This is a genomic window from Psychrobacillus sp. Z3-81 (genome assembly GCF_056620325.1).
On the sequence record NZ_JBWQPU010000002.1, the window covers coordinates 1 to 57,671 of the forward strand.

60 protein-coding genes and 1 pseudogene (1 of these 61 running past the window's edge) are annotated in these 57,671 nt (G+C 38.7%); 40 read left to right on the plus strand and 21 right to left on the minus strand.

Features of this window, described 5'->3' with window-relative positions:
* On the plus strand, positions 1–89 hold an 89-nt coding region (locus AC1ECF_RS02060; RefSeq protein WP_480388103.1), incomplete at its 5' end, for a cold-shock protein.
* A 302-nt stretch (positions 90–391) separates the two neighbouring features.
* Here AC1ECF_RS02060 and AC1ECF_RS02065 read toward each other — a convergent pair.
* A complete protein-coding gene (locus AC1ECF_RS02065) occupies positions 392–613 on the minus strand; it encodes a hypothetical protein (RefSeq protein WP_480387730.1) in 222 nt (73 codons plus the stop codon).
* A gap of 291 nt (positions 614–904) precedes the next feature.
* Here AC1ECF_RS02065 and rlmN point away from each other — a divergent pair, with 291 nt between their 5' ends.
* From rlmN to AC1ECF_RS02095, 6 genes are all read left to right on the plus strand, one after another.
* Positions 905–1,972: a dual-specificity RNA methyltransferase RlmN gene (gene rlmN, locus AC1ECF_RS02070; RefSeq protein ID WP_480387731.1), complete on the plus strand. Its 1,068-nt coding sequence runs from the start codon at positions 905–907 to the stop codon at positions 1,970–1,972.
* Positions 1,973–2,184: 212 nt separating this feature from the next.
* Positions 2,185–2,280, plus strand: coding sequence for a putative holin-like toxin (locus AC1ECF_RS02075; RefSeq protein ID WP_480387732.1), 96 nt, complete (start codon positions 2,185–2,187; stop codon positions 2,278–2,280).
* A gap of 374 nt (positions 2,281–2,654) precedes the next feature.
* Complete coding sequence (locus AC1ECF_RS02080) at positions 2,655–3,209, plus strand: DUF4334 domain-containing protein (RefSeq protein ID WP_480387733.1); 555 nt, start codon at positions 2,655–2,657, stop codon at positions 3,207–3,209.
* 84 nt (positions 3,210–3,293) lie between these two features.
* A complete protein-coding gene (locus tag AC1ECF_RS02085) occupies positions 3,294–3,755 on the plus strand; it encodes a YhfM domain-containing protein (RefSeq protein ID WP_480387734.1) in 462 nt (153 codons plus the stop codon).
* A 229-nt stretch (positions 3,756–3,984) separates the two neighbouring features.
* Positions 3,985–4,509 (plus strand): sigma-70 family RNA polymerase sigma factor, encoded by a 525-nt coding sequence (locus tag AC1ECF_RS02090; RefSeq protein ID WP_480387735.1) that lies wholly within the window; start codon positions 3,985–3,987, stop codon positions 4,507–4,509.
* Entirely contained in the window at positions 4,499–5,440 is a 942-nt protein-coding gene (locus tag AC1ECF_RS02095; RefSeq protein ID WP_480387736.1) for a hypothetical protein, read from the plus strand. The genes AC1ECF_RS02090 and AC1ECF_RS02095 overlap by 11 nt, the downstream gene beginning before the upstream one ends.
* A 41-nt stretch (positions 5,441–5,481) precedes the next feature.
* Here AC1ECF_RS02095 and AC1ECF_RS02100 read toward each other — a convergent pair whose 3' ends face one another.
* Positions 5,482–6,216 carry a YqcI/YcgG family protein gene (locus AC1ECF_RS02100; protein WP_480387737.1) on the minus strand — a complete coding sequence of 245 codons (735 nt, stop codon included), beginning with the start codon at positions 6,214–6,216 and terminating at the stop codon, positions 5,482–5,484.
* Between the two features lie 164 nt (positions 6,217–6,380).
* Between AC1ECF_RS02100 and AC1ECF_RS02105 the strand changes: the two genes are divergently transcribed.
* Complete coding sequence (locus tag AC1ECF_RS02105) at positions 6,381–7,235, plus strand: dimethylarginine dimethylaminohydrolase family protein (RefSeq protein WP_480387738.1); 855 nt, start codon at positions 6,381–6,383, stop codon at positions 7,233–7,235.
* 323 nt (positions 7,236–7,558) lie between these two features.
* Complete coding sequence (locus tag AC1ECF_RS02110) at positions 7,559–8,056, plus strand: type II toxin-antitoxin system SpoIISA family toxin (RefSeq protein WP_480387739.1); 498 nt, start codon at positions 7,559–7,561, stop codon at positions 8,054–8,056.
* A 786-nt stretch (positions 8,057–8,842) separates the two neighbouring features.
* On the opposite strand, the gene ytzI is transcribed toward AC1ECF_RS02110, so the two are convergent.
* From ytzI to ilvA, 3 genes are all read right to left on the minus strand, one after another.
* Positions 8,843–8,995 carry a YtzI protein gene (gene ytzI, locus AC1ECF_RS02115; protein WP_480387740.1) on the minus strand — a complete coding sequence of 51 codons (153 nt, stop codon included), beginning with the start codon at positions 8,993–8,995 and terminating at the stop codon, positions 8,843–8,845.
* 72 nt (positions 8,996–9,067) lie between these two features.
* Positions 9,068–10,558, minus strand: coding sequence for a catalase (locus AC1ECF_RS02120; protein ID WP_480387741.1), 1,491 nt, complete (start codon positions 10,556–10,558; stop codon positions 9,068–9,070).
* A gap of 164 nt (positions 10,559–10,722) precedes the next feature.
* Positions 10,723–11,985, minus strand: a complete 1,263-nt coding sequence (gene ilvA, locus AC1ECF_RS02125; RefSeq protein ID WP_480387742.1) for a threonine ammonia-lyase IlvA — start codon at positions 11,983–11,985, stop codon at positions 10,723–10,725.
* A gap of 914 nt (positions 11,986–12,899) precedes the next feature.
* Here ilvA and AC1ECF_RS02130 point away from each other — a divergent pair.
* The 10 genes from AC1ECF_RS02130 (at position 12,900) to AC1ECF_RS02175 (ending at position 20,477) form a co-directional block, all read left to right on the plus strand.
* Positions 12,900–13,661: a DeoR/GlpR family DNA-binding transcription regulator gene (locus tag AC1ECF_RS02130; RefSeq protein WP_480387743.1), complete on the plus strand. Its 762-nt coding sequence runs from the start codon at positions 12,900–12,902 to the stop codon at positions 13,659–13,661.
* On the plus strand, positions 13,661–14,968 hold the full coding sequence (locus AC1ECF_RS02135) for a four-carbon acid sugar kinase family protein (protein ID WP_480387744.1): 1,308 nt from the start codon (positions 13,661–13,663) through the stop codon (positions 14,966–14,968). Before AC1ECF_RS02130 ends, AC1ECF_RS02135 begins: the two co-directional genes overlap by 1 nt.
* Positions 14,965–15,975 carry a 4-hydroxythreonine-4-phosphate dehydrogenase PdxA gene (gene pdxA / locus AC1ECF_RS02140; RefSeq protein ID WP_480387745.1) on the plus strand — a complete coding sequence of 337 codons (1,011 nt, stop codon included), beginning with the start codon at positions 14,965–14,967 and terminating at the stop codon, positions 15,973–15,975. Before AC1ECF_RS02135 ends, pdxA begins: the two co-directional genes overlap by 4 nt.
* A 69-nt stretch (positions 15,976–16,044) precedes the next feature.
* Positions 16,045–17,421, plus strand: a complete 1,377-nt coding sequence (locus AC1ECF_RS02145) for a GntP family permease (RefSeq protein ID WP_480387746.1) — start codon at positions 16,045–16,047, stop codon at positions 17,419–17,421.
* 221 nt (positions 17,422–17,642) lie between these two features.
* Entirely contained in the window at positions 17,643–17,876 is a 234-nt protein-coding gene (locus AC1ECF_RS02150) for a hypothetical protein (protein WP_480387747.1), read from the plus strand.
* A gap of 25 nt (positions 17,877–17,901) precedes the next feature.
* Positions 17,902–18,381, plus strand: coding sequence for a GyrI-like domain-containing protein (locus AC1ECF_RS02155; RefSeq protein ID WP_480387748.1), 480 nt, complete (start codon positions 17,902–17,904; stop codon positions 18,379–18,381).
* A gap of 20 nt (positions 18,382–18,401) precedes the next feature.
* Entirely contained in the window at positions 18,402–18,572 is a 171-nt protein-coding gene (locus tag AC1ECF_RS02160) for a hypothetical protein (protein ID WP_480387749.1), read from the plus strand.
* A gap of 100 nt (positions 18,573–18,672) precedes the next feature.
* Positions 18,673–19,332, plus strand: a complete 660-nt coding sequence (locus AC1ECF_RS02165; protein WP_480387750.1) for a Type 1 glutamine amidotransferase-like domain-containing protein — start codon at positions 18,673–18,675, stop codon at positions 19,330–19,332.
* 96 nt (positions 19,333–19,428) lie between these two features.
* Complete coding sequence (locus tag AC1ECF_RS02170) at positions 19,429–19,749, plus strand: hypothetical protein (protein ID WP_480387751.1); 321 nt, start codon at positions 19,429–19,431, stop codon at positions 19,747–19,749.
* A 179-nt stretch (positions 19,750–19,928) separates the two neighbouring features.
* Positions 19,929–20,477, plus strand: a complete 549-nt coding sequence (locus tag AC1ECF_RS02175; RefSeq protein WP_480387752.1) for an NADPH-dependent FMN reductase — start codon at positions 19,929–19,931, stop codon at positions 20,475–20,477.
* A 37-nt stretch (positions 20,478–20,514) separates the two neighbouring features.
* Here the strand turns inward: AC1ECF_RS02175 and gltC are convergent, their stop codons facing one another.
* Positions 20,515–21,417 carry a glutamate biosynthesis transcriptional regulator GltC gene (gene gltC / locus AC1ECF_RS02180; RefSeq protein WP_480387753.1) on the minus strand — a complete coding sequence of 301 codons (903 nt, stop codon included), beginning with the start codon at positions 21,415–21,417 and terminating at the stop codon, positions 20,515–20,517.
* 120 nt (positions 21,418–21,537) lie between these two features.
* Here gltC and gltB point away from each other — a divergent pair, with 120 nt between their 5' ends.
* Together gltB and AC1ECF_RS02190 are read left to right on the plus strand one after the other, a co-directional pair.
* Positions 21,538–26,061: a glutamate synthase large subunit gene (gene gltB, locus AC1ECF_RS02185; RefSeq protein WP_480387754.1), complete on the plus strand. Its 4,524-nt coding sequence runs from the start codon at positions 21,538–21,540 to the stop codon at positions 26,059–26,061.
* 16 nt (positions 26,062–26,077) lie between these two features.
* Positions 26,078–27,559: a glutamate synthase subunit beta gene (locus tag AC1ECF_RS02190; RefSeq protein ID WP_480387755.1), complete on the plus strand. Its 1,482-nt coding sequence runs from the start codon at positions 26,078–26,080 to the stop codon at positions 27,557–27,559.
* A gap of 47 nt (positions 27,560–27,606) precedes the next feature.
* Here AC1ECF_RS02190 and AC1ECF_RS02195 read toward each other — a convergent pair whose 3' ends face one another.
* A complete protein-coding gene (locus AC1ECF_RS02195; protein WP_480387756.1) occupies positions 27,607–28,674 on the minus strand; it encodes a DUF2268 domain-containing putative Zn-dependent protease in 1,068 nt (355 codons plus the stop codon).
* An 865-nt stretch (positions 28,675–29,539) separates the two neighbouring features.
* Between AC1ECF_RS02195 and AC1ECF_RS02200 the strand changes: the two genes are divergently transcribed.
* The 3 genes from AC1ECF_RS02200 to hisF all read left to right on the plus strand — a co-directional run bounded on the left by AC1ECF_RS02200 (position 29,540) and on the right by hisF (position 31,485).
* Positions 29,540–29,926, plus strand: coding sequence for a DUF3021 family protein (locus tag AC1ECF_RS02200; protein ID WP_480387757.1), 387 nt, complete (start codon positions 29,540–29,542; stop codon positions 29,924–29,926).
* 175 nt (positions 29,927–30,101) lie between these two features.
* Positions 30,102–30,722 (plus strand): imidazole glycerol phosphate synthase subunit HisH, encoded by a 621-nt coding sequence (hisH, locus tag AC1ECF_RS02205; RefSeq protein WP_480387758.1) that lies wholly within the window; start codon positions 30,102–30,104, stop codon positions 30,720–30,722.
* On the plus strand, positions 30,715–31,485 hold the full coding sequence (hisF, locus tag AC1ECF_RS02210; RefSeq protein ID WP_480387759.1) for an imidazole glycerol phosphate synthase subunit HisF: 771 nt from the start codon (positions 30,715–30,717) through the stop codon (positions 31,483–31,485). Before hisH ends, hisF begins: the two co-directional genes overlap by 8 nt.
* 39 nt (positions 31,486–31,524) lie before the next feature.
* Here hisF and AC1ECF_RS02215 read toward each other — a convergent pair whose 3' ends face one another.
* From AC1ECF_RS02215 to AC1ECF_RS02225, 3 genes are read right to left on the minus strand one after another with little or no spacing between them, the layout of a single operon-like run.
* Positions 31,525–31,629: a S26 family signal peptidase gene (locus AC1ECF_RS02215; protein WP_480387760.1), complete on the minus strand. Its 105-nt coding sequence runs from the start codon at positions 31,627–31,629 to the stop codon at positions 31,525–31,527.
* Positions 31,610–33,190 (minus strand): S26 family signal peptidase, encoded by a 1,581-nt coding sequence (locus AC1ECF_RS02220; protein ID WP_480387761.1) that lies wholly within the window; start codon positions 33,188–33,190, stop codon positions 31,610–31,612. The genes AC1ECF_RS02215 and AC1ECF_RS02220 overlap by 20 nt, the downstream gene beginning before the upstream one ends.
* A complete protein-coding gene (locus AC1ECF_RS02225; RefSeq protein ID WP_480387762.1) occupies positions 33,183–33,698 on the minus strand; it encodes a sigma-70 family RNA polymerase sigma factor in 516 nt (171 codons plus the stop codon). The genes AC1ECF_RS02220 and AC1ECF_RS02225 overlap by 8 nt, the downstream gene beginning before the upstream one ends.
* 130 nt (positions 33,699–33,828) lie before the next feature.
* Here AC1ECF_RS02225 and AC1ECF_RS02230 point away from each other — a divergent pair, with 130 nt between their 5' ends.
* From AC1ECF_RS02230 to AC1ECF_RS02240, 3 genes are all read left to right on the plus strand, one after another.
* The gene (locus tag AC1ECF_RS02230; RefSeq protein WP_480387763.1) at positions 33,829–34,488 is read left to right on the plus strand and encodes a hypothetical protein; all 660 of its coding nucleotides are present in this window, start codon (positions 33,829–33,831) and stop codon (positions 34,486–34,488) included.
* Between the two features lie 45 nt (positions 34,489–34,533).
* Positions 34,534–34,983, plus strand: coding sequence for a hypothetical protein (locus tag AC1ECF_RS02235; protein ID WP_480387764.1), 450 nt, complete (start codon positions 34,534–34,536; stop codon positions 34,981–34,983).
* Between the two features lie 75 nt (positions 34,984–35,058).
* A complete protein-coding gene (locus AC1ECF_RS02240; protein WP_480387765.1) occupies positions 35,059–35,499 on the plus strand; it encodes a cell wall hydrolase in 441 nt (146 codons plus the stop codon).
* 64 nt (positions 35,500–35,563) lie between these two features.
* On the opposite strand, the gene AC1ECF_RS02245 is transcribed toward AC1ECF_RS02240, so the two are convergent.
* The 4 genes from AC1ECF_RS02245 to AC1ECF_RS02260 form a co-directional block, all read right to left on the minus strand.
* Complete coding sequence (locus AC1ECF_RS02245; RefSeq protein ID WP_480387766.1) at positions 35,564–36,226, minus strand: HAD family hydrolase; 663 nt, start codon at positions 36,224–36,226, stop codon at positions 35,564–35,566.
* Positions 36,227–36,535: 309 nt separating this feature from the next.
* On the minus strand, positions 36,536–37,162 hold the full coding sequence (locus tag AC1ECF_RS02250) for a spore coat protein (protein ID WP_480387767.1): 627 nt from the start codon (positions 37,160–37,162) through the stop codon (positions 36,536–36,538).
* A gap of 420 nt (positions 37,163–37,582) precedes the next feature.
* Complete coding sequence (locus AC1ECF_RS02255) at positions 37,583–38,167, minus strand: branched-chain amino acid aminotransferase (RefSeq protein ID WP_480387768.1); 585 nt, start codon at positions 38,165–38,167, stop codon at positions 37,583–37,585.
* On the minus strand, positions 38,160–38,717 hold the full coding sequence (locus AC1ECF_RS02260) for an SLOG family protein (RefSeq protein WP_480387769.1): 558 nt from the start codon (positions 38,715–38,717) through the stop codon (positions 38,160–38,162). The genes AC1ECF_RS02255 and AC1ECF_RS02260 overlap by 8 nt, the downstream gene beginning before the upstream one ends.
* An 89-nt stretch (positions 38,718–38,806) precedes the next feature.
* On the opposite strand from AC1ECF_RS02260, the gene AC1ECF_RS02265 reads away from it, so the two are divergent.
* The 4 genes from AC1ECF_RS02265 (at position 38,807) to AC1ECF_RS02280 (ending at position 41,213) form a co-directional block, all read left to right on the plus strand.
* Positions 38,807–39,037 (plus strand): DUF2642 domain-containing protein, encoded by a 231-nt coding sequence (locus tag AC1ECF_RS02265; protein ID WP_480387770.1) that lies wholly within the window; start codon positions 38,807–38,809, stop codon positions 39,035–39,037.
* A 14-nt stretch (positions 39,038–39,051) separates the two neighbouring features.
* Positions 39,052–39,945: a manganese catalase family protein gene (locus tag AC1ECF_RS02270; RefSeq protein ID WP_480387771.1), complete on the plus strand. Its 894-nt coding sequence runs from the start codon at positions 39,052–39,054 to the stop codon at positions 39,943–39,945.
* 281 nt (positions 39,946–40,226) lie between these two features.
* Positions 40,227–40,421: a DUF4177 domain-containing protein gene (locus tag AC1ECF_RS02275; RefSeq protein WP_480387772.1), complete on the plus strand. Its 195-nt coding sequence runs from the start codon at positions 40,227–40,229 to the stop codon at positions 40,419–40,421.
* A 345-nt stretch (positions 40,422–40,766) separates the two neighbouring features.
* The gene (locus tag AC1ECF_RS02280) at positions 40,767–41,213 is read left to right on the plus strand and encodes a site-2 protease family protein (protein ID WP_480387773.1); all 447 of its coding nucleotides are present in this window, start codon (positions 40,767–40,769) and stop codon (positions 41,211–41,213) included.
* A 202-nt stretch (positions 41,214–41,415) separates the two neighbouring features.
* Here AC1ECF_RS02280 and AC1ECF_RS02285 read toward each other — a convergent pair.
* Both AC1ECF_RS02285 and AC1ECF_RS02290 read right to left on the minus strand, forming a co-directional pair.
* Positions 41,416–41,535, minus strand: a pseudogene (locus AC1ECF_RS02285) (IS1595-like element ISSpps1 family transposase); the annotation flags it as partial.
* A 6-nt stretch (positions 41,536–41,541) separates the two neighbouring features.
* A complete protein-coding gene (locus tag AC1ECF_RS02290; RefSeq protein ID WP_480387774.1) occupies positions 41,542–42,108 on the minus strand; it encodes a TetR/AcrR family transcriptional regulator in 567 nt (188 codons plus the stop codon).
* Positions 42,109–42,240: 132 nt separating this feature from the next.
* Here AC1ECF_RS02290 and AC1ECF_RS02295 point away from each other — a divergent pair, with 132 nt between their 5' ends.
* Positions 42,241–42,987 (plus strand): SDR family NAD(P)-dependent oxidoreductase, encoded by a 747-nt coding sequence (locus AC1ECF_RS02295; protein WP_480387775.1) that lies wholly within the window; start codon positions 42,241–42,243, stop codon positions 42,985–42,987.
* A gap of 176 nt (positions 42,988–43,163) precedes the next feature.
* Here the strand turns inward: AC1ECF_RS02295 and AC1ECF_RS02300 are convergent, their stop codons facing one another.
* Both AC1ECF_RS02300 and AC1ECF_RS02305 read right to left on the minus strand, forming a co-directional pair.
* Entirely contained in the window at positions 43,164–44,303 is a 1,140-nt protein-coding gene (locus tag AC1ECF_RS02300; protein WP_480387776.1) for an alpha-hydroxy-acid oxidizing protein, read from the minus strand.
* Between the two features lie 2 nt (positions 44,304–44,305).
* Positions 44,306–45,481, minus strand: a complete 1,176-nt coding sequence (locus AC1ECF_RS02305; protein WP_480387777.1) for an aminotransferase class I/II-fold pyridoxal phosphate-dependent enzyme — start codon at positions 45,479–45,481, stop codon at positions 44,306–44,308.
* A gap of 367 nt (positions 45,482–45,848) precedes the next feature.
* Between AC1ECF_RS02305 and AC1ECF_RS02310 the strand changes: the two genes are divergently transcribed.
* The 6 genes from AC1ECF_RS02310 (at position 45,849) to AC1ECF_RS02335 (ending at position 51,068) form a co-directional block, all read left to right on the plus strand.
* Complete coding sequence (locus AC1ECF_RS02310; RefSeq protein ID WP_480387778.1) at positions 45,849–47,069, plus strand: ATP-grasp domain-containing protein; 1,221 nt, start codon at positions 45,849–45,851, stop codon at positions 47,067–47,069.
* 13 nt (positions 47,070–47,082) lie between these two features.
* Complete coding sequence (locus tag AC1ECF_RS02315; RefSeq protein WP_480387779.1) at positions 47,083–47,505, plus strand: CotY/CotZ family spore coat protein; 423 nt, start codon at positions 47,083–47,085, stop codon at positions 47,503–47,505.
* 44 nt (positions 47,506–47,549) lie between these two features.
* Positions 47,550–48,596 carry a YheC/YheD family endospore coat-associated protein gene (locus AC1ECF_RS02320; protein ID WP_480387780.1) on the plus strand — a complete coding sequence of 349 codons (1,047 nt, stop codon included), beginning with the start codon at positions 47,550–47,552 and terminating at the stop codon, positions 48,594–48,596.
* A 388-nt stretch (positions 48,597–48,984) separates the two neighbouring features.
* Positions 48,985–49,764 (plus strand): carbon-nitrogen family hydrolase, encoded by a 780-nt coding sequence (locus AC1ECF_RS02325; protein WP_480387781.1) that lies wholly within the window; start codon positions 48,985–48,987, stop codon positions 49,762–49,764.
* 63 nt (positions 49,765–49,827) lie between these two features.
* On the plus strand, positions 49,828–50,307 hold the full coding sequence (locus AC1ECF_RS02330; protein ID WP_480387782.1) for a PaaI family thioesterase: 480 nt from the start codon (positions 49,828–49,830) through the stop codon (positions 50,305–50,307).
* An 89-nt stretch (positions 50,308–50,396) separates the two neighbouring features.
* Positions 50,397–51,068, plus strand: a complete 672-nt coding sequence (locus AC1ECF_RS02335) for a hypothetical protein (RefSeq protein WP_480387783.1) — start codon at positions 50,397–50,399, stop codon at positions 51,066–51,068.
* Positions 51,069–51,377: 309 nt separating this feature from the next.
* Here AC1ECF_RS02335 and AC1ECF_RS02340 read toward each other — a convergent pair whose 3' ends face one another.
* Together AC1ECF_RS02340 and AC1ECF_RS02345 are read right to left on the minus strand one after the other, a co-directional pair.
* Positions 51,378–52,658: an MFS transporter gene (locus tag AC1ECF_RS02340; protein ID WP_480387784.1), complete on the minus strand. Its 1,281-nt coding sequence runs from the start codon at positions 52,656–52,658 to the stop codon at positions 51,378–51,380.
* Between the two features lie 93 nt (positions 52,659–52,751).
* Positions 52,752–53,030: a hypothetical protein gene (locus AC1ECF_RS02345; protein ID WP_480387785.1), complete on the minus strand. Its 279-nt coding sequence runs from the start codon at positions 53,028–53,030 to the stop codon at positions 52,752–52,754.
* A gap of 659 nt (positions 53,031–53,689) precedes the next feature.
* On the opposite strand from AC1ECF_RS02345, the gene AC1ECF_RS02350 reads away from it, so the two are divergent.
* Positions 53,690–54,043: a DUF3221 domain-containing protein gene (locus tag AC1ECF_RS02350; protein ID WP_480387786.1), complete on the plus strand. Its 354-nt coding sequence runs from the start codon at positions 53,690–53,692 to the stop codon at positions 54,041–54,043.
* Between the two features lie 412 nt (positions 54,044–54,455).
* Here AC1ECF_RS02350 and pepF read toward each other — a convergent pair whose 3' ends face one another.
* Positions 54,456–56,273 (minus strand): oligoendopeptidase F, encoded by a 1,818-nt coding sequence (pepF, locus tag AC1ECF_RS02355; RefSeq protein ID WP_480387787.1) that lies wholly within the window; start codon positions 56,271–56,273, stop codon positions 54,456–54,458.
* A 253-nt stretch (positions 56,274–56,526) separates the two neighbouring features.
* On the opposite strand from pepF, the gene AC1ECF_RS02360 reads away from it, so the two are divergent.
* Positions 56,527–57,671, plus strand: partial view of an ABC transporter substrate-binding protein gene (locus AC1ECF_RS02360; protein ID WP_480387788.1) — the 5' portion only. Its footprint extends 25 nt past the window's final position; 1,145 of the gene's 1,170 nt are visible here — the first part of the coding sequence; the start codon lies at positions 56,527–56,529; its stop codon lies beyond the right edge, outside the window.

Below are 57,671 nucleotides of genomic sequence, written 5' to 3' on the forward strand. Positions count from 1 at the left end.
TTAAATCACTTGAAGAAGGTCAAAAAGTTGAGTTTTCAGTAGAAAACGGCCAACGTGGACCACAAGCTGCAAACATCTTAAAACTTTAATTTTTAGGATGTAAACATAAAAAAGAGGTATCCTTTCATCAGGATGCCTCTTTTTTGTCTTACTTAACCTGTCATTTGTACAGTAATGCGACTAGGAGAGGCGGAGGAAGCTTTCTACAGCTTTATCCGAAAACTAAAAGAAATAGCACTAAATGCGCAGACCATCGATAAAAAAGCTAGGTATGCAAGAAGAGAAGAAACCTTCTATTTTTGATAAGGATCTTGATAAAGACTAAAAAAGACCTCTAGATAAGGTCTTTTTTGTTCGTCATTATTTACTTATAATAATTGGTCACTAGATTTTACTTAAACAACAATTTACGATTAATATACGCATCGTCACCATGGACAATGATTTCTAAATAAGGCAATCCAAATAAAGTATAGGCGGTCAATGTCTGTGGAGACTCATCTGCTTCTAAAGAATCAATGGAGTAAGATAATATGAAAAATCGTTGAAGAGTTCCTTCAAACAAGCTTTGGGCTTGCAATATGTGCTGGTTATGTAATTCATCATGTACCATATATGTTTGAATTTCTCTACCGGGCAGGAATGCAGCCACGCTAAAGGAAAATATGATGAGTTTTAAAACGGCTCTTCTTATTTTATAGGATTTTCCTTTTATTATCCTGGGTTGCAGAATAAACACTTCCTTTATGTAAAGTTGGAATCAACCTACTATATTCATCCAAGAAAGGAAGCATGAAACTTTATAATATCTTTTTGCTTCATTATCCCTTATAATTAATTGTCGTATGAATGATATCGTGGTATAATGGGCAAATTGTTAGTTGTAGAAATGAGGGCTAATACAATGAAAAAGTCAATATATGGTCTTACCAGAGACCAGTTAATAGAGTGGTTATTAGAACGTGGCCAAAAGAAATTCCGTGCAGAGCAGGTATGGGATTGGTTATATAATAAACGAGTACTAAGCTTCGAAGAAATGACGAACGTCAACAAGGATACTCTAAAGCTTCTTGAGGAAAACTTCGAGATTCAAACGTTGAAGGAAAAGGTGAAGCAGGAGTCTGCTGATGGCACCATTAAATTCTTGTTCGAAATGCAGGACGGCAACCTTATCGAGACAGTGTTAATGCGCTTCAAATATGGCTTATCTGTATGTGTTACGACACAGGTTGGCTGTAACATCGGCTGTAGCTTCTGTGCAAGTGGTCTGTTGAAGAAGAGCAGAGACCTTGATGCAGGAGAAATTGTTGGTCAAATTATGAAGGTTCAAGAGCACTTGGACCAAATCCAAAAAGACGAACGAGTTAGCCATATCGTGGTAATGGGTATTGGGGAACCATTTGATAACTATAAAAATTTGATGAACTTCCTACGTACCGTAAATGACCAAAAGGGACTTGCGATTGGTGCACGCCATATTACCGTTTCAACAAGTGGCTTAGCGAAGAAAATTAAAGACTTTGCAGATGAAAATATCCAAGTGAACCTAGCAGTATCTCTACATGCTCCAAATGATGAGCTTCGTTCTCAAATCATGATCATTAATAAAGCCTTCCCAATTGAGAAGGTAATGGAATCGGTAGATTATTATTTAGAAAAAACTAATCGTCGCATCACCTTTGAATATATTTTATTGAAGGATGTCAACGATCACGTAGAAGAAGCACAGCAGCTAGCGAAGCTGTTGGAAAACAAGCGTCATCTATCTTATGTGAACCTTATCCCTTATAACCCAGTGGATGAGCATAGCCAATACCAACGCAGCTCAGAAGAATCTATTAGTGCGTTCTTCCAAACATTAAAGAGCCGTGGTATCAACTGTGGAGTACGTGTGGAGCAGGGCTCTGACATTGATGCAGCTTGTGGTCAGTTACGAAGTAAGCAAATTAAAAAAGACAAAGTTTCAAACTAAATTTATACGAAAAATAAGGCGTTCTCCGAGAAGGAGGACGCCTATATTATTAAAGTTTACTCTATGACATGTAATTATCTGAAGCATCTCTTTAGATGGATAGTCTTGTCAGGAAATATGATATAATTTAGTTAGCAACCATAGGCATTCATGGGCGGCAGCACATCTTTCTTTTAACTCACTTTCTCAGTGAGAGAGAGGGGGTGTTGCTGATGACAATAGAGCAAGCATTAAATCTGATGATTTCGTTTTCAACGTTAATCGTTGCGGTTATTGCATTGTCATTTACTTTTACGAAAAAAAAGTAAACCGCCCTTAGCCGCTAAGCAAGTGGACGGTTTACTGTTCCCTGTGCTGTTCGCCTTTGAAGCGAACTATGATGTTGCAAAAGACTGTTGGTGCTGGAACACCAATGGTCTTTTTTAATATACTCTTTTATTACCCTTAGTATAACATATCAATTGTTATTTTCAATTATATGAATTTTTTTGAGCAAATACAAATATGTTAATAAGATAAAGTGTTACTGGTGGTAGCAGGCTTTAAAAGTAGATACGATTTTCTAATAATTGTCCTCCATTTTTTGTAGAGGACATTTTTTACTTCGAAAATGGGTAACTTATAGTAAGCTATGAATAATTCATGCAAGAGATAATATCCCATTGTATCGGAGTGAATACGAATGAATATAACTGAAATGTTAAATAACATGCTGCTTCACGGTACAACCACAGAGGAGGCCATTGCACTATTTGACCAACTCGAAGCAGTGGAAGCTAAGGAAATGTGGGGTATGTGGAAAGGGGAGGAAATAAAAACAGGACATCCCTTTGACGGACTTTTAGAGGCATCAAGTTGGTATGGGAAGCAGTTTATAGATGAGGAGCGAGTTCATCCACTTATGATGGAAAAAGAAAATGGTGAGCTTTATGCGATCAATCCAGTTTTCATCCCTTTAGGTTTCCCTTTTGAAAAAATACCTAAAAGCTTCATAACTCCAGCAATGAAGCTCTCACGACGAGTGTTACATACAAAAAAGAGTGCCGCAAGACTACGTATGCTGGAGTACAGAGGAAAAACAAGTGCAGCCATGGTGTACGATAAAAAAGAAATTATTGATGTTTTTAGAAAAGTGGATACTCGAACTTTACTGGGAATGATGGATATAAAACAAGCACAAGGCGGGAAGCCATATTTTTTTGTGCTGAGTAAGGTAGATGGAAATAAGACGTTTTAATCTTTTGGGATAAAAAGTAAATATAAGGAATAAGAGATACTTTTCTAATTTGTAAGCAGCTTATTAAGAAAGGGGGAAGTATCTGTGAAGAATTGTAAATACTTTCTTACTTTAGTAGCGCTGATTTCCATTCTTGTTGGCGTGTGTTCAAATGAAGATAGAAATTTCGAGCAATATATTAAGGTTGACAAGCGGGTTGGAGAAGAAAATAAATATGAGGACCTTCAAGAGATCTGGGATAATGATCAAGTCCAAAGGGTAATAGAGATATTAAATGATATCGAATGGAAAAAAGCAGAAGTGGAAATGGTACGTCCTGCTGATTACAGGTTTTTATTTCAATATAAAGACCCTAACATAGAAGCAAAAGCAGTACCATATGAGCTTTGGATCAGTCCAAATAAAGATACGGTGGAGCTGATAAGGGGGGATAGTAGCTATATTCAATTAAATAAGGAAAAGTCAACGGAACTAGTGGAAATAATTACCGGCGAGAATATCGGACCTCTAAGGAGAGGTCTTTTATCCCGCATTAAGGGACAGTAAGACTCCCACTTCAAGATTGCAAAAGAAATGAGAAAGCTAAGTGGGAGATCAACTGTCCCTAAAAGCCCGATTGGTTCAACTAATGATTGGTGGGGGTTGAAAGAAAACCCCCACCAATCAAAGTTTCACTTTATTATGCGCAACATTCCTAAAATTTTTATCTGAAAATGAAAGCTAAATCAAAACTTAATCCGTCTAATATATGAAAGGGTAATTAAGGGGGGATAGCTTGGTTGATTTAGTGAAGAAGGCTCAAGAGGGTAATGATAAAGCATTTTTAACTTTATTTCAGCAGTACGAGGAAGAAATCTATAGGATGGCTTATATATATGTGCAAAATCAAAGCGATGCACTAGATGTGGTTCAAGAGACTGCATATCGTTCCTTCAAAACAATTAAAAGTCTCAAAGAAGTAAAGTTTTTTAAAACATGGTTAATAAGGATTGCGGTTAATTGCTCGTTAGACTTACTTCGAAAACGTAAAAAAGTTGTTCAATTAAAGCCGAGTTTTGAGGAAAATGTATCGAAGTATATAGACGAAGATATTGATTTGGAAGTGACGATTCGAGACTTAATTGAACTGTTAAATGAAGAGGAAAAAAGTGTGATTATGCTTAGGTTTTATGAAGGTCTGACGATTAAAGAGGTTTCCGAAGCATTAGATATTCCCTTGGGTACAACAAAAACGGTTTTATACAGAGCTTTAGGAAAGCTCCGTAAAAATTGGAAGGGGGATGATTTTAATGAACAATAAGATTCATCAAGAAATGAATAAAATAACAATACCAAATGAGCTTAGTGAAAGAAGTAAAATGGGCGTAAATCAAGCGAAGAAGGAAATGAAAAGTGTTAAAAAACGTATTCCTATAAAAAGCATCGGTATTTCCGCTGCAATACTTGCTACTGTTGGGGCCTTTATTTTATTTACTAGTAATCCGTTTGATAATATGAATCCAGGTGAACAAGCAGTGAAGGAAGACGGAAGTGTGACAATCCCGGCTATTCAATTACCAGAAGACACTTCAAATGCGAATATGATTGGTTTAATAGTGTATAATGGAAAAATTTATACCCAAGCAAAGACCGAGATAGATGCTGAGGATGCAAAGTTGCTGATAGGTGAAAAACTTGGAACAACGAAGGGTTCTATTGATGAATGGAGTTCACAAGAAGCCTATGAAGAACTTGCTTCCACAATAGGAGTAACGGATGTATATTCTGTAAACGGTTACGATAAAGACTTTCGGATAATGACATACCAAGATATCAATGGTGAGCAATACGCGGAGTTTTATGAAAACCTAAACGGAATTACAATTAAGAGCGGGGAGGATGTATTTGGCCAATTAAAGATAGAAAATAATATAGTTTCTGCAGAGTATCGCGTTTTTAGTGATTGGGACAATAGCATTGACAATTTTTATCCAGTAACAGAGTTGGAAACATTAAATAGCTTCCTAGAAGAACTGAACAGAGCAGAACCCTTTCTTCGAACACAAAATTCAGATCCCATTAGTGATTATAGAAGTGATGAAGATTTCAGGGAACTGACTATTCATTTAAAAGATGGTACAAGGGTCAAGATGACTCTTCTAAAGGATGGGTTTATCTATTATGGATTTATGGATGTATATTTTGAAATGAACCAAGAGGTATTTTCAAAGCTATGGAAGCAACTTGAATAATGAACAAAAAGAGCCTGGATTGTATCCAAGCTCTTTCCTATTTATGAAAGCGATTTATGCTGAAATGGACATTTTCCTTGGATAGGTTCAATATCGTCTCCGATAAAGAATTGCTTCCATTCGTTATGTGTTGGATCTCCGAAATGTCCGATATCTGGATGCTTCGGCAGCTGATCCCATACCTCTACGCGTTTTCTCACCTTTTCTCGTGACATAATGCCGCCTTTTTCGGTTCCCTCTAATCCTACAAATATTTTACGAGGCTGGAAACCTAAAACCATCGCATTACCTAAGTCTCGAGTTTTCCGCTTTTTATAAGCCGGAGTATTCCCGAATACAAAGATTGGCTCACCATGGAATCGGAAATCCCATAAATAATGTTCAGGATCACGAGGACTGTCTTCTGGCCATTCCACTTCATCTACTTCATGCAGATATTGAAGAATCTCCCAAAATTGCTTTCGGTAGTCATCAATTGCTCCTTCCACTTCAAAAGGCTCTACAAAGACAAATAGACCATGTCTTTTGTGATTCGGATCCTTAAATAATTCCAAAAAGCTTTTCAAAGCATTCGGTAGATTGCTCCAATCTTCCTGACTAATATATGCATAGCGTAGCTCGCCCTTTAATTCTCCACTCATACCAAAAAAGCAAGGAAATGTTTTATCCGTAACTGTCTTATGAAACGTCTCGTATTCCCTGTATAGCCATTCTGGCAGGTCTTTTCTTGTTTGAAAATCTTCCTTTGTTAATAAAGCATGCTCCTTTGTAAGCAAAAAATCCTCTCCCTTTGTACTATGTATATTTCACTACTTCTTTATTTACCCAAAAGAATTTTCTTGCAAACCAGTTATATAGAAAATTGAAAATTATGTAAAAGGTTATAGAAGGATATTATCGGGAATAGAAACATATGAGAAGCAAAACAGGAGGATGACTAATGGAGAAATTAAAGGAAGACCAATTACAAATACAATGTCAAAGCGAATATGGAGTACTTCACAAAGTCATCTTATGTGAACCACAATACATGGAAATAAAAGACGTGATTAATGAAGTCCAAAAGAAATATATAAATAGTAATATTGATCAATCACTCGCACTTTCGCAGCATAAGACATTTGAAGAAGCTTTGTGTAAGGAAGGGGTAGAGGTAATCAAGCTACCACCCAAGAAGAATCAGCCGGAGCAGGTATTCACTAGGGATATCGGCTTTACGATAGGGGAGACCTTATTTATTTCTGAAATGGCTAATCCTATTCGTCAAGGCGAAGAGGAAGTGTTGGTCCAATGGATGAATGAGCATCAGCTACCATATAGAAAACTTACCTCTCACCCAGTGGAAGGAGGAGACGTGCTGGTTGATGGTAAACGAATTTTCATTGGAATTAGCGACCGAACAAGCATAGAGGCAGTGGAAGCACTGCAAAACGAATTACCAAACTATGAAGTAATCCCAGTTCCATTCAACCCGAAATACCTACATCTCGACTGCGTTTTTAACATCTTATCTCCACAGGATGCCCTCGTTTATCCAGCCGCGCTTGATTCGGAGGTTATTGAAAGACTATCTTCTATATATCATTTAATTGAGGTAAGTGAAGAGGAGCAGTTTACGATGGGTACAAACGTCTTGTCTATTGGTCATAAACGAGTGTTTAGCTTACCGTGTAATCAAAAAGTAAATCAGCAGCTGAGGAACCATGGCTACAAGGTAATAGAAGTAGACTTTTCTGAGATTATTAAATCAGGTGGATCGTTTAGATGCTGCTCTATGCCAGTTTTGCGTGATTGATAATAGGATATGTAAGCATTAAAAAGAAAACATCATTTTTATAAATGGTGTTTTTTTATGCATTCTCTAAGAGTAAATTTTATAATTTTTATAAAAAGGAAGAATAAAAGAAGATAGTAAAGATGAGGGGTATTTGTTAAAATAAGTATATGAAATTAGAAACATTTAATTTAATAGATATGATAGAAGATTTTTAAATTCTTTCCTATGAAGAAGAAGCGTATATTACTTACTACAGTAAGTAATTGGAGTATATTCTTACGAAATTATTATAGAGTAGGTGATAGATTTTATTTTTAAATTTATTTAAGGGGATAAATTTAATGGAACAGTTTTTTAAGATTTTCGTTTGGGTAATCTTTTCAACAGTTTTAGTTTATTTGTTCGCTTCTTGGAAAGAATATAAGTGGACTGAGAAAATAATTAGCATTAGAAAGACTTGGTATTTCTTATATTTATTAGGTGCGTTAATTTATTGGACGAAATTTCCTTCAAGTTTATTTACTGATTGGCATAATTATTTAATCGTTTTTATGGCGTTTATATTAATTGATGCCTTTTTTATCCTTAATATGTATTTTAGTAAACTAGGTAGTAGTAGTGAGCTAACTAGGTTAACTGAAGCAGTTAATAATTCGAGTGAAATGATTCAAGATGGACGAGAAAAACTAAAAAATGCTAGTTCTGTCTTGATGACATATGAATATATAGAGTATTATGAAACACAAGAAGAATATTTAATTGAGTTAAATAGTTTTCTACAAGAGTATGGCTCACTTGAAAATATTAATATTATCATTAAGGAAAATCTGATTATCTAATCAATGAGATAGACAAGTTTAGTTTAAAAACGGCAGATCGACACCAACTACAAAAGTCTATAAATAGTGGTCAAACATATTTTAGCAACAAAATAAATTATGTCATTCAACCATTAAAATGTATGGGGAAAGATTATGTAATTGAAATGGAAACGAACGAATTACCTAACGATTACGATGCTTTAATATTGGGTATATTAATATCAACATTCGATTCTGCGATGAAAGAGTTATAAACTCTTTAGAAAAGGCGGTGTTTGTTAGTGAAAACAGTCCTAAAAAAAAGTCCAACAGAAATAAGCACTTCCACAAAGTCGAGACGAGTTCGCTCTCGAATTCAGTTAGGAGAAGTTGGAATGAGTCCGAGGACACGTATTTTATTAGAGAATAATAAACAAGCCGTAGAAGAAGCTGAAAAATCTTTAACAAGACAAAATCCATTATTTAACCGGTAGGAGATAAATCTTCTGCCGGTTTTTGTTTTCATTGGTATAGTTGTTCATTTTATAGGCATAGAATATTGAAAGGAGTGAATACAACCTATGCCTAAAAGGAGAACTCGTAATCGAATTTTTTATACCTTGCCTTCTTTATCTACCGAGCGTCCAGACTTAATTTTGTATAAAGAAGTATTAGACAATGTTCTTAAGTATACACAAAGAAACAGGATATTTATTTCTCTGGAAGACGGATGTAAACTTAAAGAGATAGAAGAATTAACCATTAGAAACTTAGAGAAAATAAGGTATACACGAACTGTTCGATAATTAAATAAGGAGACATTTTTTAAAAGTTCATTTCGGATTTATCTTTCTTCTCAAAAGGAGCAGGTTTTTCATCAATTGTTTGCTTGTAGGCATAGCCTTTATTAATAACGAAAATAGATAAGCCTAAGATAATAAGAACTATAAAGATACTAATCAGCATAAAAGTTACCATGGATTAACTCCTTTTTATCTATAGTGTAAAAGGAGGAAGAGCAAAAAAGCTACCCAAGAGGGTAGCTTTTTCTTATGCCATTGTTGTAGAGTTCATTGCTTCTTCAATTTTGTCCCAAGAAAGGTTCATAGCTGCTGCTACACCTTGTCCGTAAGCTGGGTCTGCTTTGTAGCAGTGGATGATGTGACGAATCTTAATGAATTCTTCTACGCCTTCCATGTTACGAGCAGTGTTTTCGAATAACACTTGTTGTTGCTCTGGGCTCATTAGGTTGAATAACTTACCTGGTTGCTCGAAGTAGTTGTCATCATCCTCGCGGAAATCCCAGTTAGTAGCTGGTCCACTAATTGGAAGAGCTGGCTCTCTGAATTGAGGAGCTTCTTTCCATTCACCATAGCTGTTTGGCTCGTAAGTCATTGTGCCGCCTCTGTTGCCGTCTACACGCATAGCACCATCGCGGTGGAATGAGTGTACTGGGCACTTAGGTTGGTTAACTGGGATTTGGTGGTGGTTAACGCCTAAACGGTAACGAGCTGCATCTCCATAAGAGAATAGACGACCTTGTAGCATTCTGTCAGGAGAGAAGCTGATTCCTGGTACTACGTTAGCTGGTGTGAAAGATGCTTGTTCAACTTCAGCGAAGTAGTTTTCTGGGTTACGGTTTAATTCGAATTCACCAACTGGAATTAGTGGGAAGTCTTTTTTATACCAAACTTTTGTTAGATCAAATGGGTTGTAAGGCATGTTGTTCGCTTGCTCTTCAGTCATCACTTGGATGTACATTTTCCATTTAGGGAAGTTACCAGCTTCAATTGCTTCGTAAAGGTCACGTTGGTGGCTTTCACGGTCAGTTGCAATGATTTCAGCTGCTTCTTGGTCTGTAAGGTTTTCGATACCTTGTTCAGATCTTAGGTGGAATTTCACCCATACACGCTCGCCTTCAGCATTGATCATAGAGAATGTATGGCTTCCGAATCCGTGCATAGTACGGTAAGATTTAGGGATACCACGATCACTCATTACGATTGTAATTTGGTGAAGTGCTTCTGGAAGTGAAGTCCAGAAATCCCAGTTGCTATTTGGATTACGTAAGTTTGTACGTGGGTCACGTTTGATAGCATGGTTTAAGTCTGGGAATTTTAATGGATCACGGAAGAAGAATACTGGTGTGTTGTTACCAACTAAATCCCAGTTACCTTGTTCTGTGTAGAAACGCATTGCAAATCCACGAATATCACGTTCTGCATCAGCTGCTCCGCGCTCACCAGCTACTGTAGAGAATCGAACAAACATATCTGTCTTTTTGCCGATTTCAGAGAATAATGCCGCGCTTGTATATTTTGTGATGTCGTGAGTTACAGTGAAAGTACCGTAAGCTCCTGATCCTTTTGCGTGCATACGACGCTCTGGAATTACTTCACGATCGAAATGAGCTAGTTTCTCAATTAACCAAATATCTTGAAGTAATAGTGGGCCTCTTGCGCCAGCTGATTGTGAATTTTGGTTGTCTACTACCGGCGCACCAGCAGCAGTTGTCATGAATTTATTTTGCTTCTCTGACATTCTTATTCCCCCTAGATTAGAATTATTATAATACAAGACTTATTATATCAAAGAGGTTTCTAGAATGCTAGATTGAATAAAAACTTTTATTAAAAATATAATAATTTTTGAACGATTGTTGACATTATAAAATCCCTCAAAACCTTGGAATGAAAGGGTTTTTATTATATTAATAAATCAAATAGTGTGCTATCATTGTTTACTACTTTATAAGAAAAGCCATTCTCATTCAGTCTGGCTAGTAGAGAAGGATAATCCTCCTTAGCCTTTAATTCAATCCCTACCAAAGCAGGTCCGCTTTCTTTATTATTCTTCTTTGTGTATTCAAATGTTGTTATATCATCGTCAGGGCCAAGTACCTTATCAAGGAATTGTCTTAGCGCGCCAGCCCGCTGTGGAAAATTGACGATAAAGTAATAAAGTAAACCCTCATGTATTAGAGACTTCTCCTTTATCTCTTGCATCCTACCAATGTCGTTATTCCCACCACTGATAATACAAACAATCGTTTTTCCTTTGATTTCTTCCTTGTAAAAATCCAATGCAGCAACTGAAAGGGCACCAGCAGGCTCTGCAATGATCGCATGCTTGTTATAAAGGTTGAGAATGGTCGTACAAACCTTGCCCTCTGGAACTAGGACGATGTCATCCACATAATTTTCTGCGATTTGGTGAGTTAGCTGGCCAACACATTTTACTGCTGCACCATCCACAAACTTATCAATTTCGTCTAAAGCGATTGGCCCTTTATTCGCAAGTGCCGCTTTCATACTCCCTGCACCCTGAGGCTCCACACCAATAATCTTGGTAGCAGGGGAGAGGTTTTTTATATAAGAAGAAACTCCTGCAATAAGACCGCCACCTCCGACACTCGCAAATACATAATCTAATGGCTCCTCAATGTCCTGCATTATTTCTACGGCTACTGTTCCTTGTCCCGCAATGATCTCATGGTCGTCAAATGGGTGAATAAATGCATGATTCTCATTCTCAGCGAATTCTATCGCACTTTTTGCTGAATCATCAAAGGTGTCACCGGTCAATAAAATCTCCACAAACTGTCTTCCAAACATCCGCACCTGATCAATTTTTTGCTTGGGAGTAGTAAGAGGCATAAAGATTTTTCCGTAAATCCCTAGTTGGGCACATGCATAGGCAACACCCTGTGCATGGTTTCCTGCACTAGCACAGACCACACCGTTCTGCTTTGCAATTGCTTCGATCGATTTAATCTTATAGTAAGCCCCACGTAGCTTAAAGGAACGGACATGCTGCAAGTCCTCTCTTTTAAAATAAATAGAAGCGCCATACTTTTCGGATAGATAATCATTTTTCTGAAGTGGAGTGTGAACAACCACCTCTTTTAATAATTGATGTGCAATCAGCACATGCTCTAGCTGAAGAGTCTTCTCTGTTAGCTGCGTCATCAAGCAAACCTCCCGTGTTCAAGTAATTTATACATTTTAGCACACTACATCAATATATTACTACCTTCTATTCGGATGATTCGAAATTATTTAACAATTAATTATGAGGGTTGAAGACTATCTTAGAATTAGAGTGAGGCACCGAGTAGAGACCACTTTCGGAGGGCAGGGGATTGAGTTGCTCTCGGATAGCCAACATATACTCTCGGTTAGGCAAGCAGCTGCAACTGGATATCCGTTACTCTCAGTTAGCGCTCGGTTACTCTCGTTTAAGGTGACTTTATTCTTATTGGAGCCGACTTTACTCTCGGATGGGCCGCTAATACTCTCATTCGAGCCGTTTACTCTCGTTCGCAGGATATTTATTCTCGGATGGCCAGCATTTACTCTCACTCAGGCAAGCCGCTTGTCCCCGGATATCCGTTACTCTCGGTTAGCGCTTGGTTACTCTCGTTCGAGGTGACTTTATTCTCGTTGGAGCTGACTTTACTCTTTGGATGGGCCGCTAATACTCTCATTCGAGTCGTTTACTCTTGGTTAAGGGATATTTACTCTCGGATAGCCAGCATATACTCTCACCGAAGCAAGCGGCTGCAACTGGATATCCGCTACTCTCGGTTAGCGCTCCGTTCCTCTCGTTCGAGGTGACTTTATTCTCATTGGAGCTGACTTTACTCTCAGATAGAAAACCAATACTCTCATTCAATCCGTTTATTCTCGGTTGTGAAAGATTTACTCTCGGATAGCCAACGTTTACTCTCACTCAGCAAGCTGCTCGGTTACTCTCCTTAACAACGGGGCAACTCTAAAAAAGTAGATTGATAACTTAGAACATTTTTAATTGACATTAATGTTAAAAACGAACATAATATGTTCATAGTTAACAAAATGTTGGTAAGAGAGGAAGATTAATCTTGCAACCAGCCGTTCGTAAAAAACGCATTATGGAGGAGCTCGCTCTATCCGGAAAAGTGGAGATTTTAGATTTAGTAAATTTACTAGATGTTTCAGCGATGACGATCCGACGAGATCTCGATGAGCTTGAAAAACAGAAGAAGCTTATTCGCACGCACGGTGGTGCTGCGTTACCACAAGCGATTATTGGAGAGCAATCCTATGAAGAAAAGCTTTCTGCTGCGCATCCACAAAAGCAGGAAATAGCGAAGATTGCTGCAAGCTTGGTGAAGGATGGTATGAGGATCCTTTTGGATTCAGGTACCACCACGCTAGAAATTGCTAAGCTACTGAAGACAAAGACAAACTTAACAATTGTAACGAATGATATCAAAATAGCTGCGGAGCTTATTGACAGTAAGGTAGAGGTTATCTTACTTGGAGGTAAGTTACAAAACGGGGTAGGGGCAGTGCTAGGCTCTTATACAGAAGAAATGCTTCGCAATATACATGTAGACATTTTATTTTTAGGGGCTCATGCGGTGCATGACAAGCTGGGGATTACTTCTGCAACCTTTGAAAAGGCAACTGTAAAGAAGAGAATGATAGAAGCCAGTGAAATCGTTTATTTGACGGTCGATTCTCAAAAGTTTGGGAAGAAGGCATTTGCAAAGATTGCCGACATTGATTCTATCACGGGAATTATTACAGATGACCTTATATCTAAAGAAGACGAAGCTATCTATCAGGAAAAGTCTCCATTTATAAAGGAGTGTAAATGATGAAAGTTGGAATTATCGCGGATGATTTGACAGGAGCAAATGCTACTGGGGTACGTCTTGCGAAGAACGGCTTTACATGTGCGACGGTAGTTTTTGGGGGAGATGTGCCTGATTCCGGTCAGTTTACATCTATCAGCATTGATACGGATAGCAGATACTGTCCTCCAGTGGATGCTGCATCTCGTGTAGTTAGTGCCTATCAAAAGCTATCTCGCTGGGGAGCAGATGTGATTGGGAAGAGAATCGACAGCACGGTAAGAGGAAACCTTGGAGTGGAAACAGATATTTTGCTGCGAGCAATTGGGGATAAAAGTATCGCTATAGTTGTTGCATCTTATCCTGATTCTGGTCGAGTTGTTTCGGGTGGTTATTTACTGGTAGACGGGGTGCCAGTAGAAGCGACGGATGTTGCGAAGGATCCGATGAACCCGATCACCAAATCCCATGTTCCTACGATTATGCAGGAACAAAGCGAGTTGCCCGTGTCCCATATTGGACTTGGCACTGTGTTAAAAGGTCTGCCAACTATACTCGAGGAACTAATCAAACAAGTAGAAGCTGGAAATAGAGTAATTGTGGTAGATGCGGTTACAAATGAAGAAATCGAGCATATTGCAGAAGCGATGTCTTCTATTAAAGATTATCAGTTTGTGCCAGTCGATCCTGGTCCACTTTCAGCAGCCTATGGAAGAGTGATGGCTCAACAGCATGTCCAAACGAATAAAATCATCGTTACAGTTGGGAGTATTACACCACTTACCGGCAGACAGCTAAACTATTTAATAGATAAAAAGAATGTGAAACCTGTATATGTGAAGGCGGCAGCATTAGCCTCCGTTACTTCCTCATGGGAAGAGGAGATAGAGCGAGCAACCAAGGAGGCCTTACAGAGGCTGGACGAAGAAGAAATTCTGATTATCACGACCTATGCACCGGGAATGGAGAAGCTAAATCTTTCTGAAATTGCTTTACGTGAAGGGGTGACCGAGGAAAAGCTTGCGAAGCGATTGACACATGGACTTGCATCGGTTACCAATCAAGTGATCCAACAAACGAACTATAAGATTGATGGAACCTTTTCTAGTGGGGGAGACGTAACAGCGGCACTTTGTGCAGTAAGTAATGCCAAAGCTATTGCCCTCCAGGACGAGGTGCTACCACTAGCAGCCTATGGACATTTTATCGGTGGTACATTTGATGGGATTGCTGTCATTACAAAGGGCGGCATGGTCGGAGATAAGTATTCTATCTATAAATGTGTAAGATTTTTAACAAATCAAATGGAAGAGGAAGTGCATGTACGATGACAACTAGAGAGATTATTGCGATACCAATGGGAGATGCTGCAGGCATTGGACCGGAGATTACGGTTAAATCATTAGCAAAAGAAGAGATCTATGCAATGTGTAAGCCGCTTGTGATTGGTGATGCAAAAATTATCAAGAAGGCAATTGAAGTAACAGAAGTTCCTCTAATAGTGAATGTAGTAGCTTCACCGTCAGAAGGGAAGTATGAGTTTGGAGCTATTGATGTCATTGATTTAGACAATATCGACCTTGACGTATTTGAGCCAGGCCAGGTATCTGCTCAAAACGGGAAAGCATCGTTTGCTTATATTAAACATTCAGTGGAATTAGCAATGGCAGGGGAAGTAAAGGCACTTGCGACTACACCTATCAATAAAGAGTCATTAAAAGCAGGAGAGGTTCCGTATATCGGGCACACAGAAATGCTAGAGGATTTAGGTGGGGCTCCAGATCCACTTACAATGTTCCAAGTACATGGATTACGGATTTTCTTCTTAACACGTCACGTGTCTGTTGCTGAGGCGATTACGCAAATGACAAAAGAAAGAGTACATGATTACTTAATTCGCTGTGATAAAGCACTTCAACGTCTTGGTGTGGAAAGCAGAAAGCTAGCAGTTGCTGGACTGAATCCTCACTCAGGTGAAGGCGGCTTGTTCGGGATGGAAGAAGTAGAAGAAATCAAACCTGGTGTTGAGCTTGCGAAAGCAGATGGAATTGATGCCTACGGTCCAGTTCCAGCTGACTCTGTATTCTTCCAAGCATTAAACGGAAAATACGATGCAGTGCTTTCCTTATATCATGACCAAGGACATATCGCGGCGAAAATGACAGATTTCCATCGTACCATCTCTATTACAAACGGACTGCCGTTCCTTAGAACTTCTGTAGACCATGGTACAGCGTTTGATATTGCGTGGAAAAATATCGCTTCAGAAGTGAGCATGTATGAGTGCATCAAGCTAGCAGCTGAATATGCGCCGAAGTTTACAAGAGAATCACTTTAAGTCTGATTAATGTAGAAAAGGGCCTCGTCCCTTTTCTATTTAATATAATTTATTGAAAGGGGTTTCAACATGAGTTTAGAAATGCAAATGGTTTTAGGGTTAGTCATTGGTATTGCTGTGTTAATATTATTAGTTTTGAAAACAAAGATTCATGCCTTTTTAGCACTCATCATTGCAGCTTCCATTACTGGCCTTGTTGGTGGGATGGATCCATTAAAAGTAGGAAATTCTATTACCTCAGGGTTTGGTAGTACTCTAGCATCCATTGGTATCGTTGTTGGATTCGGAGTTATGATGGGAAGAATTTTGGAGGTTACAGGAGCGGCAGAGAAGCTAGCCTATTCCTTGATTCGAATAGTAGGAAAGAAAAAAGAAGAGTGGGCAATGGCAATTGCCGGATACATAGTTTCTATCCCTATTTTCGTAGATTCAGCTTTTGTTATTTTAAATCCACTTGTGAAATCTTTATCTCGTAAAACTGGGAAATCGGTTGTGACTCTAGGGATTGCTCTAGCAATTGGGCTAGCTGCAACGCACCATGCAGTACCACCTACTCCAGGTCCTTTAGGGGTTGCTGGTATTTTTAACGTAGACATTGGTCAAATGATTTTCTGGGGATTGATCTTTGCCATTCCAATTATTATTGTTGGTGTACTGTATGCACAATGGATTGGGAAAAGAATTTATCAAGTGCCGGAAGAAGAAGGAGAGGGCTTTGTACGCGGGAAATACTCTGATAATGTATACAAAGACTTTTTGGCATCCTCTGCTGAAAGAGAAAAAGAGCTGCCAAGCTTATTCTTATCCTTGCTTCCAATTTTGCTTCCAATTATCTTAATATTCTTAAATACTACTATTTCTGCACTAGAGCTTTCTGGTGGTGCATGGGATTATATCCTTTTCTTAGGTCAACCAATTATCGCACTTGCACTTGGTTTAGTAGCTGCGATTTATGGCTTAGCAAACCACATGAAAAAAGAAGAAGCGCTTGAACGTATGGAAGAGGGGATGACAACAGCTGGGATCATCCTATTAGTTACAGGTGCTGGTGGTGCGTTAGGAACTGTTCTTCGTGATAGTGGAACAGGTGATTATCTAGCTGAAATCATTGCTGAGTTACCGCTTCCGGCTGTACTTATACCATTTTTTATTGCTTCGATTGTTCGTTTGATACAAGGTAGTGGGACTGTTGCAATGATTACTGCTGCATCTATTTCTGCGCCGATTCTTGTAAACATGGATGTAAATATGGCATTAGCTGCACAAGCAGCGGCACTAGGTGCGATGCTATTCTCTTATTTTAACGACTCCTTATTCTGGGTAGTTAATAGAATGCTAGGAATTACAAAATTAAAAGAGCAAATCTTAGTCTGGTCTGTACCGACAACGATTGCATGGGGAACTGCTTTAGTAATGATTGTTATTGCTAATGCAATTGTTGGGTAAATGAAAGATTAGTAGAGAAGGCCGCCAATTAGGCGGTTTTTTCTTTTTTTACATATATGGAGTATTTACTTTTACGTCCAATAAAATGTATATATATGTTAAAAAATAAGGTAATATTATGTAATAACGGTTAAAAAGGAAAGAGGGAGAGACTATTTATAAATAACTTTAAGAAATGGATCATTGCTTCCTTAATTTTAGGCCTTGTTGGATTTGTAGCAGTGTTTTTTATAGAAGACTTTGCGAGAATTTCTGGTGAATTGAATAGAAGCTTCTTGTTCATCGGAACTCTTCTAATCTTTGTTATATTAATATCTTCTTTTATTAGTCTGCTGAAAGCAAATTCAAATAGAATTAAAAAGGAGTTAGTTATCTCCGCTATTTTTGGTGTGATCCCATTTACGGCGTTAGTCTTAAATGGATTAATCTTTGTTGTGTACTTTGTTGGAAAATAGCATAGGGAGGAAGGGAATTCATAACATGACTCATACAAAGAATGTAGAAAAGGTAATAAAAGAATTAGGTGATCTCCATTTAGTAGGATTTCATGTCGTCTGTGAAGGGGATCAATATCCAGTAGAGATACCAAAAGCAGCAGCTATACTAAAGGATAGAACGTCTGAAATTAAAAATACGATGCATGCAGGTAATCAAGTAGGTGCATTTATAGTGGATGCACCATCAGAAAAAGAAGATGGCTATTGGGTTTGTGTACAGGTGTCTGAATATTTCGATATTCCGGAGGGGATGGTTACGCTTACGATACCTTCACAAAAGTATGCAACTATTATACACGATGGACCAAATTATGAAATCATGAACAGCTACGAAACGTTACATCAATGGATAGCCGACAATAATTTGAAACGTGTAACGACAAAATGGAGCTTAGAATTTTATCAAAGACCAGAAAATACTCCAGCAGATGTTTTAGTGGAGCTATGTGATCCTATTTATTAAATAGTATCTATCAGGAGAGAATGTTCCTACTGAATAATGATAAATGGTTAGCCTTTTTTTTCATCGGAATAATTGCTTACACGGTGTTGATGATTTATTTTTTTGAAGATGCGCCAATCATTGCGGGACAAATAAATAATAGTGTCATTATTGGGTTATTGATTATTTTATTAATGAAAGTAAAAAAATAACATTACTTATTTAAGTGGATGTAAAGAAGCCATTAGCGTCCTTAGGAACGTTTTTTGCTATAAACAAATGGTAGTACTCTTTGAAAACGAAGGTGAAATGATGGATAAACATTTATTTCTTTTTGGAGGCGGTCCTCCATTCACAGGTAAGATGGCTAAGCAGTTTGTAATAAAAGCATCGGCCCAGAATACTCCTGTCTCCATTTTATTTGTAGAAAGGGAAGGATGGGAACAATACATGCCAACATATACACAAGAATTGGAGGAATTAGGATTAACTGATTTCTACTATCTACCCCTTCCTTCAACTCCTATGGAAAAGGTGGTAGATTGTTTAAAAAATAGTTCAGGAATTATTATTGGTGGAGGGAATACGAATTTATACGCTGACTATATAGTGGATACTGCCATTTCCAATACTATAAAAGAAAGCTATGAATTAGGAATTCCTGTTGCTGGTTTTTCGGCAGGAGCTTTAATATGTCCAGAGCATTGTAATATTTCCCCTAAAGATAACGAACAAAACGAAACTCAATACAGAAAGGGATTAGGATTAATAGCTGAAGTATTGATTGCGGTACACTTTACCCAATGGAATGATGAAAATCATTTAAGGAACTCGGTGAATAAATTTAAAGATCATCGTAATTATGGCATTGATGAGTGCACTTGTGTTTACCTCTTAAATGGACATCTTGAAGCTACAGAAGGAAATGGCGTCTATAGTATAGAGAACGACAACATTAGAAGGATAAATTAATGGAACGGTACAATTTATTGCAATGAGGGTATTCATGTTGAGTAATGCAATCGCGTTAATTAAGCAGGCAAACATAATGGAGAATGGGGATGTATTATGCAAAAATTAAAGCGTCTGATCTTACCGGTTGTCCTACTGCTTGTTGCTGGTATTCTTCTAATGTCTTTAAAATCTGATTACCATGGTGAAATAGGCAATTTATCACAAAGCAAATTTATTCTATTTCCCTTAAAAGTAAACCCAGAAGAAGAACCTTTCACTCCGGAAGTATACTTTTCAAATGATACGGAAGTGACAGGTATCACTTGGTTAGGCGGGAGTGCAGAAGAGCTATATAATGGAATGATTGTGAAGGTATGGGTGAGTGAAAAAAACGGAAAAGAGTATGCTCGTAAAATTAAGGTGATAAATAGATGAATCTTAGTAAGGCGCCATGCTAGGGCGTCTTTTTTATTTGCCGATAAATAAAGAATACACATTGAAAAAGCAGACTTGTGAATAGAGATAAGTTTATCGTTCGTCATGACGGGAATAACTCACGTTGTAAGTATCCTGCAAGAAGGAATAAAATTTTCTAGAGAAAAGGAGATATGAAGATGCCAATCAAAGTAGCAGCAATCATTGGAAGCAATCGAAAGGAATCCTATAACCGTAAGTTGGTCGAATATATGAAAAGCCGATATGCAGATAAACTCGATATCGAACTCGTGTCTATTCAAGAGGTGGAAATATTTAATTCAGACATAGAGGATAAGCCTCCAGCGGGTGCTCAGGAATTTAAAAATAAGGTTGGCAATGCAGATGCAGTGCTTTTTGCCGTACCAGAATACAATTTCTCGATTCCAGGAGTGTTAAAAAATGCAATCGACTGGCTTTCCAGGAGTGGAAATGAGCTAGTGGATAAACCGACCTTCATCGTAGGTTCCTCTATGGGAAACCTAGGTAGTGTTAGAGCGCAGCAACACCTTCGAGAAATTTTATCAAACCCTGCTCTTCTGCCAAGGCTCTTGCCAGCGAATGAGGTATACATCGGTTCTATCCATACAAAGCTGAATGACCAAGGAGAACTTACAGATGAAAGCACGATTATGTTCTTGGATCAGGTGGTTGCCAATTTTGTGACCTTCTATAAAAAATGGATATAAGGTAAAAGTACATGGATACCCACTCCATGTACTTATTCTATTGATACTGATTTAACCTCGAAAAGAATTGCACGGTAAATGCATGAAAAACCTTTTCTGATGGAGAAAGGTCTCTCGTTAACGGCCTAATCATCCCGACTGTTCTTCTAATTGGTGGACTTGAAATTGGAACTTTTGTTGTAAATCTAGGAATGGAATCATAGAACGTGCTCTCTGGCAAAATACTTACCCCGATGCCTGCAGCTACAAGCCCTTTGATTGCATCCATGTCCTCTCCCTCGGAGGCATTTTTAGGTGTAAATCCAACAGAATGGCAGGCGTCCACGATGGTTTTGTGTAAAATATAGCCTTCTGGAAATAAAACAAAGTCCTCTTCTCGAAAGTCAATAAGTGGTACGGATGGTCGCTTAGAAAAAGGGTGTGAAGAAGGAACGAGTGCTGAAAAATTCTCCGTAAATAGAATCGTTGTATCGATCGTATGATCCTTAGGGGGAAGCGGTCCTAAGAAGGCGAGATTCAATTCTCTATTTTTCACTGCATCGATAAGCTGCTCATAGGAGCCCTGCTTTAAATGGAATGCTACATCCGGGTGCTCCTTTCGAAAAGCAGAGACGACCGTTGGTAACAGATGACCGGCCAAGCTTGTCGGAAATCCGATTTTGATTGTCCCTTTCTCAGGATCTAAATATTCATCAATCTGCTTTTTGGCATAATCAATTGCCTGTAGCGCGGAAATGCTATGCTCTAAGAAAATCTTCCCTATAGGTGTCAGCTTTACATTTCTGCCAATTCGTTCAAAAAGCTCCACTCCCAGCTCCTCCTCTAAGTTAGAAATCTGTCTACTGACTGCCGACTGAGCCACGTGTAAATGGACAGCAGCATCAGAAATATGCTCCCTTTCTGCTACCTCTATAAAGTATCGTAACTGCCTGATTTCCATGGTTTCCTCCTAACCTATCTCATTATTAGATGAATTATATCCAAATTATATATTGTTTATATTATTTTGGAAACCTACAATATTCCTAAGACACTTTTTTAGAAGATGGAGGTTTTACACATGACATTTCATAAGTTACCAGAAGCCCAAGGAATGTATAACCCGGCATTCGAGCATGACGCATGTGGGATAGGTTTATATGCAAATATAAAAGGTGCTGCTTCACATGATGTAGTCAAAAAGGGATTAGAAATGTTATGTCGCTTGGACCATCGAGCTGGCAGGGGAAGTGATGGCAAAACAGGGGACGGAGCAGGACTAATGGTTCAAATACCGGATGTTTTCTTCCGTGTAGTTTGCAGTGAGTGGCATCTACCTGAAAAAGGTCAATATGCAGTAGGAATGTTATTTTTTACAGAAGACCAAGATGAACGAGAAGCGATCGAGCAAAAAATAAATGATACAATTTCACTGGAAGGGCAAGAGCTACTGGGTTGGAGAACCGTACCAACCGATGCAAGCATACTTAGTAAAGCATCTAGAGAAACTGCTCCAGTGGTTAGACAGGTATTTATTAAACGGACAGAAAATTTAGATTATCAGTCATTTGAAAGAAAACTATATGTGATTAGAAAACAGGTAGAGCATTGGGCAAAGCAGGAAGGTAAAAAATTCTATTGCTCCAGTCTCTCCAGTCAAACAATCGTCTTTAAAGGAATGCTAACACCAGCGGAAGTGGACCAGTTCTACTTAGATTTACAGGATGAGCTGTTTACCTCTGCATTTTCACTTGTGCATTCAAGGTATAGCACAAATACTTTCCCTAGCTGGGAGAGAGCACACCCGAACAGATATATCGTGCATAACGGGGAAATCAACACGCTTCGAGGTAATGTGAACTGGATGAAGGCGAGAGAGCAGCAGTTTATTTCTGAAGCATTTGGAGATGACCTAGAGAAGCTACTTCCTATTATTGATTCGAACGGAAGCGATTCCTCCATGCTGGACAACGCTTTTGAATTCTTTGTGTTAGCTGGTAGAAGTCCTGCTCATACAGCAATGATGATGATTCCTGAACCATGGAGTGAAAATCCACATATAAGCGAAGAAAAAAAGGCATTTTATAAATATCATAGTAGCTTAATGGAGCCTTGGGATGGACCAACTGCTATCTCTTTCACTAACGGGAAGCAAATTGGTGCGATTTTAGATAGAAACGGTCTCCGTCCAGCACGTTATTATGTGACAAAGGACGATATGATTATTTTCTCCTCTGAGGTAGGGGTTGTCGACATCGAGGAAGAGAATATTTTATATAAGGAAAGACTTAGCCCTGGAAGAATGCTCTTGATTGATTTAGAGCAGGGAAGAATTATTTCGGACGAGGAAATAAAAACAGAGATGGCGCTTGCTCAGCCATATGCAGAATGGTTAGAGGATAACCTCACTTCAGTAAAAGTATCAAAAGAAAAGGAAGAAAGACCGGACGATCTTTTATTCCGTCAAAAATCTTTTGGATATACGTACGAGGATATTCATAAATATATGCTTCCGCTCGCGAAGGAAGGGAAGGATCCGATCGGTTCGATGGGGAATGATACACCACTTGCAGTGCTATCAGACCGACCGCAATCGTTATTTACGTATTTTAAGCAGCTGTTTGCACAGGTTACCAATCCGCCAATTGACTCTATCAGAGAGCATATTGTGACGTCTACGATGACGATGCTAGGAGCAGAGGGTGATCTTTTACAGCCAGGGGTGCAAAATAGCAAGCGAATTTATTTAGACCATCCAATCCTGACAAATGGTCAGCTAGAGGAAATACTTCTAATGAAGGATTTTCCATCAGCAACTATATCGATAGAGATGTCCGAAGATTTAAAAAATGATTTAGATAGATTATCCCAACAAGCAGATAGATTAATAGAGGAAGGCATTTCTTTACTCATTCTTTCGGATAAGCTGGAGGGCAGTAGACCAACCATTCCTGTTCTATTAGCTGCTAGTCATTTACATCAGCACCTTCTTCGAACAGGAAACAGGACGAAGGTTAGCATCCTTGTAGAATCTGGTGAGGCTAGAGAGGTACACCATTTTGCGGCTTTAATTGGCTACGGTGCAGACGCAGTCATCCCTTACTTGGCATATGCGACACTAGCTGAAGCCATTACCGATGGACATTTGGACAGTAGCTACGAGGAAGTAGTGAGAAAGTACAGTAAGGGTATTGCGGATGGTGTCGTAAAGGTCATGTCCAAGATGGGTATCTCTACGATTCAAAGTTACCGTGGTGCACAAATATTTGAAGCTGTCGGTATAGGGAAGGAAGTCATTGATCTTTATTTCACAGGAACGATCTCCCAGCTTGGAGGAATCGACCTTCAAACAATAAGAGAAGAGGCCTACAGACGCTATGCTCTAGCGCTTGAGTCCTCGAAGGATTCTCTAGACTCGGGCAGTGACTTTCAGTGGAGAAGCAACGGAGAGCATCATGCCTTCCATCCGAAAACCATCCATACGCTTCAATGGGCAACGAGAAGAGGAGATTTTGGGTTATATAGACAATATGCAGAGATGGCGAACGAGGAACGAGTTGGCTTCCTGCGCAACCTGTTAACCTTTAAGGAAAATAAAAAGAGAATTCCGCTTGATGAAGTAGAATCTGTGGACTCCATCGTGAAGAGATTTAAGACAGGGGCCATGTCCTTTGGTTCTCTTAGCAAGGAGGCACATGAGACGCTTGCCATTGCAATGAACAGACTTGGTGGGAAAAGCAATAGTGGAGAGGGTGGAGAAGACCCTGCTCGCTACCAGACAGATCCAAATGGAGATAGTCGAAGAAGTTCGATTAAGCAAATAGCCTCAGGACGTTTTGGCGTGAACAGCCATTACTTAGTCGAGGCAAACGAGCTGCAAATTAAAATGGCGCAAGGGGCAAAGCCTGGAGAAGGTGGTCAGCTCCCAGGGAACAAGGTATATCCATGGGTGGCAGATGTGCGAGGATCTACTACAGGAGTAGGACTCATTTCACCGCCGCCACATCATGATATCTATTCCATTGAGGATATGGCACAGCTGATTCATGACTTGAAAAATGCGAACAGAGCAGCAAGGATCAGCGTGAAGCTTGTTGCCAAGTCTGGTGTTGGGACTATAGCAGCGGGAGTTGCAAAAGGCGCAGCAGATGTTATTGTCATCAGCGGCTATGACGGAGGCACAGGAGCGTCTCCGAAAACGAGTATCAAGCATACTGGATTACCTTGGGAGCTAGGACTGGCAGAGGCTCATCAAACACTGATGCTAAATGGCTTAAGAGAAAAGGTTGTTCTAGAGACAGACGGCAAGCTGATGACCGGTAAGGATGTCGTGATGGCTGCATTACTTGGAGCGGAGGAGTTTGGCTTTGCTACTGCCCCACTGATTGTTATGGGCTGTGTCATGATGAGAGCCTGTCACTTGGATACTTGTCCAGTGGGGATTGCCACACAAAACCCAGAGCTGCGTGATAAATTCACAGGAGCTGCGGACCATGTGGTCAACTTCATGCGATTCGTTGCAGAAGAGGTTCGAGAATACATGGCGAAGCTTGGCTTCCGAACAGTGGAGGAAATGGTCGGTAGAACAGATGTGTTAGAGGTGAGTGAAAGAGCGAAGGCACACTGGAAGGCAAAGCAATTAGACTTGTCACCGCTTCTTTATCAGATAGAGGGACAAAGAACAAAAGCAGTGCCACAAAATCATCAGTTAGAGAAGTCATTGGATATGCGCGTTCTTTTACCTAAAGTCCAAAAGGCGATTGAACAGGAGACAAAGGTGGACCTCCAGCTTCCAATCGCAAATACAGACCGTGTGGTAGGCACCATCATAGGTAGTGAAATCTCTAAACGATATGGAGCGAGGGGCTTACCAGAGGATACAATCACCCTACGCTTTAAAGGGGCAGCTGGTCAAAGCTTTGGGGCATTTGCTCCAAAAGGGATGACGATGTATGTAGACGGCGATGTCAATGACTATTTTGGGAAAGGCTTGTCTGGTGGGAAGCTGATTGCCACTTCTCCCTTGAAAGGGAAAGCAGAGCAAAATGTGATAGCAGGAAATGTTGCGCTATACGGTGCGACAGGTGGAACAGCCTTTATTAATGGAAGAGCTGGGGAACGTTTTGCCGTACGAAATAGTGGAGCAGACGTCGTGGTCGAAGGCATCGGGGATCATGGCTGTGAGTATATGACTGGCGGAAGAGTTGTCATTTTAGGAGAAGTAGGGAAGAACTTTGGCGCCGGGATGTCTGGAGGAATTGCTTATATTCTAATGGAGGACATAGAGGAATTAAAGCATCTATGCAATAAAGAAATGATTGGCTTCGAACGTATCGAAACGAGAGACGAAAAGCATGCTGTACGCCAATTAATCATGGATCATTATTACTACACGCAGAGTACAAAAGCGATGGAGATACTAGATAATTGGGCAGTGGCTGTAAAGAGCTTCGTCAAGGTTGTACCGAACGATTATAAGATGATGTTAGAAAAAATCACCTCCTATAAGGAGAGCGGACTGACAGATGAAGAGGCAGCAATGCAAGCCTTCCTACTGACCTCTACAAAGCAGGAGAAAAAGCAAGCGATGATTGGAAAGAAATAGAGAGGAGGACTCTTATATGGGTAAACCAACTGGATTTATGGAATATGAAAGAGAAAAAGGAAAAGAAGAAGCTCCTCTGAAACGATTAAAAAAATGGGGGGAGTATGCCAATCGATTAACCGATGACGCATTAAGCAGACAGGGTGCCCGCTGCATGGATTGTGGCACGCCCTTCTGCCATATGGGAATCGAAATTCGTGGGACTTCCGCTGGCTGTCCAATTAATAATCTTATTCCAGAATGGAACGACCTGGTATATAAGGGGAAATGGCAGGAGGCACTGGAACGTCTCATGCTAACCAATAACTTCCCAGAGTTTACAGGAAGAGTATGCCCTGCTCCTTGCGAGGGATCCTGTACGCTTGCTATTTCGGAACCAGCAGTCTCTATTAAAAACATTGAACGTGCAATCATTGATAAGGCATTTGAAAACGGATGGATTCAGCCTAGAATTCCAACCCAAAGAACTGGCAAGCGAATCGCCATTATCGGTTCAGGCCCAGCTGGTTTGGCATGTGCGGATGATTTAAACCAAGCGGGACATTCGGTGACGGTTTTTGAAAGAGCAGACCGAGCTGGCGGACTCATGATGTATGGAATTCCAAACATGAAGCTGGAGAAGGACGTAGTGGAAAGAAGAATTCAGCTTCTCCAGCAAGAGGGAATCGACTTTGTATTAAATACAGAGGTAGGAAAAGATATTACTGCCGACGAATTAAAGCAAACGTATGACGCAGTTGTCTTATGTATTGGTGCCCAAAAACAGCGCGCACTTCATATGGACGGCAGCGATGCAAAAGGCGTCCATCTTGCAATGGAATATCTGACTACAACGACAAAGAGCTTGTTAGATTCTAATTTTGAAGATAAACAATTTATCGATACAAAGGGTAAGGATGTCATCGTCATTGGGGGGGGAGATACTGGTGCAGACTGTGTAGCAACGGCTGTCCGCCAAAAATGTAAAAGTGTCGTGCAGTTCGGGAAGCATCCGCAGCTACCTTTCACACGAGCAGAGGATAACCAGTGGCCAACAGATCCCAACGTATTTAAGCTAGAGTACGCCTATGAAGAAGCACTGGCTAAGTTCGGAAAGGATCCAAGAGAATACTTGATTCAAACGAAAAAGATGGTCGCAGATGAAAACGGCAATCTGAAAGAGCTACACACAATACAAATGGAAAAGGTGCTAGGGGAGGATGGGTTTCATTTCTTCAAAGAAATCCCTGGAACCGAAAAAGTCTGGCCTGCCCAATATGTTTTTGTAGCAATCGGCTTCGAAGGTCCAGAAACTACGCTAGCGGAGCAGTTTGGTGTAAACGTAGTAAATAGAAAACTTCATGCCAATTCTAAAGACTTCTCCACTAATGTGGAAGGTGTATTCACAGCAGGAGATGCCAGAAGAGGGCAAAGCCTCATCGTCTGGGCAATCAAAGAAGGCCAAGAAGCAGCGAAGAAAGTAAACGACTATGTGATGAAGGAAGCTTTAACACATTAAAAAAATGCGAAATCGGTTTCTCGATTTCGCATTTTGTATTTCAAATTCTATTCGTAGTTTGAGATGTAATTGCTTTCTTCAAATATTTCCTTTGGGCTTTTGGAGGTCCATTCCTCTACCGTCATATCTGGATGTAATTCTAAATAGGATCTGATTATTTTATAGCCTTCACTGTAGCCATAGTAGTCGGGTAAACCTCTATATCCTCCTAGTATAAAATCATTAGTACTCCCACTCGCAAGATATGTTTCAATGATCCTCCAATATTCTTTGTTAAAGCTTTCGTCAAGCACCCAATCTTTACTATTTGTATCGGGATATACCAAGGTTTCAAACATTATCGCAGACCCCTCCATAATCATATTATCTAAAACAGTCATAAAATAATCTTCTGTCACATGTTTTTCGGACCAAACACTATGATGATATTCATGGGCAAGGCCCCACCTGCTATTGTCTTCAAAATGACTTGAATAGTAAAAAGAACGAGGATAATAATCATCATCAGGACCAAGTAATAATACGATAATTTTCCCCAATCCAATGAGCATCATATCAGATGGAAACCTCTCATCTTGAGGAAATACACAAACTGTTGTTTTCTCCTCTGACGGTAGAATATCTGATGATTTGATAAGAGATTCTTCGAATATATTATTGAGATGTTTTAGATCAACTGCTTCAATTTGTTTTCTAATATTTTCATATTTACTTTCTTCCGGAACCCACTCAAATACACTAAATCTATAACTATCACTTTTAAAACATGCATCAAAAACGGGGTCACTAATCAACTGTTGAAATAATTGGTGTGGTGATTCATCGGGATATTCCTCTAGAGCTTTAAAATAGTCATCATACAGCTTATAAGCATGAAGGATAGCGAACTCTTGACCAGTATTTGGGTTTGTAAAAGAATAAGTGATATCCTGTAGGTTATTTTCCGTATTTGATTCTCCATTGGGTGGTTCATTTTCCGAAGTAATATCTTCAGCTATTTGTTCACTTTTCATCTTTGTATCTTCTTTCGCTTGTTCTGTTTCCTCACAGGCTGATAAAACAAGTATTAATAGTAGAATAAAAACCAGATTTATAGCTTTATTTGTGATATTCATGTCCATAATCTCCTTTTTCAACTATTAGTTCTATCTCCAGTGGTCACTGGCCATGCAGTTCCCCAATCATAACCGAGAGTAAAGTAACCCTAACCGAGAATAAATCTTGCTTGAACGAGAGTAACTGGCCTAAATGAGAGTAAAAGTGGTCTATCCGAGAATATTGTTTGGCTGAACGAGAATAAGCCTTACTTATCCGAGAGTAACGCCTCAACCAATAGCCAAGTGATTATTGACCAAGCCTTTCCACCAATCATACCCAGAATAAAATACCTTTACCCGAGAACAAATTCTGGTTGAACGAGAGTTTATCTACCTATACTTTCCAATTATTATAAAAGTTTCATTATATATTATTTTTTATTAGTACTTTTGATAAGTTAGAAGGAATAAATTGGATTTTACCGTATTATATAAATATGGTGTTTTTAACAAAATAAAATCCTGAATTGAGTGGATAAATGAAACCTATTTTACTTTTTATATTGCTACTGAATTGTCTAGTGCTTATTGTTGTCGGCTTTTATTTTCGAAAAAAGAAAAACAGAAAATTAGAAGGCACTACATCCATCGTAGTGGGAATACTAGGAGCTTTGTTTGGGCTGGGATATCACTTTTTTAAAATCTTATAGAAAGAGGAGAAAACATGGAATGTATAGGATTCACGTATCTAAAGCGTTTAAAGGTGCTATAAAAGGAGCCTTTTGGGGATGTATTGCCCTAACATTTCAGATCCTCTTTATGTTAGGTAGTTTTCTATTTAAAATTTATCTTTTAGATTACAGATTTGAAGATGGAGAATTACATCTACCAATAGAAGCTTATATGAATGAAATAATCTCTTGAATGAAGAAAGTGGGCTATTATGCAATTATTGAAAAAAGGATTGATAAGGGGAGTAGCTCTATTTTTGGTACTGCAAATATTCTCCGTGGGAGCGAACGGGTTGGTTGGTCATTGGCACGACACTCTAATTAATGGTTTAATCCTATTTTTTTTCGGAACGGCTAGTGTCATCTATCAGATAAAAAAATGGAGCTTTTTAAAACAAGTCGTTGTACATTATATTGCCATGCTACTTACTATTTTTCCAACCATGTTATTAAGTGGTTCTTACGCTTTAAATTCTGTTACTGATTTTTTAAAGGTATATCTAGAATTTAATCTGTCTGGCGTTATGTTATTTTTCTTCACATTTATTATTTTTAATTTATACCGGAAGCTTAAGAATAAGAAAACAACAGTAGTTTAAATCAACTGAATCCTTGATATATACAGTCATCCTAGAGTAGGGTGGCTGTTTTTTACTTGCTTAAAGCCAGACCTCACTCTTTCTCGCACTAATACTCTAGTAAGTTAAAGTTTATTCTTTTAATTTCAACAATTAGATGGCATAATAAGAGTATAGAAGAAACGGAGGCAATAGCATGATTGGAATAATAGATTATGGAGCAGGCAATTTACATAGTGTGTTAAAGGCGATTGCCCGATTAGGATATGAAACGAAACTGATTACAAACCCAACGGATCATGATGATCAGATTACGAAATTGATCTTGCCAGGTGTGGGGAATGCCAAGGTTGCGATGAACGTGTTGAACCATACAGGCTTAAGTGAATATATGAAGGAACAAGTAGAAAAAGGAATGCCGCTTTTAGGAATTTGCTTAGGGATGCAGCTGCTACTCGAGGAGAGTAAGGAAGGGAATGTTCCTTGCTTAGGTTTTTTACCGGGTACTGTTCCGATGTTTGATGACAGTATAGAAAAGGTTCCGCATATGGGCTGGAATCAAGTAAAAGATGTTCAAGGTCATTTTCTCTTTAAGGAGATCCCGGATTTAACTGACTTCTATTTTGTACATTCATACTACGCTGAGCCATCCAAGGAGGAGCATATTCTTGGAACGACTAACTATGGAACAGACTTTGCATGTGTGATTGGCAATGAACAGGTGATGGGAGTTCAGTTTCACCCAGAAAAAAGCGGGAAATACGGGATTCAGCTGCTAGATAATTATTGTAAGCAAGGAGTTATGAGAGATGCTTAGAAAACGAATCGTTCCTGCCATCGACGTACTAGATGATAAGGCAGTAAAATATGTGCAGTTTCGTAATCCAACTATTATCGGAGATCCTGCTGAGCTTGGGCGCAAGTATTCGGAGGACGGGGCAGATGAATTAATTTATCTGGATACCACTGCTTCCTTAAAGGATCAGGATTTAAAAATTGAGTGGATTCGGAGAGTTGCAGAGCAAGTATATATTCCATTCTCGGTAATTGGTGGCGTACGGACGATTGATGACTTCAAAAGACTTCTTCGAGCAGGAGCTGACAAGGTAGGGGTAAACTCGGCTGCTGTCCAGCGACCAGAGCTGCTGAAAGAGGCAGCAGAAATCTTTGGAAAGCAATGTGTCGTCCTCGGCTTAGATGCAATGCCTATTTATGAGGATGAAGAAATCGTGCGCTGGGAGGTCTACACGCATTCTGGTCACGAAAAGACAGGGATGGACGTGGTAGAGTGGGCTCAGCAGGCAACAGAGCTTGGTGCAGGGGAAATTATTTGTACTAGCATTCATAAGGATGGAATGAAGAATGGCTACGATGTTCAGTTGATCAAGCTGCTTTCTGAAAAAGTACATGTGCCAATCATAGCCTCCGGTGGTGCTGGGAAGCTAGAACATATCGAAGAAGTATTCTCCGAAGGGCAAGCAGACGCGGCACTTGTTGCCTCCATGATTCACTACGGAGATTATACAATTGGAGAAATTAAAGAATACTTGCGTGAGAAAAACATTAACGTACGATTATAATAAAAAGATAGTAAGGAGAAGGGCTCCTTACTATCTTTTTCACTTTTCATAACCTAACACTTTTCCTTCCACATTCTCCAGAGGCAAGACACCAAAATCCCTACTGTCGACGCTTCTCCACCAGTTATCTCCTAGGACAAACACAGTGTTTTCTTCTACTTTTACCGGCTCCCATAGAAGTTGCAAAATATTCTTTCCAAGAGTCATCATCGCCTCTATTAACAGGATCAACTTTCTCGAAGTATTCCTCTTGTTCCATTCCCTTATTTAAAGCTTTAGAATAAAAAGTATCTAATTTTTTCCCATCGATAAATACTTGACCATTTTTTATTTCTACCGTTTCTCCCTCTAAACCAACTACCCTTGAAAGGTAATAATCGGGCATAACGTAATTAGGGTTACTCGAGAATGTGAAGTCAGGTGATCTGTAGTAGATAACATCTCCTCGTCTTACTTCCTTGTTATTAGGGTCAACGACTAATTGTGAATGGGTGTATGTGTCGTAATCGTGGTTGCCTCTATCCATATTGTCTATATGCCAATCCACTAACAAGTAGTTATCAAGAGGGTCCACTGATTCGACCTTTGGTTTTGTAACAGTGTCAGCGACCATTTCTACTTCATTTGTAGAAACCTCAAGATTTTCAAACATCTCAGGTCCCTCTTTCATAAAATATAGATACATTTCTTCATTCGGTGTTTGCGTTGTCGTTTTAATTGCATCACCTGTTTCTTTAGAGTAAATAAAGTCATCATTATTAACACTAAATTTCAAGCCGTTATGCTCGTTAAACAATTGATCCACATATTCTTTATCAATATTTGTATATATCGCGCTTACTAACTGGTCATCGAAAAAGGAGAAACTCACTTGCCCTCCATAATTCAAAGTGAAGTCTGAACCTAATCCATCTATATAGCCTATCAGATAGTCATCTCCAAATTGCTCTATAATTCTTGATGGAGCATCTCCTAATCTTATTCCTTGAAGACTTAGAGAGCCATTCTCTTCAGTGATTTCCGGCTGACTATAATCTACTATAGATCCTTGTAAAGGAAATTCCTCGCTTCTTAAGTTTTGATCTACCATATATAGAAATTCTGCTTTTTCTAACATCCACTGATTTTCAGAAGAAAAGGACAAGGTTAGCTGTTCTCCTTCCCATGAAGCCTCTATTAGCTGATTCGCATCACGTGTATATATAAACCGACCATCAAAATCACTGTTTATAGAAGTGAAGAAAGTAAAGCCATCATACTCGTCGAACAAAGTATTAAAGTAATTCGGATCTACATGTAGGAAAGTAAGGAGCTCAAGTTTATCCTCTTGGAAATAAAACCTTGCTCGATCGTCATATTCTAGTACTAATTTTCCGTCCTCTTTTGACGTTTGATAATCCTCTCCGAAGGCTGTAATCACATCTTCCTGAGAATCACCTAATGTAACACTATTTAAATAGAGAACGCCTTTTTCCTCGGAAATAGTTGGTTTCATAAAATTGGACGATTCTTGTAGAGGGGAGAGCTCAGTAGCATTCCTTAGAAAGAACAACATACTGAAAAGTAGAGCAACTGTAAAAGCAACATATTGCCATTTGACTTTCGGCTTTCGTTGTTTTCTATCTAATTTATGTAACACATTTCCAATGACTCGTTGTTTGCTTTCATGTAAATCCTTCACTTCCGAAGGGAAATAATTACTCATTCAATAGCACCTCCCACTCGATTCCTTTCAGCTGATTTTTTAACAGTTCTCTTCCTCTTCCTAGCCTAGTTTTTACTGTGCTTTTAGGAATGGACAACAGCTTAGCCACTTCAGGAATTGTCATTTCATTAAAATAAAAATAGATAAGAATTTCCCGATGCTTCAAGGGTAGCTCAAGTATTGCGTCTCCTATCATGGTCTTTTCATCTTCCTGAACAAGGTTGTCTTTATTGATCTTAAAGGCAGGAGGGGATAGCTTTTGCTGAAGCAGGACTTTTTTATAGGCCCAGCTTTTCAAATAATCCTTGCTTTTATTAATGGTCATTCGAGTTAAGTACGCTTTTAACTCTCCACGCTCCTCGTAGTTCTGTAGATGATAGAACTTTATAAAAACATCCTGCACAATGTCTTCTGCAGAATGAAGATCTCTTACGTAACCATAAGCAACCCTAATTAATGGTTCTGTATATTGAAGCATTATTTCTTTTAACTCTAAATTCGTTATCAACCCTGTATCCCCCTTTCTCTATATAGTAAACGATTGAAGACCAGCAAAAGTTTGGTTTTACCATAAAATACTTTTTTAGGAAGGATAAAGGCTTTATTTTAGCGAACTAAACGGTATTGGAGGGATTCATGTGGATTTATTTAAAGAGGTAGTTCGTGGGGAAGAATCCCCTACGAGAAAAAGAGAAGGGTACACTCAGATTCCCTATGAGAGGTTGAAGGTGCCTGAGCTTATAAAAGAGGAGCTATCACCCATCACTCATTTCATATTAGCGCCGTTTCTGTTCGTTGGTACAGACGGAGAATTTAGTATCCCTTTCCAAGATACCAGAACAGAAGAGTTAATTCTTTCGGAAATAGCTCCTCATTTTCATTCTGCGAGAAAAATAAACAGTGGAAATGAATTTTATTTGACAATGAAAGATATCAAAGAGAGTTCTCTGAATATATTTCGCGAGTTAGTAGAAGAAGGGAAGATGAATCCAATTGTAGAGGACATCTATTCTCCCGGAAACCAGAGTTGGGGAGGTAATTTTCTATCAAAAGAATATCGAGTAAATCTTGATTTAATAAATAAATCAACGAAGCACGACATATTGGTCTTATGGGATTTTTTGAAGGATACTTTTCTGCAAGCAAATGATGGGATGGCAATTGTACCAAGTGACTGGTCATTTGATGAATCCTTTAAAGAAAAAGTTGCTGTTCAGTCATTTTCCAGTGTTTGTGAGGAGATGATTGTAACGATTAACTGTGAAACGAATAAAATTTCTTCTATTTATATCAAATAAAAGTCAAAGAAAAAAGTTAGAGAAAATTGCAAAGGGGAAACTAGCATGAAAAAGTATCTCTATCTATTAAGCATGGTACTTGTGTTGGGGGCTTGTAGTGGTATTCCCAAAAACTTCTCATCCTCTACTGCTTTTGGACAGTTGGAGGGAAGGGTGTCTATAGGAGAGCAAGCCTATCCTATGATAGTCGATCAGTTTGTATGGAAGGAAAAGAACATGGAGGCAAGTAAGTTAAGCGGATCAGATATATATGTATTGGCAGAAGCCTTTCCGACATTAGATGTAAACAAAGAGGAGAAGCTAACAATCGATATAGATCAATCCCCATCTTCGATAAAGGTAACTCAATATAATGAGGATGGAACAAGCAAAGAAATTTCGATAACGGACAATCAAATACAGGTGCCGATTGAAGAGGGCCACTATATTTTTGAGGTGCAGGTAACGTGGAGTCAAGGAGAGTATATTTTTATATTTGATTTAGAAAAAAACTGACTACTATCCCAATCGTAGTTCTAGAGCAAGGAACCATCCTGTGTTTCTTACATATACTATTTTTGGGGTGAGTATATGCCGAGAGTAAAATACCGTGATTCAGATGTGGACCTAGTGGCAAGGATGATGAGGGCGGAAGCAGAAGGCGAAGGTCAGCAGGGGATGTTATATGTTGGCAATGTGATTGTGAATCGCCTAGTTTCCAATTGCTTAGACTTTGTAGATTTACGTACGATAGAGGATGTCATTTATCAAGTACAAGGAAATAACTATGCTTTTGAAGCTGTGCAAAAAGGGAATTTATTCTATCAAAGAGCTAGACCCACGGAAAAAACCCTAGCGAAAAGAACACTAGATTATTGGAGAGAACAGCCGGCGAAATACGCTCTATGGTATTTTAATCCATATGCACCATGTCCTGATACATGGTATGGTCAGCCGTTTGCAGGTCAATATAAGCAGCATTGTTTTTACGAGCCTGCTGCCGGGACGTGCGAGGGTGTTTATCAAGGGTAACGATAACATTTCACTAAGAAAGCAGGTGAGTAGCTGAGAGCTACTACACCTGCTTTTTTGGGTTTTATTCAATAATCGTCCAGCCTCGCTGCATTGCCACTTCTCTAAGTTTCTCCTCTGGTCTGACAGCAACCGGGTTTCCGACAAGTTCTAAAATATGTAAGTCTGAATAGCTGTCTCCATATGCATAGCTATTTTCCCAATCGACATCCTGGCCCTCAAGCAATTGTTTTATTTTAGAAGCCTTCGTTGGTCCATTCACATGTTCAAGTGGAAGGGAGGTGTCCACTTTATCAGATGTGAACTTAATCTCCGTCCCAACAATCTTTTGAAAAGGATAATCTGCAACTACCTGCTCTAAAAATTGTGTGTAGGCTCCTGAAACGAGATAAATTTGTACATTGTCCTCGTGATGCTTATGTAATGTATCGATTACTTGTTTGTTTATATTAGCTGTGATGGCAGCCTTGAACTCTTCAAAGTAGCTCGTTATTTCTAGCTTACTTAAACCTGTAAATGCTTCTAGATAGAGTTGCATCGACTTCGCTCGCATTTTGGCCTTCGGATATAGCTTTACCTTGCTCGCTAAGTATGGGAGAAGGATAGCTCTGTGAAAAATTGGATACTTGTCTTGATAGACTGGATGCTCCTTCAAATGATTCATTAACAGCTTGAAGGTTTCCTCTGCATAAATTGTTCCGTCAAAATCATAAATAGCTACTCGCAAAATAAATCCCCTCTCTAACTTTCAAGTTTAGCGGAAAATGATCTCTTTCCACCAACCTATACTATCAGTGTACAGATAAAAGGTCCAAAATACCATTTCAAAAACTTGAAAACTGCTTGTAAATCGCAAGTAAATGCAGTCTATACGCAAGTATAACGGATGCAATCGCAAGTCACCTTTACTAATTCGATAGTAAACTTAGAAGAACCGCAAGTAAATTAATTCTAATCGCACGTATTACCATTTTCTTACCATTCCCAACTCGCTCCACTATAAGAAAAGGGTGTCCGTTTAGGACACCCTTTTGACTTATTGCTTGTACATTGGGCCTTGAGCTGTACCATAGGAACTCATGATTTGTTGCATAGTTTGCTCATCAAAGCGTGGTACTTGATACCAGCCATTCTTGTTCGCATAAAGTGATAGCTCATACGCCATTTCGATACAGTTCGGAACTGAATCTTGCAATACACGACGTACAACAGGGTTCGTAGCTTCTAATGCAGCGGTTACTTTCCCTGTTGCAGCTGCTTTCGCCGTTCCTAATAAGAATCCTGTGATTAACTCATCGCTAATCTCATTTGGTCCTTGGATTGGTTTTTTCGGCTGTGATGGAGTTAATCCATACTTTGTATCATTGTCTGTTTGCATCTTATAAGATGTTGTAGTGGTAGATGGATCTTTCCCTGTTTGGAAGCATTCTACAAGGGAATTGTATTCAGCTAATGCAAAGGCATATTGACGGTCCACGATGTTTAACAGCTCTTGGTCTTGAATATGTTGACGAAAGATTGTTTTTTGGTTAAGGGCACCGATCATTGCAGAAAGGATTTCTTTCACATCTAACAGTTCATGTGCACCATGGTTGAATTGCGGTACTACTGCTTGACCATTCTCCGACTGACTGTGATTCTGGCTGTATGCGTTTTGATCCAAATTAATTTCCTCCTTTTAAAAAATGGTTTGAAACATAAATAGTTTGAACCTAAGGAGCAGAAGTATGTATGTAAATGAAGAGAAGAAAAGCAGTTTATAACTAACGTGAGGAAAAGGAGTGGAAGATTTAAAATAAGGTAGTTAAAACCTTACTCTTCTTAAAGAGGCGTGTACTTCTTAGTTATCTTTATCAAAATTTACAGTTAAGTAGTAAAAATTATTGGTTCGGAGCAGCGTCGGCGACTCCAGTGGGAACAGCACGAGGGAGAGACAAATGGCTCGAGCCGTGCCCACGGAAAGCGTCCGACGCAGCGGAGAACCTAAAACAAAAAATAAGAAAGCACTTATGATACGTATCAAAATATAAAATCATAAGAGCTTCTCGTTTGATTTGTCATAACCGCTTTTGTCAGCTTTATGTTATTTTACTTCCAAGGATGCAACTAAATGGAACAGTAGGTTATACAAGAATTGATAAGCTTCCAAAATCGTGAAGTTTTCATCAAAACCATCGATGTAATTTAGTGGCAAATTGATTTCCCATAAACCTTCTCCGCTTGAAAACATCATACTATATTTCATCTTTTCACTATGATAATGCTCATCGAGGAATTTACGGATTGCCTCTCCATATTTCTTCTGTACCGAAAGACCGAATAGAGCTGTATAAACTTCAAAAACTTCATCAAACTCTAAAGTGATCGAGTCAGTTTGTAAAATGGAAAAACTATTGGATTCAACATACATAAATTCATTCATGCGTTGCATAAAATGATTTAGCGAATTTTGTAGGAATTCCTCGTTCTCTTTCGCCAGCAGCTCCTCTGTTTCTTTATCAAGTCGCTCAATCACACTGTTCTTTGAAATAATACCTGTTTCAAATACAGTCAAATTTACATCTGATGTCAGCAAGCCTTGCTCTTCAGCAAATTTCTTCTCTTGATTGGTTAGAAAAATAATATCAGTTGCTTCGTTAATTTTTTTCTCTAGTGTTTTTTTAATCAAAATAATCGTTCCTTTCTTCTTCAGCGACAGTTTGTAAATCATAGGCATCAATTATAAAAATTGGGTACTCCTGCTTATCACCGTATTTTTCCGCTAATGTTTTTATGTACTTAGGAGATCCTTCATTTTCTTCATCATACACGAGAAGCATCGCATCTGTATTACGTATTAAGAACTTATTTTTTTCAATAAATTGCCAAGGAGCCTCATATGGTTTCTTTGTTAGGGCAGTCTGGTAATCCGCCATTGCTAATAGTCTTTGATATTTTTCTTGTTTTTGCTCATTCCAATTTTTTTCTTGTTCTAAGAAAGGGGTGATGACGGCATATTTTAAGTGAGGATATTCTTCTTTCAACTCTATCACAAGCTCTGCAGTCCATGTTTCTACTCCTTGCTGACCACTAAGAATAATCCATTCTAAATCTTCCTCTAAAAATTGACGAAGCTGATTTTCCAGTGCTTTTTTAATAATCGTAATACCGGGATGGCTGTCTTGAAAGATGCCAAGCTCATGTGCCTTGTAGCCCGTCACCAGTAATCTCTTTACCATACAATCATTCCTTCGTGAATCGTTGTAAATGTGTCCATCTATACCATCTTCTCATAAACTATAGGGATTGCAAAGAAAGGATGATGTGTGTGGCAGATAAAAAATCACATGTTGGGTATATTAGTCATTTTGAAGGTTATTTAAATGAAAAAGCAAAGGAATTATTTGGGTACCATGTAGCAGTGCAAACAACTAGGAACGTGTTGACAGGGAAAATAGCCTCCGTAACTCCAGACCATATTGTGCTAGATGTGAAAGGAGTGCCATTTTATATTCGAGTTCAGCAAATAGTGTGGATTTCTCCAACTATTGCAAAATAAGAAGGGATGATTGATTGTTTAATCGGATTGACAAGTTACTCATTGATCTGCCGAACCTAGAATACGGGGATGCAAATGCTGCTTCAGCAGTCCAAGAACTTCTAGGTGGAAAATTTGGCGAAATGTCCACACTAAATAATTATATGTACCAATCCTTTAATTTTCGTGGCAAAAAGAAGCTAAAGCCTTTCTATGACTTAGTTGCTAGTATTACCGCAGAGGAATTTGGCCATGTGGAATTGGTGGCGAATACCATCAATCTCTTGCACAAAGGAACTAGCTTTGCGGGGGATCCAGATCTTGCTCCATTACAGAATGCTAAGGATAAGCGGAATACGTATGCCTTTATCGCGACTGCTCAGACATCTTTAGCAGGAGACTCTATGGGAAATCCATGGCGAGGGGATTATGTATTTTCAAGCGGAAACCTAGTACTGGATTTGCTTCACAATTTCTTCTTAGAATGTGGTGCCAGAACCCATAAAATGAGAGTATATGAAATGACCGAGCACCCTACAGCAAGAGAAATGATTGGCTATCTGCTAGTGCGAGGTGGCACGCATATTATTGCGTACGCAAAAGCTTTAGAGATGGCTACAGGCGCAGATGTAACGAAAATGCTTCCAATCCCGAGCCTAGACAATCGAGCATTCGACCATGCGAAGAAATATGAAGACAGAGGCTATGGAAATGTATTATTTACATGGAATAACGTAGGTGACTATAAAGACATAGATAAGATTTGGAAGGGCCAAAACCCGACAAGCGGAGATCAACTGTTTGTTAAAGAAGGAAGTCCGAAAGGCTATAAGATACCTGAGTTAGATGAGCTACCAGAAGAATTCGCCCCTGGCATCGGTCCAGAAGAATTTCAGGCAATTGCTAAAAGACTGATGTGGACAATGTAAAAAGGATGGGTGCACCACTTTTGAGTGGTGTTTTTTTATGGGGAATATAGTTAAGGAATGAGTCTAGCATTTGCCTACTGTAGCTCTGATAAAAAGTTAAAGTCTTATAGCTGGATGTAAATACTTGGCAGGAATAGGGCTCTTTTTTGTTGAATAGTTTATCATAACAAGATGAATAAGCTAAAGGTTATCTGAAATACGCTTTTATGTTTAACTCGAAACAAGGAAGAAGTATTTCTTTCATTAAGTATAAAAAAACATGATAAAAAGGAGGAATGTAAATGTACGAACATACTTTTGTGAAAATCGAATTAGCTGGTGGGATGAAACTAAAACCAAAAACAGATTACCACGAAATCGTTTACGAATATGAAAAAGAAGGGTGGGAGTTAGTTCAAATTTTTGCACCTTCGACTAAAGGTTATGGACTTGCTGAGTATTTTGAGTTAGTATTCAAGCGGAAAAAGCCGAAATGACTTTTTTTAATATAAATGCATAAATAAACTAAGCCGAAGAAGAGCAGTCCTTTAACTTGGCAGATTAGTTTAAAAAGGTTTTTTAAAGTGGTGGCGATGTAAATAATTAAAATGAGTGTTTTTTTCTACCGGCGAGGTTCGTTCATTAAATTTAGGGGGAGAGGTGATTTCATTGAATAATGATAAAGAATCCCCGGAACTTAATAGAGAGAGAGAGTGAGACAAGAAAAATTAAAGACGATATTTATGTAGTAACATATTAAATCAGATATACATTTTAAATATTCAAATATATAGGAAATCTTCTGTTTACTTTTCCGTAAATATTAGAAAGGGGATGAAAAGATGGATTTTATAATAAACTTCTTTATTATTATTTTATTCATTAGCCCAATTATTGCACTGATTCACGAATCTGGACATGCATTTTTTCTGAAAATATTTGGTGCGAAAGTAAATGAGTTTTCTATCGGTAACGGTGATATCCTATGGAGGAAAAACAATTTTTTCATTAAGAAAGTATACTTCTTCGGTGGGAGAGTTTTCACTGAAGACTATGACAAATTGAGTAAAAACCAAAGAACCTTCTTTTTCTTAGGCGGAGTGTTCTTTAATTTCCTATCTGCATTAGTACTTCACTTATTAACTGGTTATGAATTCCTGGTTTTCGGAAACTACTTGGATAGTTTTATTTTTGTATCGTATCTAACCGTTTTAATTAATCTAATTCCTCTTAATACAATCCTTGGTGATACTGATGGCAAACAATTATTTGAACTATATAAGAGTTAATAAGTTATGGTTTTTATTCTTCCACTAACTTACACATTAGTAAAAAACAGACATCAAAATACAATGTGAGCTTGGAGATATTTCCAAGCTCATTTTTATGTGCATTTTTTTCTTCCCTATAAATTAATATTGTTACTTAGAATGCATAGCTTCTCAAGCTTAACTTATCTGCGGTTTCCCATGTTCCGTGAACACTTGCCAAGATGCCGTTTCTTTTGGAGACAGAACCGCTACGTTTTCTTGGTTTGCAATTCGGAATAACTCTTCGTCCTTTTTGGCTTTCTAAGAAGTATGTTTCATCTACTTCTACTAGTCCTTCAAATAATCCCTATAGCTCCCTAAGAAAAAATTTCATCGTTTGTACGCTCATTTCTAACGGTGACTTAGCATACCCTGTATTTTTCCAATGATAAATTAAGCCCATCGTGGCACTGGAGCAAAACGAATAATATAGCTCATAATCTATTTTTTCTTTGATATGTTTTAAAATAATTTTTTTAGGAAATTCCATATAAGTTTCAATAAAGTACGTCATATATTTAAAAGGAAGCCGATTTGAAAATAGAACATCATAAAAAGACTGATGCTTTAATATATGCTCAAATATATCAACTAAGCCTTCCTTATCTTTTGAAATTAGCCTCTCAAAAGCCTCTGCATATTCTTTATGTAAATCACTCATAATCTTTCTAAAAAACTCTTCTAATAATTCATCTATATTGGAGTAATGTGTGTAAAAGGTCGAACGATTCACCTTTGCAGCGCTACATAATTTGGTGACTGTAATATCATCAAAATCTTGTTTCATTATAAGCTCTAATAACTTTTCGAATAATATCTTTTTCGTTTTAATTACACGTAAATCTTGCTCATTCAATTGGATTGCCAGCTCCATTACTAAACACTTTTTCTAAATTTGTTGGATAAACTCCTAAAATTCTTAGGTTGTCGTGTAAGTTTTTCTTTACTAAGTTAATATTTTACCATAGAACAATAAATGAATAATATTGTGTAGGGGGAATAATTCATGAAAAACGTCGTAGTAATTACAGGTGCAGCAACTGGCTTAGGTAGAGCAACAGCTTTAAAATTAGCAAAAGAAAGTTATAAGTTAGTAATTGTGGATTTCAACGAAGAAGAAGGTTTGAATACCAGAGATATGGCGAAGGACTTAGGAGCAGAAGCGATTTTTGTGAAAGCTGATGTGTCTAACGAAGAAGATGTTAAAAATTATGTAGCGAAAGCTGTTGAGGCATTTGGTACGATTGATTATTTCTTGAATAATGCTGGGATTATGATTCCTTTCCGCTTAGTACATGAATATGATTCAAATGAATATGATCGTGTGATGAACATTAATGTAAAGGGAGCATTCTTGGGTATTAAATACGTGATACCAGTTATGCTAGAGAATGGTGGCGGTACGATTGTTAATACTGTATCCTCTAACTCCTTTAAACCAACTGCATATAACGGTCTTTATTCGGCTACGAAACATGCTGTTAACGGAATTACAAAATCGATCGGTCAAGATTACCAAAACAAAAATATCTTTGCTGTAGGTGTTGCTCCAAATAACATGAAAACGAACATTTCAGCAAGCGCTGCTGTAACGATGAATGAAGAAATTGGTTTAGCGATCCATGCTACTACTCCACCAAATATAGCAGCTACTGCAGAAGAGGTTGCGGAAGCAATGATTTTTGCAATGAAAAACGGAAAATTACTAACTGGTTCTACGATTAACTGTGCTGGTGGTCAAATCTTAATATAAATCTCGCTCTAATGCCAAATGGTGAATTGTTTAAAACAATTGACCATTTGGCTTTTTTTATGCAATGAAAGGATAAAATTCCATGCAAAGCCAAAAACATTTCAGGTCATAGCTATGCTGCAAAGAGAATAAAAAATATCATTGCACTCCTTTGAGGACAATGATATTTTCTCTTTCTAATCTTTCAGAATGGTTATGCTCCTAGCTTCCTCCATATTCCGGACACCCGCCAAGGTCATGGAAGTTTTAAATTCATCTAATATTTGCGATAACACCGTTTCGACTCCTTGCTGACCGTTATAGGCAAGTCCCCAAAGTACAGGACGCCCAATACAAACTGCTGTCGCGCCTAATGCGAATGCTTTCAGTGCATCAATTCCTCTTCTGATACCGCTGTCAAATAAAACAGGAATTTTTCCATCTACCACTTCTACAATCTTGGGCAATGCATCGATGCTAGCGATGGTTCCGTCTAGCTGTCTACCACCGTGATTGGAAACAATAATGCCATCTAATCCAAATTCTATTGCTTGAAGGGCATCGTCTGGGTGTAAGATTCCTTTTAATAAAATAGGGAGACTCGTCCTTTTTCTTATTTCCGCAACATCACTCCAGTTTAAGGTAGGGTGATTTATGTTCTCGATAATTCCTTGAACAATTGCTTCCTGTTCATTCGTTTGTAAAGAACTCATAAATACTGGATCGGATGTATAATTCCCTTGTCCATAGCCGCATGAAAGGGGAGAATACCCATTCCGAACATCCTCTTCCCGCCAGCCTAGAATAACTGTATCAACAGTTAGAACGATTGCCTCATAGCCGGCCTTTTCAGCCCTTCTAACCAAGCTGTACGCAACTTCTTTATTGCTTTGCCAATATAATTGGAACCATTTGGAACTATCAGGTGCACTTACAGCTATTTCCTCAATGGAGTAGCTAGAAACCGTACTTTGCATATAATTGTACCCCAATTTTTTGGCAGCTTTAGCGACTGCAATCTCACCATCCGGATGGGCAATCTTATTGACTCCGGCGGGAGCGATAAATAGAGGGTGGGGATATGTTTTACCGAAAAGCTCTACTTGTAAATCTAACGTGGAAACATTGTTTAGAAACCTTGGGAGAATCGAGTATTTTGCAAATGCATCCGTATTTTTCTTGTAGGTTTCTCCTCTACTGGCAGAACCGTGAATGTAACCGAATGGTTCGTCCTCTAAGTTTTGTTTAGCCAATGCCTCTAACACTTCATAGGGAAGAGGCCCCTTATCCATTTTCATCTTATTGATTCGTAAATCATTATTTATTGTGCGTTCCATCTTCATTCCTCCAACTCAAACAGCTCCAATTTTGCAATACGGTTCACCGCTTCCTCCAGACGGTCCTCGTCTACTAATAGTCCGACTCTCACATAGCCTTCTCCATGAGGTCCGAAACCATTACCTGCGGCAACTGCTACATCTGCTTTTTCTAACAATAAATCAGCGAATTCCTCACTGGAGTATCCCTTTGGTACAGGCAACCATGCAAAGAAAGAGCCCAGAGGAGCTTTTATCTCCCAGCCGATGCGCTTAGCAGCCTGTACAAGCGTATTTCTCCTACGCTCATAGAGATCGACTAATTTGGCCACACATTCTTGATTTTCCTTTAAGGCTACTGCTGCGGCTGTTTGGATAGCTGGGAATAAGCTGACGAATAAATGGTCTTGGATCAGGTTAATTGCTTCGATTATCTCTTCATTCCCAACTACAAATCCTACTCGCCAACCAGCCATATTATACGTTTTAGATAGCGTGTACATTTCTACACCGACATCCTTTGCTCCTGGAGTTTGCATAAAGCTCATTGGCTTTTTACCATCAAAGCCAATTGCTCCGTAAGCAAAGTCATGCACGACGGCTATGTCATGGTCCTTTGCAAGCTGCACTGTCTCCTCGAAGAATTCTTCCGTAGCGACAGCGCCAGTTGGGTTGTTTGGATAGTTTATATACATTAACTTAGCATGTTTCTTTTGTTGCTCTGTTAGTTTGCTGAAGTCAGGCAGATAATTATTTTCCTCCAAAAGGGGCATAGTATCAAATCGAACATCAGCAAGGCTAACTCCAGACAAGTAATCAGGATAACCAGGGTCCGGCAGTAGCATCAGCTCTTGCTCGTTCATTAACGCAAGCGGCAGCTCCACTAAGCCAATCTTCGCTCCAGATAAAATAGCGATCTCTTTATCTGGATCAAGGGATACTCCATACTCTTTTTGATAAAAATCAGCGGCCGCCTGTTTTAGCTCGGAAGTTCCACGAAACGGGGAGTATTTATGATTAAGAGGGAGCTCGGCAGCATCCTGCAACGCTTTCACAATGTGAGAAGGAGTAGGCTGATCTGGGTTCCCTTGTCCTAAATTAATCACATCTCGGCCTTCTTCAACAGCCTTCGCAACCCTTTTAACTAGGGTCGCAAAAAATTGAGGCGGGAGGTTCTGCAAACGATTAGAAATTTTCATATCTATGTACCTCTTTTTCTAAATAATAAATTTTCATAACTCTCCGTATGGGTATCTATTTGTTATTTTATCATGAATTAAAAATAGGTGTGAAAACATTCTGAAAAATAGTATCTCGATAGGGACTGGATTTAAAGATAATGGATGTGAGAGTAGAAACCTTTTAATCTCTAAATTCTCTAGTTGAGCATGATATGTGCAATTGTAGAAGGGAGCCTACTTTAGGTGGGGAAATGAGAAATGATTCTTACAAAAAATGTTTTCTATGTAATGAAGCTTCCCTAAGCAAATGAGTCTACTGTTGAATAAGTTAGTTTTAATGGAATATTTCCAATTAACTCACTAGAAAGGTTGTTAAAACTAGGTTATGAAAACAATTATATTTATAGGCTGTAATAAATCAGGATCAAGTAGGGAGGCGATAAAAGCAGCGGAAAGGCTAGGGTTTTTTACCATATTGTTTACAGATAGAGAATATATGTTTAAGAATAGAATTGATTATCCAGATGTTCACAGAATGATTCTTACGGAATTGAGTAATGTTGATTTATTAATAGAAAATATAAAAGCAGTCCAAGATCAAGGGAAAGATATAGCAGCTATAATAAGCTTTATTGATCCTTACGTACATGTAGCTGCACAGCTGTCAAAAGAATTTGAAATAACAGCTGTTCCGCCAGAGCCATTAGCGAAAATGGAGGATAAGCTCTCCACACGTGAATTACTAAAAGACCTATCAGTATCTCCTTATTTTGCAAGGATTGAAAAAGAAGAAGCATGGAAGGAAACTGTCGAAAAACAAGCTGCATCATTTCCTCTCATTGTAAAAACACCTGTTTCGACTGGTTCAAAAGATGTGTTATTAGTCAAAAATAAAAAACAACTAATCCGTTCCATCAATAATTTTTTCAAAAAAGGCAACAAGGAGGTGTTAATGGAAGAATATTTAGAAGGACCTCAATATTTGATTGAGACCTGTGTATATAAGGGTCAGGTGCAAATAATAGCAGTTATTGAGCAAGAGATCACCTTTTCTGAACGTTTTATCGTTACCGGATACTGCTTGTTGGGGAACATGGATGAAACGTTTTATGACGAGCTCTATAAAACGGTTTGTGTGATTTTAGACCGTTTTAACCTGAAAAATGGTTCTTGTCATTTAGAGATGAGGCTGGTTAATAACCAGTGGAAATTAATTGAAATAAACCCTCGCATTTCTGGAGGGGCGATGAATAGAATAATAGAAATAGGAACTGGCATTAATTTAGTGGAAGAGACAATTAAAATCTTTTTAGGACAAGAGCCTAACTTCGAAAGAAAATATAGCAAGTTTGTGTTCGCGCAGTACTTAATAAGCGATGCGACTGGAAAATTACTAAAGGTAACAGGGAAAAACCGTTGCTCGAGGGTACCCGGTGTAGAGGAAGTTTTTATAAAACCGAAAAAAGGGAAAATCCTTCATCCGCCGCTATCCATGGGAGATCGATATGGATATGTACTAGCAGCTTCAGATGACAAAGAAGAGGCAAGAAGTATTGCGAAAGAGGCTGCAAAAGAAATTCAGTTTTACATTGAACCAATAGAATAGGAGGGGATAAACAATGATGAAACATGGACAATCGGAGGGAGAATACAATATTGCATCCATTTTGGAATTAATCTACGAAATGCAAAGGAAAGCAAAATTGCCATTCTTTAAAGACATACTTCACGATACTATTCCAGTTGTATTTACTACTTTAGATGTTGCCAATCCATATGTTGCTTATGCATCTTCCCCGACATCTGACTCCCTGTTTAGTACTTGCTATTTCCGTATTGAGGCTGTAACCCACTCGCTTGTCCATTTGTCCTTGTTATACCCAATTGATATAGAGGGGAATTATATCAATACGATGGAATCACCTTATGGATTAAAGAAAACGGAAAGTAAAATCACTGTTCCCATACAAAATTTTTGTAGTATTCAGTGCATTAATCCGAAATTAATTAATCGTCAAATTATCATTATAGGAGATAAATAGTTTCCCATAAAAAATATGTTAAAAGAGGAGCTGAAAAAGCCATCATGACTTTAGTCGGTATGATGCATCATAGAGCAGACCCAGAAAAAGTGAAAAAAGCATACGCTTATTCGGTCGTAGCAAAAGCAGAAGGAGTAGAATTCTTTTACTTTACACCAGGGAAAGTAGATATTCCAAATCAAAAAATAATAGGTAAATATTATGAAAACGGAAGCTGGATAGAAAAGGAGTATCCTTTTCCAGACGTTATTTATAACGCTAGTTATCCATTGACTAGTAAAGCAGAGAAAATAGTGGATTATTTATACGATAGAATCCCATTTACCAGTCATTCAATCGGCAGTAAATTGAGTGTCTATAAAAGGATTCAGCGAGGGAAGGAATTTCACCATTATCAAATACCAACGATCGAACTAACAAACACGAACATTTTGTTGGACATGATTAATCTATATTCAAAAGTAGTAATAAAACCTACTGTCGGTCACCAAGGGGAGAACATTCTTTTCATTGAAAAAGAAGATGAACATTTTAAATTAAATGAAGCCGGAAAGATTGCCACTCTGACAAAAAAAGAGCTACTGGATACTGTTACTTTAAAAATGAAGGAAAAAGATTATATTGTGCAAAGATTTGTTACTTGCAGGATAAAATCTGGACATGTATATGACTTTCGTTTACATGTTCAAAAAGACGGAGAAGGTAAATGGGTGATTACGTCGGTCTACCCTCGTATTGGCCATAAAGGAAGCATCACCTCCAATATTGGCAGTGGCGGATACACAGCCTATCTGGACCGTTTTTTACAAAATGAGTTTCATGACGACTGGTTTAATATCAAAAGGGAGCTAGAGCATTTTTCCTTAAGCTTTGCAAACCATTTTGATACATTATTTGCAGGTTCTCCGTTGGACGAGTTAGGAATAGACGTTGGAATCGATGAAAATAAAAGATTATGGCTGTTCGAAGTAAATTGGCGACCAGGAATCCCAATCATATTTAACAGTGAATTAGACGTAGCAAGAAACACCATTCACTACGCCAAGTATTTAGCTATGACAAATAAAAAATCGACCTCGATAGGCCAGTAGAAATAAAAAAAGAGCTGGTACAAAACAATGGAACAGCAAATGCGATTTTTCGTATGTGCTTTCTTACTTTTTAAATGTATGGTTCTTCACTGCGTCGGATGCTTTCCGCAGGCACGGCTCGAGCCTGTAGTCTCTCCCTCGTGCGTTCCTGCAGGAGTCACCGACGCTGTTGCGAACCATCAGGAGCTAACTTTTAATAAATAAATCTTGATAAGAATCTTGTAAAAAGATGTATAAAAAATCGCAAAAAATTGTTTTTTGTACCGTTCTCTTTTATTTAAGTATTCAGTTCTGTCCCAGCTTCTTCACTTAGTAATAATCTGAATAGTTGATTATATCAGGAAAATCTTATATCTTTTTACTATCATATCTTTAGGGTGGTGGCGTTTTGAAGGTTGCTTGTGTACAAATGGATGTAGAGTTTGGAAATCCAGAGAATAACATGCTCCAGGTTGAAAAAAAGATTAGAGAGGCAGCGATGCTTGGTGGAGAAATCATTGTACTGCCTGAAATGTGGAATACTGCCTATGCTTTGGAGGAATTAGATTTATTAGCGGATGTTGATGGGAATAAAACAAAACAGCTACTATCTAGTCTTGCAAGTGAATTAGATGTACATATTGTCGGTGGATCGGTTTCTACCAAAAGGGGAGAAGATTACTATAATACAATGTATGTGGTTAACAATCGAGGAAAGGTAATCTCTCAGTACGACAAGGCACACTTGTTTAATTTGATGAACGAGCATCTTTTCCTCAAAGCTGGCAATGAAAAGAATCTGTTTAGCATACAGGATACGCAAATGGCTGGTGTCATTTGCTATGACTTGCGCTTTCCAGAATGGTTTCGGAAACACGCATTAGCAGGTGCCAAAGTAATTTTTGTCCCTGCTCAATGGCCTTCCAAGCGAGTGGACCATTGGAGAGTCCTCCTGCAGGCGAGAGCCATAGAAAATCAGTGCTATATCGTGGCGGTGAACAGAGTGGGGAATGACCCTGACAATGAATTTTCCGGACATTCGATGGTTGTCTCCCCATGGGGCGAGATTCTTTGGACGGCTGTCGACAAAGAGGAGATTGGCATCGTCGATCTAGACATGTCTGTAACAGAGGATGTTCGAAAGCGGATATCTGTATTTCAAGATAGAAGAGAAGAACTTTATCAATAAAACAACATCCTTATTGACCTATAGAACCCTTTTTTGTATGGTTTTGTAAAGGGGGAATGAAGGATGGGAGAAATAATAAAAGCAATACAGGATGATTATGCAGACGATTTTGCATGGTGTTATGGATGCGGACGCTTAAATGAAGAGGGGCATCACTTCCGTACATATTGGAACGGGGAGCAGACAGAAACAGTGTACCAGCCGAAAAAGGAGCATACCGCTATACCTGGATTCGTCTATGGAGGTCTACTAGCCTCTTTGATAGATTGCCACGGAACTGGCTCTGCCGCATTAGCTTTGCACCGAAAAAATGGTTTTGAGCCTGGTAGTGGAGAGCCAGCACCACGATTCGTAACAGGCAGCCTGCACGTCGATTTCCTAAAGCCTACTCCACAAAACGTAGAGCTGAAGGCAATTGGCACAGTAGAAGAGATCCACCCAAAAAAGTGGAAGGTATCAGTTCAGGTCTTTGCAGGTGAGACACATTGCGCAAATGGGGAAGTAGTAGCAGTAGTTATGCCTAAAACCTTTAAATCTGAATAAAATTATCACGCACGGTGGACTATCCACTGTGTTTTTTTGCGTTTTTATTACAAAAAATGGGGAAAGGTAGTAAGAAAGGAGGCATTTCATTGGATACTTTTTTATATTTATTTTATACCGCAGCCTATCTCGTGCTACTCCTTTGGGGGTTGAAAGGAATCAATGCGACCGAACTCAAAAAGTGGAGCAGCTTCGTATATCTCATCATTCTGGCTCTCATTTATGATAATTTGATACTTGGGATTGGGAAGTGGATTGGCGAGGGAACAACGCTCGAAACACTTAACTATGGTCGATATTGGACACACGCTTTTCTAACACCACTGCTAACACTGTATTCTGTTGGTGTGCTTAGAGAAGCAGGAATTGATTGGGCAAAAAAAACTTGGATCAGTGTGGTGGCAGTCTTATATACAATCGGTCTTATCATTCTAGAGCTCACTACCGAGGTACTTGGCCTAACCTTGAAAGCCGAAGAAAAGTTTGGGGTGCTGAGCTATGTATCAACGGAGGAAGCGGGCGGTCCACCAATCATGGTTTTATTCGTGACCGTTGTGTTATTGGCTGCCGGAATTATTCTCTGGGTGAAAACTAAATGGTCAGTATTTTTCTTCGGAGCCCTTTTAATGACCCTCGGAAGTGCAGTTCCAATGGATTTCATAGACAGCGGAGCTATTACAAATGCATTCGAGCTAATCTTATTAACAAGCCTTGTCTGGACGAAACGAAAGCTCATTAAGAACGAAATCTGGGTAAAGTAGATGGAGGATAAAATGGTACCCCGCTGACTAGTCAGTGGGGATTTTTTAGTTTAGTCACGTTCGAAGTTCATTTAGTCACTTTCGAGTGAAATTTAGTCGCGTTCGAAGTTCGTTTAGTCACTTTCAGATAGAATTTAGTAACGTTCAAATAGGATTTAGTCACTTATCGGAAATTTACTGGAAATTAAATATGGGGAGAAAACGCCAATCTCTATTGTTCTAGTAATCCCCATAGGGTAACACTCCTATTCCTTTTGATTTGTTCCATCATTAAAAGCACCGATGCAAATGCAACGGTGCTTAATTTTTTTAAACAGCATCAACCGGAACAGCCTGTTCTTCTTTAGTAGGCTCTGGAACTCTTGATAGAATAATAATCCCGATAATGAATAATATGATTAAACTGAATACTCCGTATGAGGATTTCCCGGTAAGCTGTGAAGTAACTGCCACTAACAGGGGTCCTAATATAGCAGCAAATTTTCCGAATATATTATAGAATCCAAAAAACTCATTCGAATTTTCCTTAGGAATCAGCTTGCCAAAATAAGATCTACTCAATGCCTGAATACCACCTTGAGAGGTTGCCACTAGCATTGCTAGTATCCAAAAGTCCGTGATTGTATCCAAAAACATTGCATATCCACACACAATCATATAAATAATGATTCCTACATAAAGCATCTTTTTCTCTGAGAAACGGTTTGCCAGCCGTCCATATAAAATGGCAAATGGCGCAGCAACTACTTGTGTAACAAATAAAACAATCAACAAGGAATTTGTATCTAACCCAACATCAGACCCATAAGCAGTAGACATGTTAATAATCGTTCCAACCCCGTCAATATAAAAGAAGTATGCTAATAAAAACAAGAATAGGGTTCGATATTGTCTAATTTCTTTAAAGGTCTTGCCGAGTCTTCTAAAGCTTTGGGCAATAGGATTTTTTTCTCTCTCAATATAATGTATTTGCTTTACATTCTTAAGTAATGGAATGGAGAAAATTAGCCACCACACAGCAGTGATAAGGAAAGCTATTCTACTGGAAATTAAAGATGAGATAGGCAAAACTTCATTTTGGGCAAGTAATATTATTACAATGCTGATTAAGAAGGGAATAGTACTCCCGATATAACCAAGAGCGAATCCTCGTGACGAAACTCGAGCCATTCTTTCATTGCTGGTAACATCTACGATAAACCCATCATAAAACACATTCGCTCCGGTTGCTCCAAGCGCTGCAAACGTATAGCAAACTAGTAATAGAAGCCAATTATCATAGGGAATAAAAGCAAGCATCCCAGTGGCACCGACACCCATTATAAAAAAGAAAAGAAAGAACTTCTTTTTAAGACCGCGGTAATCTGCAATCGTTCCTAAAATTGGACCTATCATGGCAAGTATAAATGTGAAAATGGCAATTGTGTATCCTAGATATGCAGTAGAATCAGCTGGCGCAACCCCAGCTGCAGTAGCAGAACCCTTATAAAAAATCGGAAACACTGCAGTCGTAATGATAATCGAATAGGCAGAGCTCCCCCAGTCATAAATAGCCCAGCTCTTCTCATTTTGCGTTAACTTAAACTTCATTCATTTCCCCCTTTCTCCTTAAAGATATTGTACATGATTTGATTTAGACTTTGTTAAAAATTCTCAAAAATTACTCTGCTTTTACATAGGGATTTATAGGTTCTGAGATTCCTCGTTTACGATAAAAGCCAAATCATCATTCCCAAAGAGCTGAAGGGTATACAGTAAGGTATCGACGCTTATGTGCAAGTCATTCTTATCCGTTTCGTCTATTATTTGTTGTAGCTCTTTATTCTTTGGCTGATTTGGGTAAGCAGCCTCATATAGTGCCAACGGATCCTTTCCGTTATTCATACACCATTGCACATATAGCTGAATCATCATCTGCTCATCTTCCTGATATCTCTCTATTACTCTTTTATCCAATTCCATCTCCTCCAATCTCGTTCTTTTATCATACTTCAAAATGAAGGGGCAAGTAAAAAAGAGAAGCCTTTCGATATGGGAGGGATCAATAGAAAACTAACATGTTAAAGGCACTTCCGTGGGTGATTAGCCAGAGCAAGTTTAACCAAAATGCTCCAATTCCCAAGTGAAGATTTCCAGTAAATTTCCGTTTGCAACTAAAAATAGAGTGAATGTAACTAAACTATGTCCATAAGCAACTAAATTTAAAGTAAGAGCAACTAAATTATATCCAAGGACAACTAATCAAAAGTAATCGATACTTAACTTACAAATCTCAGCTACTCACTACTCATTCTAGTAGAAAAAATGTGAAATCGTGGAATTTATTGAATGACTGCAAGTAAATAGGTGGAAATCGCAAGTAACTACTCATTAAACGCAAGTAACCAGGGGCCAATCGCAAGTAACTACTCATTAACCGCAAGTAGCAGTCAGCATAGCGCTTGTATTACTAATTAACTTCCAATTTTTCATCTATTAATTCAGGGTTAGATTATATAAGTATACAAAAATGTAAATTTCTCAATTATTCTGGAATTACTTAATACTTCACAAGGTAAAATGTAAAATTATGGATTGTTATTCGGCGATATGTGGAATCAGATGAAAAGGAGGAATGATCAATGAAAAAATTAGTTATTATATACGTTACTTTAATTGCAATAATGATCGGGTTAACTATCTTTTTCATATTTCCAATAAATAAAAGCCAAGAACCTATAGAACATACGATGGAAGGCATTGTGAAAAATGTGTCTGGGAAAACTTTCGTACTTGTGGAAGGCTTAAGTACAGAAGATGTAATGAGGTTGACGGAACAAGAGATATTAGAAAAAGGAGGGGGAGTGACCTATTTCACACATGCTGACGATCGTGTACAAGTTCACGTGGGGGATGAAGTGGAAGTTTGGTATTCAATATTAGATACATCTAATCCGGCTTATGGTATTAGTGAAAAAGTAGAAATAAAAAAGTAAGACATTGCTTATAAAAAGTGAGCATGAACGGAATAAACTTATTTGAGCATTCAAGGAAGTTACCCCTCTCGATCAACAACTCTTTTTGATATTTATTTATCAAAATTAATTTATTATAAGTAATTCTACTGGTTCGTAGCAGCGTCGGCGACTCCAGTGGGAACAGCAAATGCTATTTGCGACGAAAGTGGAGCGACAGGAGCACCGAGCGTAAGCACCCGGACTGAGCGTAGCGAGGGAGAAGCAAAGGAACAAAGGCAAAAAACGTCACTTCGTGTGACAATGCCTTTGTGACCAACATCCTGTTGGCCTCCACTCCAAGCGTCCGACGACGCGAAGAACCGAAGGTTTCAAAATAAGAAAGCACTTATGATTATTACAATCATAAGCGCTTGATTTAGCGTGAAATAAATTATTTACCTTCGATTTCTTCTGTCAATGCTTCTAACTGGTCGATTAGTGAGCCGATATAAGCAACTGTGTCCTTAAGCGGACCGTCTGTTGTAATATCTACTCCAGCCATTTTTGCTAGCTCGACTGGGGTTTTTGTGCCTCCAGCTTTTAGAACTTCTAGCCATTGGTCAACTGCCACTTGACCTTCTTCCAGTACACGTTTCGCTACTTGGGTAGAAATTGTCAATCCGGCACTATACGTGTAAGGATATAATCCCATGTAGTAATGCGGCTGGCGCATCCAAGTATATTCTGCACCCTCTACAATATCCACTGCATCGCCCCAGAACTCTTCTAAAACAGAACGTTTATATTCGTTTAGTATCTGTGCGTTTACGTTTAACCCTTGATCTACTCGCTCATACACTTTTCGTTGATACGCTGCCTCTAAAAGATGCGTTACGAAGTTATGATAATAAGTTCTAGCCACAATACTAGAGATTACCCAGCGCTTGAATCTTGGGTCGTCTGAGCTTTGTAACAGATGGTTTGCCACCAGCATTTCGTTCATCGTAGAAGGAGCCTCGATAAAGTACAAAGATGGTCGTGAATTAAAGAGATTTTGCTCCTGGTGTGCAAAGTAGAAGTGGCCTGCATGTCCTAGCTCATGTGCTAGAACGAACACTTCATTCATACGGCTTGACCAGGAGATAAGGATATACGGATGACTGCCGTATGGACTTGAGCAGAATGCTCCAGTAGATTTTCCTTCATTTTTAGCAAAGTCAATCCAACGCTCATCATAGGAACGTTTCAACATCTCCAGATAATCATCACCCATTACACTTAGGGAATCAAAAATATATTTTTTCGATTCTTCTATCGTAATTGAAGGCTCATAGGTTGGATCTAGAGAGATTTTAAGATCTGCAAATGTCATCTTGTCTAATCCATGTGTCTTTTGAAGCAGTTTAGCATAGCGTTGCATATGTGGTGCAAGCTCTTTCATAATAATGTCGATTTGTCGGTTATAAAGAGAGCGATCCACCTCTTGGTCGAATAATAGGTATTCAAATACTGATTCATATCCACGTAAGTCTGCAGATATTTTTTCCTGCTGTAAGTGAATATCATATGTTTTAGCAGTTGTATGCTGATATTCTTTTAATTTATTGGAGAAGGCCTGAAACGCGGCTCTTCTTATTTCTGTATTAGACTCGGCTTCCCAATCATCCTCAAAAAGTACATAGCTAAGTGGATAGGATTTACCATTTACCTCAAACTCACCAAAATTAATATCGAGTAGCTTAGTTGTTTCGTACAACCCATAAGGACCATCGAAAGTAGAGGAATAGGCAGCTAACGCCTTTTCTACTTCTGGGTGCAATAAATATTTCTTTCTCTCTATTAACTTCTCTAGATAGTTTTGGTATTCAGGAGATAGCTGAGCAGCTTCCTTTAGTACCTCTTCTGGTAACTCGACAAGCTCACTATCAACGAAAGTAGTTTGGCTGGAGACCTTTGCTGCCAAGGTGCTGAATTTGCCTGCACGCATTTGAGATTCCGTGTTAGATTGGTCGACTGTAATTGCTAGACGCGCGTACGCACCTAACAAAGCGAACTTCTGATAAAGGTCCTTATAGCTTTCTAACGCACGAATAACTGTAGCTGCATCATTCATATTGCCTTTATAGAGTGCATTGAATTTAGGGACTTCTTGTTCGATCTCCTTCATGTAGTTGTTATAGTCTTCCTCTGTTTTGAATAAATCTTCTAAATTCCAAGTCTCTTCTAGTTTTACTTCTGACCTTTTGGGCATACCTTGAACTTGTACCATTCTCATCTCTCCTTATTACGGTATTCGAACTAATTAAATTATATCGAATATCAGGTTATAAGTAACTAAATTTTTAAAATATTTCACTAAAGCTATATTGCTACTAGAATATAATATTTTGGATATGTCAAATTATTATAGACTGAATAGTTGGAATGTTTTAAAATGAAGTTGTACAAAGTTTATGGTAATAATAACCTTGTTTTGTACAAATTGGAGAGAAGAATTACAAAAGAAAAATGGGGGTTAATGAATGAAAAAGTCCAAATTTGCTTCAATCCTTTTAGCATCTTCTTTAGCAGTTGGTTTACTGGCAGGTTGTGGCGCTGGTGGCACAGCAAGTAGTGGGGACACGATTAAAATTGGTGTAAATCTAGAGCTGACTGGAAGCGTTGCCTCCTATGGAACTTCTGAAGATGAGGCAATTGAGTTAGCAGTGGAGGAAATCAATGAAGCAGGAGGTATCGATGGGAAAAAAATCGAGCTTGTCAAGGTTGATAATAAGTCAGACGCTGGAGAGGCAACAAGTGGTGCGTTGAAGCTGATTGATAAAGATAAGGTCGTAGCAATTATCGGTGCTGCAACGAGTGGAAATACAACTGCACAGGTGCAAATTGCCAATGACAAAAAAATACCGTTGATTTCACCTTCTGGAACGAGTACAACTGTGACGGTAGACGATAAAGGAAAGGTACATGAATATGCATTTAGGACAGCCTTTATCGATCCTTTCCAAGGAACAGTTGCAGCAAATTTCGCTGCTAATGAATTAAAAGTAAAAACTGCCGCTATTTTTGCAGATAACGGAAGTGACTATGCAATAGGCCTAGCAGAATCTTTCAAGAAGGACTTTATTGCTGCAGGTGGAGAAATTGTTGGGGAAGAATCCTATATGGCAAAAGACAATGATTTCCGTTCTACACTAACTCGTTTAAAATCTGCGAATCCAGAGTTCATCTTTATCCCTGGATATTATGAAGAGGTAGGTTCTATCGTTAAGCAGGCACGTGAGCTAGGAATTAAAGTGCCACTTATGGGGGCTGACGGCTGGGATTCTCCTGATCTAGTAGACCTTGCTGGAGCAGATGCGCTAAACAACTCTTACTTAATTACAGCTTTCTCCTCCGAGGATCCAGACGGGAAGGTAAAGTCTTTCTCGGATAAATTTAAGGAAGAGTACGGAAAAGCTCCTAACTCGTTTAATGCACTTGGTTATGACACGGTATATCTGTTAAAGGATGCAATTGAGAGAGCTGGATCAACAGATGGTGAAAAGATTAAAAATGCGTTAGTGGAAACAAATAATCTAGAGCTAATTACGGGACTTTATTCGATGGACGAAAACCACCATCCGATTAAATCTGCTTCTATCATCGAGTTTGTGGATGGAGAGCAAGT

What these genes read in the sequence shown, in the direction of transcription:
- AC1ECF_RS02155 (WP_480387748.1), top strand. Translation starts at nt 17,902, where the DNA reads ATGACTCATACAAAGAATGTAGAAAAGGTAATAAAAGAATTAGGTGAT.
- rlmN (WP_480387731.1), top strand. Translation starts at nt 905, where the DNA reads ATGAAAAAGTCAATATATGGTCTTACCAGAGACCAGTTAATAGAGTGG.
- AC1ECF_RS02320 (WP_480387780.1), top strand. Translation starts at nt 47,550, where the DNA reads ATGACTTTAGTCGGTATGATGCATCATAGAGCAGACCCAGAAAAAGTG.
- hisH (WP_480387758.1), top strand. Translation starts at nt 30,102, where the DNA reads ATGATTGGAATAATAGATTATGGAGCAGGCAATTTACATAGTGTGTTA.
- gltB (WP_480387754.1), top strand. Translation starts at nt 21,538, where the DNA reads ATGACATTTCATAAGTTACCAGAAGCCCAAGGAATGTATAACCCGGCA.
- hisF (WP_480387759.1), top strand. Translation starts at nt 30,715, where the DNA reads ATGCTTAGAAAACGAATCGTTCCTGCCATCGACGTACTAGATGATAAG.
- AC1ECF_RS02135 (WP_480387744.1), top strand. Translation starts at nt 13,661, where the DNA reads ATGAAAGTTGGAATTATCGCGGATGATTTGACAGGAGCAAATGCTACT.
- AC1ECF_RS02300 (WP_480387776.1), bottom strand. Translation starts at nt 44,303, where the DNA reads ATGGAACGCACAATAAATAATGATTTACGAATCAATAAGATGAAAATG.
- AC1ECF_RS02310 (WP_480387778.1), top strand. Translation starts at nt 45,849, where the DNA reads ATGAAAACAATTATATTTATAGGCTGTAATAAATCAGGATCAAGTAGG.
- ytzI (WP_480387740.1), bottom strand. Translation starts at nt 8,995, where the DNA reads ATGGTAACTTTTATGCTGATTAGTATCTTTATAGTTCTTATTATCTTA.
- AC1ECF_RS02235 (WP_480387764.1), top strand. Translation starts at nt 34,534, where the DNA reads ATGAAAAAGTATCTCTATCTATTAAGCATGGTACTTGTGTTGGGGGCT.
- AC1ECF_RS02080 (WP_480387733.1), top strand. Translation starts at nt 2,655, where the DNA reads ATGAATATAACTGAAATGTTAAATAACATGCTGCTTCACGGTACAACC.
- AC1ECF_RS02175 (WP_480387752.1), top strand. Translation starts at nt 19,929, where the DNA reads ATGCCAATCAAAGTAGCAGCAATCATTGGAAGCAATCGAAAGGAATCC.
- AC1ECF_RS02240 (WP_480387765.1), top strand. Translation starts at nt 35,059, where the DNA reads ATGCCGAGAGTAAAATACCGTGATTCAGATGTGGACCTAGTGGCAAGG.
- AC1ECF_RS02110 (WP_480387739.1), top strand. Translation starts at nt 7,559, where the DNA reads ATGGAACAGTTTTTTAAGATTTTCGTTTGGGTAATCTTTTCAACAGTT.
- AC1ECF_RS02105 (WP_480387738.1), top strand. Translation starts at nt 6,381, where the DNA reads ATGGAGAAATTAAAGGAAGACCAATTACAAATACAATGTCAAAGCGAA.
- AC1ECF_RS02315 (WP_480387779.1), top strand. Translation starts at nt 47,083, where the DNA reads ATGATGAAACATGGACAATCGGAGGGAGAATACAATATTGCATCCATT.
- AC1ECF_RS02305 (WP_480387777.1), bottom strand. Translation starts at nt 45,481, where the DNA reads ATGAAAATTTCTAATCGTTTGCAGAACCTCCCGCCTCAATTTTTTGCG.
- AC1ECF_RS02345 (WP_480387785.1), bottom strand. Translation starts at nt 53,030, where the DNA reads ATGGAATTGGATAAAAGAGTAATAGAGAGATATCAGGAAGATGAGCAG.
- AC1ECF_RS02340 (WP_480387784.1), bottom strand. Translation starts at nt 52,658, where the DNA reads ATGAAGTTTAAGTTAACGCAAAATGAGAAGAGCTGGGCTATTTATGAC.
- AC1ECF_RS02295 (WP_480387775.1), top strand. Translation starts at nt 42,241, where the DNA reads ATGAAAAACGTCGTAGTAATTACAGGTGCAGCAACTGGCTTAGGTAGA.
- AC1ECF_RS02170 (WP_480387751.1), top strand. Translation starts at nt 19,429, where the DNA reads ATGCAAAAATTAAAGCGTCTGATCTTACCGGTTGTCCTACTGCTTGTT.
- AC1ECF_RS02120 (WP_480387741.1), bottom strand. Translation starts at nt 10,558, where the DNA reads ATGTCAGAGAAGCAAAATAAATTCATGACAACTGCTGCTGGTGCGCCG.
- AC1ECF_RS02065 (WP_480387730.1), bottom strand. Translation starts at nt 613, where the DNA reads ATGGTACATGATGAATTACATAACCAGCACATATTGCAAGCCCAAAGC.
- AC1ECF_RS02195 (WP_480387756.1), bottom strand. Translation starts at nt 28,674, where the DNA reads ATGAATATCACAAATAAAGCTATAAATCTGGTTTTTATTCTACTATTA.
- AC1ECF_RS02200 (WP_480387757.1), top strand. Translation starts at nt 29,540, where the DNA reads ATGCAATTATTGAAAAAAGGATTGATAAGGGGAGTAGCTCTATTTTTG.
- AC1ECF_RS02145 (WP_480387746.1), top strand. Translation starts at nt 16,045, where the DNA reads ATGAGTTTAGAAATGCAAATGGTTTTAGGGTTAGTCATTGGTATTGCT.
- AC1ECF_RS02330 (WP_480387782.1), top strand. Translation starts at nt 49,828, where the DNA reads ATGGGAGAAATAATAAAAGCAATACAGGATGATTATGCAGACGATTTT.
- AC1ECF_RS02075 (WP_480387732.1), top strand. Translation starts at nt 2,185, where the DNA reads ATGACAATAGAGCAAGCATTAAATCTGATGATTTCGTTTTCAACGTTA.
- AC1ECF_RS02190 (WP_480387755.1), top strand. Translation starts at nt 26,078, where the DNA reads ATGGGTAAACCAACTGGATTTATGGAATATGAAAGAGAAAAAGGAAAA.
- AC1ECF_RS02275 (WP_480387772.1), top strand. Translation starts at nt 40,227, where the DNA reads ATGTACGAACATACTTTTGTGAAAATCGAATTAGCTGGTGGGATGAAA.
- pdxA (WP_480387745.1), top strand. Translation starts at nt 14,965, where the DNA reads ATGACAACTAGAGAGATTATTGCGATACCAATGGGAGATGCTGCAGGC.
- AC1ECF_RS02280 (WP_480387773.1), top strand. Translation starts at nt 40,767, where the DNA reads ATGGATTTTATAATAAACTTCTTTATTATTATTTTATTCATTAGCCCA.
- AC1ECF_RS02350 (WP_480387786.1), top strand. Translation starts at nt 53,690, where the DNA reads ATGAAAAAATTAGTTATTATATACGTTACTTTAATTGCAATAATGATC.
- AC1ECF_RS02290 (WP_480387774.1), bottom strand. Translation starts at nt 42,108, where the DNA reads ATGGAGCTGGCAATCCAATTGAATGAGCAAGATTTACGTGTAATTAAA.
- gltC (WP_480387753.1), bottom strand. Translation starts at nt 21,417, where the DNA reads ATGGAAATCAGGCAGTTACGATACTTTATAGAGGTAGCAGAAAGGGAG.
- AC1ECF_RS02160 (WP_480387749.1), top strand. Translation starts at nt 18,402, where the DNA reads ATGTTCCTACTGAATAATGATAAATGGTTAGCCTTTTTTTTCATCGGA.
- ilvA (WP_480387742.1), bottom strand. Translation starts at nt 11,985, where the DNA reads ATGACGCAGCTAACAGAGAAGACTCTTCAGCTAGAGCATGTGCTGATT.
- AC1ECF_RS02165 (WP_480387750.1), top strand. Translation starts at nt 18,673, where the DNA reads ATGGATAAACATTTATTTCTTTTTGGAGGCGGTCCTCCATTCACAGGT.
- pepF (WP_480387787.1), bottom strand. Translation starts at nt 56,273, where the DNA reads ATGGTACAAGTTCAAGGTATGCCCAAAAGGTCAGAAGTAAAACTAGAA.
- AC1ECF_RS02260 (WP_480387769.1), bottom strand. Translation starts at nt 38,717, where the DNA reads ATGGTAAAGAGATTACTGGTGACGGGCTACAAGGCACATGAGCTTGGC.
- AC1ECF_RS02220 (WP_480387761.1), bottom strand. Translation starts at nt 33,190, where the DNA reads ATGAGTAATTATTTCCCTTCGGAAGTGAAGGATTTACATGAAAGCAAA.
- AC1ECF_RS02095 (WP_480387736.1), top strand. Translation starts at nt 4,499, where the DNA reads ATGAACAATAAGATTCATCAAGAAATGAATAAAATAACAATACCAAAT.